Below are 57,671 nucleotides of genomic sequence, written 5' to 3'. Positions count from 1 at the left end.
CGGATGCAGGCGCTGCGCACCTCGCTGCAACCCGTGGTGGTGCTCAATCTGTTGCACGCCCTTGGTATGGCCCCCAATGCGGTGCAACAGCAGGCGGTCGAGCTGCTCACGGCCAAGGCCAGTGCGGTGATCACCAATGTCCCAGGCCCGCAGCAGACCCTCTACATGGCGGGGGCGCGGCTGCGCCAGCCGTTGTTCTGGGTGCCGCAATCGGGGGATATCGGCGTCGGCGTCTCGATCCTCTCTTACGATCACAAGGTGCAGCTTGGCCTTATCACCGACAAGAAGCTGGTGCCGGATCCGGATCGGGTAGTAGCGCGTTTTGCGGTGGAGTTTGAACAGCTGTTGCTGCTAGTGCTGATGGAGCCGGATCTGTTGTTCGATCCCCATGGACTGGATGCCCTGCTCGGTTGATTGGCACTGAATCGACAGGCGACGGGTCGTTCAACCACGCAACAACCATCAGCAAAGAGGCCAACCCGCGGGTTGGCCTCTTGTTTTGTTATCTATGAATGGCGGGGATGGCGGTTAATCTTCCAGCTCCTCGCACGCCGCCTCCACATCGAGGCGCTCCATGGCGTCCACCGGTTCGCACCCGGCTGCTTCGGCATAGAGGGCTTCGGCGGCTTTCAGGCGGCTCTTGCCGTGCAGCATCACCTGGGCGTTGGCGTACTCCATGCGGGCGATAGCCGAGTCGGGGATCAGCGCCAGCGCCTCCTTGAAGTGACGCTCTGACTCCTCTTTCTTGGCGCCATAGGTGAGGCCACCAATCATGGCCCCCAGCTTGTCGACAATCTCTGCGTGCCAGGCACCGAACGCGATATGGGCTTCGGCGTGGTCGGGCTCAAGCTCCAGCGCCTTCTCAAGGCTTGCCTTGATCTTGTCGCCAATCCCCTGCGAGAGCGCCTTGGTGATGGAGATGACCTGACTGTAGCGACCGAGCGCCAGGGCGTGGAAATACCAGGCATTGACGTTATCGGGCTGGCGCTTTTGCAGCTGCTCGGCATGGCTGGCCGCCCGCTCGAAGGCGGCGCGCTTGGCATACTTGTCCTCCAGCAGATAGCTGGCGTGGATCACCAGTGCCTTGTTCGCCACATTGAGTCCCGCTTCTCCAGCCGCTTCGCCAAGGGCGACGGCCTTGGCAAAATCTCCGGCATGATAGGCCCGCCAGGCATCCTGAACCTGCTCGTCATCCGGCCAGGGTTCGGCATCCCCCTGATGGAGGCGATCCCAATTGTCCGCCAGCTTCTGGCCAGCATAGTCATAGGCCGCGTCCACGTAAGGGAAGGGGACAAATTCGAGTTGTGAAGTGGTCATGCATATTTTCCCTGTCGCATGTGAATCAAACCTTGTCGGTGTAGTGGTGGGCGAGGGCGTCCAGATGAGCGCGGGCATCGGCCCGCAAATAGGGAGCGACCAGCTGCATCACCTGAACGACGCCGAGGGCGATATCGGCATCCGCCTTGGGGTGCAGTGCCCGCTGGTAAGAGATCCAGAATGTGCCCACCAGCGCCACATTGGCCGCCAGGGTGCGCATCTGTTGCGCCGTGCCCTCCATCAGCCCGGCCGTTTGCAGGTGATTGCAAATGGCGGCTGCGGTCTGCTCCTTGCGGCGCAGCAGGGCGGAAAAGCGCTGCTCCACCTGATGATAACCGCTCATCAGGGTCGCGATATCGTAGTAGAGGAAACGGTACTGCCAGATGGCCTCAAACATCAGATGGAGGAAAAGCCAGATATCTTCCGCCTCATCGGAGGGGGTCGTGACCGCATCCAGCAGGCGATCCATCTGCTGCTCGAATTCACCGAACAGGGCGTTGACGATCTCCTCCTTGTTGTGGAAGTGGTAGTAGAGGTTGCCCTGGCTTATCTCCATCTCGGCCGCAATGGCCGAGGTGGTGACGCCGGGTTCGCCCTGCCGGTTGAAACAGGCGAGGGCAGTGGTCAGGATCCGCTCCCGGGTACGGCGTTTGGGTTTGCGATCCATGCTACTCCTTCGAGGGTGAACGGCGCACGCCGTGGCGATAGCGTTTGGCAAGCCAGTGCTGCAACTGCTCCAGCGACTTGTCTAGCGCATCGACCGAGCCACTGCCGGGGGCCAGCAGGGTACGATGTTCATCTGCCAGCGCCGCCAGATTGAGCTCCAGGCCATGTTTGGCCAGCACCGGCGCCAACTCGTCACGGCGTTGCCAGAGATCGCGGCGGGTATGCTGATAGGCGTGCTCGCAGAGGCGGCGACGATCCCGATAGCTGAACACATTGGTAAAGAACATCTCGCCATCGGCAGAGGAGGGCTCAAACAGCAGGGCGTCGGCGTCGGGATATTGGTGTTTGTAGCGATCCATCCCCACATGCATGCGGGAGTGGATGATGGCGCGAAAAGTCTGGGCCAGCACCACTGGCAGACCGCTATCTACCAGATTGGTCGGTGCACCGGCGGCCATGTCCGCATCATAGGGCACCAGCGGATTGATGCAGAACACCAGATCCGCCCCCTCTTGCAGCGCCACCGAGGCGTGCAGGGTCTTGATCAGCGCCCCGTCCACATAGTAACGGCCATTGATCAGCGAGGGGGGAAAGAGGCCGGGCAGGGCGGCCGAAGCCTGTACCGCTGCCGAGATGGGCACGTCATCGAGCCCTGGGCTACCGAAGGCGACCGGATGACCGGTGTCGAGTTCGGTGGCCACCACAAACAGCCGGCTGCGCAGCTGACGAAAATCGTTGCTGCGGCCGGGGCGAGAGAAAAACTGGGTCAGGGTGCGATCCACCCCGCGGTTGTCAAACAGTCCGGTCGGAATGGCTTTGGAGAGCCCCTGCAGCGACTCAAACAGGCTGCGCTTCCAGGGAGCCGCCAGATAGTAGGTCAGACTCTGCCACGCCAGCGGCGGGATCGAGGTCAGGCGTTCGGCGTATTCCCGAAAGGCGGGGCGCAGCAATGTAGCGGGGTCAAACATCTCCCCCGCATCATCGCTGAGCAGGATCCGCACCAGCTTCGCCGGCGAGATGCCGTTAGCCAGTGCCGATGCCACCACGGCCCCCGAGCTCACGCCAACATAGATGTCGGCATGGTCGAGACGCAGACCGCTGATGCTGTCGGAGAGCGCGGCGCAGGCACCGATCTCGTAGATGCCACCGAGCGGCCCGCCGCCGGCAAGGGCAATTGCGATGGTACTCATAGCGTCGCCTCCCTATCCATGACTCTCTCCATGACAAAACCGGCCCAGCGAGGGGCATGGGCCGGTATCAACTACCTTATTTCACCGTGAGGGATCAGGGCAGGACGCTTTCCGCTTTGGCCTTCACCTCTTTCACCGCATCTTCGGCGGCGGAGAGCAGATCGGCGGCCTGCTCGACCACCGCCTCTTTAGCCTTGGCTACCGGGGCTTTCTTTACCGGCGGCTTGCGAGCGGCGGGCTTCTTGGCGGCTGCCGGCTTGGCTTCGGCTTCAGGGGCCTCTTCATCCTGGGCATCCAGCAGTTGCTGCACCACATCGGTCAGCTCGGCCATGCGCTTGGAGAGCTTGTCGATATCTTTGCGGGTCGGGATACCCAGACTGGCCACGGCGCGGGCGACGCGATCTTCAAACACCTGCTCCAGACGGCCCCAGGTATTGGCGGTCTTGTCGGTCACAGCGGCAATCTTCTCATCGGCGCTCTGACGGGTTTTGGCCTGCAGCGCTTCCCCTTCCTGCACCAGGGCTTCAAAGATCTTGCCACCCTCTTCCTGTGCTTTGGCATAGGCACCCAGACCCGCCAACCAGATCTGCTGGGTGGACTCCTTGATGGTGGAGGTGAGTTGGTTGTCGGTCACTGACCCTGCCAGTGCTTTCAATTTCTTAGCCATGATCTTCTCCTTGAATAACGACAGTTAAACGTAATGGCGACAACGACAACTGCAATCCGGTTGTGGCATTACTGATTTTTCAACTCCAGTCTAGGGACAAAAAATAGAGGGTTCTACCTAATAACGAAATAGCGAATAGGTGGAAATAAGGGATGGCTCACGAACCGGCAATCGAATTGCAGATTTCCATATGAAGCGTGATATATCTAACGGTAAGTAACAGCCAAATCAGTAGCGGAACAATGACATGAACTATTTCATCACAGGCGGAAGTGGCTTTATCGGGCGCAGGTTGATCAAAAAATTGCTGGAACGTGCGCCCGAGAATCGGGTCTATTTTTTGATGCGCGCTTCTCATCAGGATAAATTGCCGGAGTTGTTTGCATTCTGGAATGTGGATGAGCAAAGAGCCGTTCCGATCATTGGCGACATGACGCTGCCACAGCTGGGGGTCTCAGCCGCCGAGCAGGAACAACTCCGCGGCCAGATCGATCACTTTTTCCATCTCGCGGCGATCTACGATCTCAACGCCAAGGCAGGCATCCAGCAACAGGTGAATACCGAAGGAACCCGCCAGGCGGTGCAACTTGCCGAGCGGTTGGGGGCGGGGCAGTTCCACCACTGCAGCTCCATCGCCGCAGCGGGCCTGTTTGACGGTCTGTTTCGGGAAGACATGTTCGATGAGGCCGAACACCTCGACATGCCCTATTTCCAGACCAAACACGAAGCTGAAGGGATCGTTCGTAACGAATGCACCATTGCGTGGCGCATCTACCGGCCGAGCATCGTCGTCGGTGACGCCAATACTGGCGAGATGGACAAGATCGACGGCCCTTACTACTTCTTCAAGACCATTCAGAAGCTGCGCCGTCTGCTGCCGCCCTGGATGCCCGCCATCGGGGTGGAAGGGGGCCGCATCAATATCGTGCCGGTCAACTTTGTGGTCGATGCCATGGCCCATATCGCCCATCAGGACGGCGAGGAGAACAAGACCTTCCACCTGACCGATCCCAATCCGATGCGGGTTGGCGATATGCTCAGCACCTTCTCCCGTGCCGCCCATGCGCCGGAGCCGGCTATTCGCATCAACGCCTCCCTGTTCAGCTTCATTCCCCGCCACCTGACGGCGATGCTGATGACCATGACGCCAGTGCGCCGCATTCGCGATGCCGCCATCGCCGATCTGGGTCTGCCCAAGGATATCTTCCGCCTCATCAACTACCCGACCCGTTTTGACAGCCGGGAGACCCAGCGACTGCTGAAAGGCACCGGCATCGAAGTGCCGCCGCTGCACAGCTATGCCTGGCGGCTGTGGGATTACTGGGAGCGCCATCTCGACCCCGAGCTCTTTATCGATCGCTCCCTGCGCGGTCGGGTCGAAGGAAAAGTGGTGCTGGTGACCGGTGCCACCTCCGGCATTGGCCGCGCCACCGCACGCAAATTGGCGGGGGCGGGGGCCATCGTGGTGACCATCGCCCGCGATGAGCAGAAAATTGCCGAAACCCAGGCCGAGTTTGCCGAACTGGGGCTCACCATGCAGGTCTATCAGGGCGATCTGGCCGATCTGGCGCAGGGTGAGGCGATCACTCGGCAGATTGTCGAAGAACACGGTGGGGTGGATATTCTGATCAACAACGCTGGCCGCTCCATCCGCCGCTCCATTGAAGACTCCTTCGAGCGCTTCCACGATCTGGAGCGCACCATGCAGCTCAACTACTTCGGGGCGCTCAAGGTGATCATGGGGGTACTGCCCACCATGATTGAGAAGAAAAAAGGGCACATCATCAACATCTCCTCCATCGGGGTATTGACCAATGCGCCGCGCTTCTCCGCCTATGTTGCCTCCAAGTCGGCCCTTGATGCCTGGGTGCGAACTGCGGCCTCCGAGTTTGCCGACAAGGGGGTCAGCTTCTCCATCATCAATATGCCGCTGGTGAAAACGCCGATGGTCGCCCCGACCAAGGTCTATGAGCAGGTGCCGATGATGACACCAGAAGAGGCGGCAGACTTGGTGTGCGATACCATCATCAACAAGCATGTGCGGCTGGCGACCCGCCTCGGGGTGTTCGGTCAGGTGGTTCATGCGCTGGCACCGCGGGTCGCACAGGTGATCATGAACACCAGCTTCCGCACCTTTGCCGATCCCAAGGATGGCGACAAGTCCAAGGCGACCGCCGATCAGGTTGCCGTCTCGACCCTGATCAAGGGGATCCACTTCTAACCGGATGATGCGCTAAAGAGATGAGCAGGGGCCTGAGCAATCAGGCCCCTGTTTTATTTGGTAGCACGATTAAGGAAGGTCAGGCCCGAGCCAGCAGATCAAGCAGCAGATCGGTGGTACGGCGGGAGTAGAGCAGAGAAAGATGGCCGATGGCGGGCAACTCGATATCGTCCATACCTGCCAACCGTTGCCGCTCCTGCGGCATCACCACGTTGTCGTGGCTGGTGCGCACCGAGATGCCGGGCACGCAAAGCGGCACCGAGGCGAAACGCTGCAACCAGCCGGACCCTGGCTCCATCTCGCGGGCATTGGCCCCCAGTCCAAGGGCGGCCAGCTGACTGCCCTGATGGGGGGTGGCCAGGGTGATCAGGCACGCAACCTTGTCACCGCCATGAAGAGCCAGATAGTCGCGGCAGACCAGTCCGCCCATGCTGTGACCGACCAGCACCAGCTTGTCAGCCCCGGTCTGCGCTAGCACATCGTCAATCCGAGTGGCCAGCAGTGGCACCATCTCATCGATATGACCAAACGGCGGCATCAGGGTAATAGTGGTGACCACATGGCCTGCGGCTTCCAGTCGGGCACGCTGGGTACGCCAGATCCCGCGACTACAACCGTAACCATGCACCAGCAATACGGGGCGCGGGCATGGGTGCAGCCGATCGGGTGCCATCAGTAAAGGCTCGAACGGCAGCAACCAGGTAAAGGTGTAGAGGTAGGCCAGCATCTCTTGGGCCATCATCTTCACCCTGCGCCAGGCGCCAATGGCCGGGGAGGGGTAGAAGCGGGTAAACAGCCAGCTGCCGAGCACCACCAGACAGCGCAGACCCAGCAGGGCAAACACCACAAACAGCAGGGTCAGCAACCAGGGGAGCCCCACGACCAGGTGGGCGATGCTCCCGAGGAGCAGCACCTCAACCATCAGCAGGATAAACAGGTGTCGTACGATCGTCATAAGACCATGATCCGACCAGTCAGGCGTGGAAGTCAAATGGCACTTTGAGACAGCTTGATCCAGCGCCGCTTTTGTCGCTAAACCCCGGCGAACTCTTTTCCGGTGAGGTTACTTGCAATACTGTATATCCATACATACACTCTACCCATCATCACCAAGAGGAGGCCATCATGGCTGTCGAGATAAAATATGTGGTTGTTCGTGGGGGAGTGGAAAAAATGACCTTTGCCAGCAAAAAAGAGGCCGATGCCTATGACAAGCTGCTGGATACGGCCGACGAGTTGATGACCCTGTTGGCTGGCGCCCCGATCGAGCTGGCGCCAGAGCAGCAAGAGAGTCTGGCATTCTACCTGGCAGAGCAGCGTGATGTGCTGCAAACCCTGCTGCGTGGCGGCAAGGTTCAGGCTGGCGCGAAAGAGGAGGAGGCTCCAGCTGACAAGCGCAAAGAGAAGCCACTCAAACAGGTGGCCTGATTGCCCAGGCCTGCTATTTCTCGGGGTAGATAGCTAAGTCCATTCACTTAGTTTGCATTTAAAACCATTTTTGCGGCTATTTACCCCGAGAATTTTTTAACAACCGTGCATATCCCATGCATAACTGAATAGCGTGCGGCGATGAGCTACGTCAGCAAAATCAACGAGAAAATAACGAGCAAATAAGCGTGAGGGAGTCGTCCATCTCGCTCCAGACAGCCTCACTCCGCAGCAACAAGTGACAGTACAAACACCAACAGAAGTCGCCTTCATGCATTACGAGCCCTTTTCTATCTTCTATCGTCTCGGCTCACAGACTCATATCGATTCATCTCATCACCAACAAGCAACAAGCAACAAGCAACAAGCAACACCATGACTCAACACCCACTATCTTTGCCGCCCGCCATGCCGCTGTTTGACAGCCTGATCTATCTGGAAGCGGGCAACCCGCAGGTCAATCAGTACCTTGCCAACCTCAGCCTCAACGATGTGCCCGATGCCGGACTGGTTTACGAACTGGCGGTCGACTGGCTGCTGGAGCAGCGCAACAGCGAAAACAACTACAAAACCTATCGCAGCGAACTGACCACCTTTTTGCACTGGTGCTTTCGCGAGGCTGCCATCAGCCCGAAAGATCTCACTCGCCGCATCATGATCCGCTATCTCGACTACTGTCAGTCCCCCCCTGACGAGTTGATCGCCTATCGCAACGTGGCGCAGTTTGTCCTCGACAAGGAGTGGGGAGAGCGGTTGCCAAATCCGCAATGGCGACCGTTTCTCGGCAAGCGGGATCTGGGCCGCACCTTACCCTATCGTCTGAGCGAGCAGGCGATGAAGACCAAGCTGGCCATCTTGTCGGCCTTCTTCCAGTTCCTGATCCAGGAGGAGTACATGGACCGCAATCCCGCCCTGTTGCTGCAACGGGTCAAACGACCGCAGCAGCCGGAGGAGGGCGAGCAGGTGCAATGCTTTAGCGAGTTGCAATGGTCCTACGTGATGCAGGCCTCCGAAACCCTGGCCAGCGACCACCCTGAACAGCACGAACGCAGCCGCTTTCTCATCATTCTGATGTATGCCTGCTATCTGCGGATCTCGGAGGTTGCCGCCAGGCCTGGCTTTACGCCGGTGATGGGGCAGTTTCGCCGGGATCGCAAAACCGGCGTCTGGGGATATTTCATTCCACAGAGCAAGGGGGGAAAACGACGTACCGTGGCGGTCTCCCAGGCACTGCTGGCAGCACTCGAACGCTACCGCCGCTTCCTCGGTCTCTCCCCGTTGCCGACACCGGACGAGCAAACACCGCTATTCGTTCGCCATAAAGCGGCCGCCCACGGCCGCGAGCAGGGCGAACTCAACGCCAACCTCGGCATTCGCCAGTTACGGGATTTGATCATGGTGATCATCGGCAAGGGGGCCGAGCTGGCCGAGCAAGATGGCTTTGCCCAGGATGCGGCCGAAATGCAGCAACTCTCTCCCCACGCCATTCGCCATACCGGGATCACCCATGACATCAACCTGCACGGACGGCCGCTCTCCCACGTACAGGCCGATGCCGGACATGACAGCATCGACACCACCTCGAAATATCTGCACACCAGCAACAGTGAACGGCATGAGAGTGCACAGCAGAAACCGCTGGACCGCTTAAACAGCAAAAGTGAGAGATAACAGCCAAGAAAAACAACGGCCAGTGTGACATTGCCCTGTTCTCTGCAGGTTATTTTTGACACAAAGAGTGGTTCATTAAGGTCTCATACAAGCTGGAGCTGTTACTTTGCACTTCTCCAAAATGGCAATCGGTTCAGGGAACACTTTCGTGGCTCACACGGGGCGGTAAGGAACGAGTGCGTTGCCATCAGCGGGATAAACCGTTATCCCGCAGCAGAGAGAAAACAAACAATTACATAGCTTGCTGAAATACCGAGACACCCTATGCCGCTAGATATCATCAAAAAAACCTACAAGATTGTCGGACAAGGCGATCTGATGGCGCAATTTACCCTGATCCCTTCAGGCACATTAAACATCTGGTTTCCCGACACCGGATTACAACTGGAAGCCCCCTGCAGTCAGCTTCGCTTTGAAAATGACACCCTGCTCTATACCAATGGGATGCACTACAGCCAGGCGAGGGCATTCTGGTCGCTAACGCTTCATGGTATCGATATGAGTGAACTGAAGAGATTGATCATTGAGGTGTGCAATAATTGCCGACCCGCGCACCAACCAACCGTCATGCCAAAACGCAAACGGTGGTTGACCGCCTGAAGGATCAACAGCAAGGCCGGTATCGCAAGATACCGGCCTTTTTCACGTCATGACGCAGCGTCGAAAAGCAAACAGAGTAGCGGGATCTGCAATATCCGGATTGGCCGCCCTGAATGTAACACTTTAATAACATTGATATTTATTACTGACATGGCCCTTGCATATCCAGTCATCATTGGTGATATTGATATCAATATGACCCGATACCAAGGAGCAGGTATGCAAGTGGCAGTGGTGGAAAAGACATTCAGGATCGTCGGAAAAGGTTCGCTAATAGCCCAGTTCACCTTTATCTCATCAGGTACGCTGCATATCTGGTTTCCGGATGTGGGACTGCAGATGGAGGCCCACTGCAAACAGCTGCGTATCGAAGATTGCACCATTATCTATACCAATGGCCTCCATCACGGCCAGCCGCGAGCACTCTGGTCCTTGACCCTCCATCACGACGATATGAACGAGCTCAAGCGTATCTTGCAGCAATTCAATACCAGCCTCTATTTAACCTGCCAGCCTCCCACTATGGCTATCGCCAAGCAGGCCTTGAGCCTGAATTGACTCAGCTCGCCAGGCAGCATTGTTTCAAATAGACCCGTCTTTACACCAAGGTCCAAACCGGGGGAGGGGATATCACCCATCTCCCGATGACTACTGATGCGCCTGAAGGTTTTATACGCAGCCCCATACTGAGCGTCGGGATGATTACTTCAAGCCGGAACAGGCATCACCTGACTTTCTGGTTGAGCGCAAAGCGATTGTGGGCGAGGGGACGTTGCCGGATCAGTTGGCCAGGCCGACCTCTATATTATCAAGCGGCAGGGGAACAGGATGGCTGGGTTGACCGACTTGAGTCGTGACTTGGGCAACATTGCAAAGCAGAATGGCCGTAAAGGTGTTTCATCTTGGATGAGCAGACTTTATAAGGGGTTTGGTACCACAGATAATTACACCACCTCGTTATCTCTCGCAATGATGCCGATAACCCCATTTATCGGCATCTCTTCTCTTATGAGGAATTATTATGAACATTGTTGAACTTAAGAAGCATGCAAGAGACTTTCGTGGGGCTTTGGATCGTTTGAACTGGAGTTCTATGCCAACTAATTTTAGGCAATTCCCGGCCGGTACGTGTGGAGATATCAGTGATATTCTTGCCGAATACCTTTATAAGAAAGGATTTAATGACATCGAATACGTTAGCGGCTCTGCTGATAACCATCAATCCCATGCTTGGTTAGAGGTAGCTGGATACATTGTCGATATCACTGCAGACCAGTTTCCTGACTGCGATGATCCCATCATCGTGACTAATGATTACTCATGGCATCAACGCTTTGAAGAATCTACGAGACAAGCCGCTGGTTTTCTAGATGGGTTTAAGTCAACCAGCACGATGACGTTGAACATTACTCGTGATCTGAACATCGTCTACAAAGCTGCTCTCGCTTGCCTCTAATTTTTGTTCTTCCAATGTCTAGATGGGCGGACGAACTTGAATCGCCGCCAGATGTACTGACCAATCAGGTGAATGATCTTTAACTGTCGGTGGCATTGGGATCACACTGAGCCAACAGTTCTTGCAGTGTGTAGCTCGGTTTGCCACGCAGTTTGGCGCGAGCACGCTCCACATCATCAAACGCCGCAGTCAGCAGTGCCGGATCGCCATCTTCAAGAGCAGCCTGCAGATAGGCAACCATGTCGGCCTCGGTGGCCAAGCCGTCAACCGCATCAAAACGGCTCCATTGCTCAGGTTTCTTCATTCCGTCCTCCTGTCCCGCAACTGCGCATAATGTATATTATGTTAAATTGCATATCTTGTTTCCTGTCACCACTTATTGAACTGTGTATAATGGCAACAATTGATCCTATCTTCGACCGGATGTCTTAAGTGGCTGAATTAACATCAGAACAATTAAAACCCGCTTTTGCGATTGAACAGTTCCCCAAGCTCAGTGAGCTTGAACCCATCCCCTTTGCTGCGCTGCAGCCCAGAGCCATTTCCGGCATCAAGCGTCTCGCCAGTTTTGATGGTGACTGTCCGGTCATGCTGCTCAACGGGTTCCCCGGCGCAGATTATGAAGGCGTTTGCCAGATACTGATTGCCGACTCCAATGGCAAAGATGGTGACCTGTTTGATCTCTGCTATACCGAGAATCTGAACAACCCTTTCAAACCTATCTGGCTGCGACTGCAACCGGGCACCGGCGTTGAATTCTGTGAAATGGTTGGCGAGCTGCTCAAGCTGTTGAGCCACCATCTCGATGCCGAGCGCATCGTGACCCGGATCATGCGCAAGCAGAACAATGATCCGAAGATCGATGATTTTCTCTCCGATCTGGCGGCTCACGTGGCATTGGGGCTGGAGTTCCAGCACCCCGTACTGATCAATCTGCTGATCCATCACGAAGCGCAGGAAGCGCCGGTGATTTATGGCCGCGACCTCAACTGGGATACCCTGTTTGGCTCCATCAACTACCAGACCGAGCAAGGCTCTGTCTATGCCAACCAGCACCTGTTGGAGCCTGGCTTGCTGCGCGAAGCCAACGGCGGCTACCTCATTTTGCAACTGGACGAGCTGCTGGATCAGCCGCACCTCTGGTTCAAGCTGAAAAATGCCATGCAAAAAGGCGAGCTGGACTGGAACGCCTATCAGGAAGGGAAAACTCTGACCCCCTTCTTCGCACCTGAAGCGACCCCCATCAAGCTCAAGCTGATCCTGGTGGGTGACCGACTCGACGTGGCTGAGTTCCAGATGCTGGATCGGGATATGTCCGAGCGTATCTTCCTGCGAGCCGATCTGGTCTCAGAAGTGAATATTGAAGAGGATCTGCAGGAGTTTTTGCAGTATCTGGCCTGGGTTCGCCAGCGCTGGAACCTGCTGGACTTCACGCCTGCCGCCCTCGCCGCCCTTTGTCGTCATGCCAGCCGCCTCTGTGACCATCAGGAGTGGCTGTCGCTCTCCGAAGTGCAGTTGGCCGCCATCATGCGGATGTCTGACAGTCTGGCCCGGGAGCTGGGATCCGAGGTGGTGACCGACGAACATATTCGCGGCGCGCTGGAGGAGCAGGATTACCGCCTCAACTATCTGGTTGAGCAGTCCGATCAGGGCGTCATCGACGGCCAGATCCTGCTGCAAACCGATGGCGAAGAGATCGGCCAGATCAACGGCCTGTCGGTCATTCAGGTCTCCGGTCACCCTTATGACTTCGGTGAACCGGTGCGCCTCACCGCAACCGTCCACCTCGGCGATGGCGATGTGGCAGATATCGAGCGCAAAGCGGAGCTGGCCGGTCATATCCACGCCAAGGCGATGATGATTATCCACGGCTATCTCTCCAACAAATTTGGCGCAGAGAACCCCTCCCCCCTGTCGGCCAATCTGGTGTTCGAGCAGTCTTACCACGAGATTGATGGTGACAGCGCCTCCCTGACCGGCTTGTGTGCCCTGCTCTCTGCCCTCGCCCGCCAGCCCATCTATCAGCACTTTGCGGTGACCGGTGCGGTCGATCAGTTTGGTAATGTGCAGGCGGTGGGTGGCGTCAACGAGAAGATTGAAGGCTTCTTCCGGGTGTGTAAAATCCACGACATCACCGGCAAGCAAGGGATCATTCTGCCGGGGACCAATATCCAGCAACTCAATCTTTCTGACGAAGTGATTGAGGCTGTTGCCGCAGGCCAGTTCCACATCCACCCGGTGGATCATGTGGAAGAGGCCATAGAGTTGCTGACCGGCTGCGTGGCCGGTGAGCCTGATATGCCCGACACCCTATTTGGCCGTATTCAGGATCGGTTGGACGAGTTGAACGGCTCCACTGCCAAAGTCGGACTGCTGCGAGCCCTGCTGGGGCGCCTGTTTGGCCGCTGATGAAGTGATCGGAGTTGTTTAGCGAACAGCTGTAAGCTAAATTGGCCCAGCTTTGACCCATTTGAAGGAAATACCGCGTGACCGTAGACAATACCACCATGGAAGCCCGCCTTTCTCTGTGCGAACAGGGCAAGAACTCTTTTACCCGTGAAGAGCTGCTGGCTTGCAGCCGTGGCGAACTGTTTGGTGAGGGTAACAGTCAGCTGCCTGCCCCCAACATGTTGATGATGGACCGCATCGTCAAGATCAATGACAACGGCGGCGAGCACGGCAAGGGCGAGATCCTGGCTGAGCTCGACATTACTCCGGATCTCTGGTTCTTCGATTGCCACTTCCCGGGTGACCCGGTGATGCCTGGCTGTCTCGGTCTGGACGCCATGTGGCAGCTGGTTGGGTTCTTCCTGGGCTGGAAAGGCGGCCCCGGCAAGGGTCGTGCGCTGGGCGTGGGTGAAGTGAAATTCACCGGTCAGATCCTGCCGACTGCCAAGAAAGTGACCTACAAGATCACCTTCAAGCGCGTCATCAACCGCAAACTGGTGATGGGGATTGCTGATGGCGTGGTCGAAGTCGACGGCCGTCCGATCTACAGCGCCACCGATCTGAAAGTGGGCCTGTTCAAAGATACCACCGCATTCTGATCTCTCTGATGAGTGGTAAAACAGCATTAACGCAAAGGGGCCACAACGGCCCCTTTCCTTTTGTAATGAGTGATGAAGTACCTGCTACTTCATGAAGAGGCCTGAGCCCCGCCCTTCCATGGCGTCACGCCAACCACCAAGCCAATGCCCACGGGCATCCAGGCATTGATACGGACACGCTTCTTTCTGTTTGCCGACCACGCCAGCCTGATAACCACGAGCACGAGCTCTTTCCAGACGGTCCCGCTTCTGTCTCTTCATCATCTACGACCCTCTTCGTGGAACAAAAAAAGCGACCAATTCTGCATCGGTCGCTTTCATCTTTACTCCTGCGAGTGCACCCGGTCAAACAAAAACTTTCACCCTAACCGGGCTATGTGACACAAGGCACTGAACTGGATTAAGTTTTAATTACAGGGAACTTACTCCTGATTTTTGAGTCCTTCCAGCTCTTCCCAGCGAGCAAATGCCTGCTCCAGCGCGGCTTCGGCGGCATTGAGCGCATCCAGTTTCGGCTGGGTTTGCTCGGCTGACAGGGAGAAGAACCCGGGCTGGTTGATCTCGCTTTGCAGCGCATCCAGTTCGGCTTCCAGCTGCTCCAAGCGGGCAGGCAACCCTTCCAGCTCAAGCTGCAGCTTGTAGGAGAGCTTCTTGCTCTTCTTCGGCGTTTCGGGCGCGGCGGCAACGACCGGCTCGGGCGCCTTGACCGCTGCACTCTTGGCCTGTTGCTGAACGCTCTGCTGTTCGCGAGTCGCCATCATATCGGCATAACCGCCCACATAATCGCTGATGCGGCCATCCCCTTCAAACAGCCAGCAACCGGTCACGGTGTTGTCGATAAAGCGACGATCGTGACTGACCAACAGCAGGGTACCGGGGTAGTCGGCGAGCAGCTCTTCCAGCAGCTCCAGGGTTTCCACATCCAGATCGTTGGTCGGTTCATCGAGGATCAGCAAGTTGCTGGGCTTGAGGAACAGCTTGGCCAGCAGCAGACGGTTCTTCTCACCGCCGGAGAGCGCCTTGACCGGCGTACGGGCCCGCTTGGGCTCGAACAGGAAGTCCTGCAGGTAACCGAGGATATGGCGGGAGCGACCACGCACCATCACCTCCTGCTTGCCCTCCCCGACGTTGTCCACCACGGTCTGCTCGGGATCGAGCTGCTCGCGGTACTGGTCGAAGTAGGCCACCTCCAGATTGGTGCCCCCCTTGACGGTGCCACGGGTCGGCTCAAGCTGACCCAGCAACAGCTTGATCAGGGTCGATTTGCCGCAGCCATTGGGGCCGACCAACGCAATCTTGTCGCCGCGCAGCACTTGCAGATCCAGCCCCTTGAACAGGGTGCGATCGCCAAAGTCCAGCCCCAGCCCTTCGGTCTCGAACACCAGCTTGCCGGAGCGATTGACTTCATCCAGTTGCAACTTGGCCTTGCCCTGCAGCTCGCGGCGCTGGGAACGCTCCATCCGCATCGCCTCCAGGGCGCGCACCCGACCTTCGTTACGGGTACGGCGAGCCTTGATGCCCTGACGCACCCACACCTCTTCCTGTGCCAGCTTGCGGTCGAACTCGGCATTTTTCAGCTCTTCGACCCGCAGCCACTCCTCTTTCCCTTGCAGGTATTCGTCATAGTTGCCGGGCCATGAGGTGATGGCGCCGCGATCGAGATCGATGATCCGGGTCGCCAGCTTGTGGATGAACTCCCGATCGTGAGAGATAAAGACGATGGCGCCGCGAAAATCCTTGAGGAAATCTTCCAGCCAGTTGATGGCTTCGATATCCAGGTGGTTGGTCGGCTCATCGAGCAGCAACAAGTCGGGATCGCAGGCCAGTGCCCGGGCCAGCGCCACTTTGCGCAGCCAACCGCCGGAGAGGCTGTCGAGGGTCACGTCAGGATCCAGCCCCAGCAGGGTCAACACCTGACTGATACGGGTTTCGAACTGCCAGCCATTCTGATAATCGAGCTGCTCTTGCAACTCGCTCATCTTGCGAATATTGGCATCTGACGGATCGTGCGCCAGCTCCATGGAGATATGGTGGTACTGCTTGAGCAACTCACCCACGCCTGCCAGCCCTTCGGCAGCATAGTCAAACACCGTCAGCTCGCTGGAGGCCGGTGGATCCTGCTCAAGGCGGGTCACTTTCAAATCTTGTTGCAGCACCAGACGTCCGTCGTCCAGCGGCAGTTCACTGGCGATGACCTTCATCAGGGTAGACTTGCCTGCCCCGTTGCGGCCAACCAGACAGAGACGCTCACCGCGCTCGATGGTCAGTTCGGCATTGTCGAGTAGCGGGAAATCACTGAACGACAGACAGGCGCCGTGCAATGTTAAAAGAGCCATGTTTGTTCCTTATTTCATATGAAAAAAACGGGCAGCAGACTGGGTCTGCCCCCGTTTTATCGTCAAATCACGCTCACCCCTGACGGGCGGCCCAACCCTTGAGCTCGGCCAGCGTGAAGGGCCAGCCGAGCTCGCGGCCCGCCTCGTCACGCAGTACCGGAATACGCACCCGATAGGCGGCCAACCACTGCTCATCATCCATGATGTCGCACTGGCGGGTGGCGGCGGCAAGGCCGGCCTCCTCCACCAGCGCCCAGGCCTGCTCACAGAGGTGGCAACCGTCGGTGTGAAACAGGGTCAGCATCACGCCTCAGCCTGCTCCGGCGCATGGGTGATGATCCAGCAGTTGTGGATGTGCTGGTTGCGCTCGAAATCTTTCGGCCGCGTCTTCTGGGTGATGTTCTGGGCCTTGAGACCGATAGCCTCGAGACCGGCCAGATCCATCTTGAAGTGACGCTTGTTGTTGGAGAAGACCAGGGTGCCGTCCGCCGCCAGCAGACGCTTCAGGTGCTGCATCAGCAGCAGGTGATCGCGCTGTACGTCGAAGCTCTCGTCCATCCGCTTGGAGTTGGAGAAGGTGGGAGGATCGATGAAGATGAGGTCGTACTGCTCATCCGCTTCCGACAACCACTTCAGGCAATCGGCCTGGACAAACTTGTGCTGACGACCCACCAGCGAGTTGAGACGCATGTTGTCCTGCGCCCAGTTCAGGTAGGTGTGGGACATGTCGACCGTGGTGGTCTCGCTGGCACCGCCAAGACCTGCGTGCACGGTGGCACTGCCGGTATAGGCAAACAGGTTCAGGAAGCGCTTGCCCTTGGCCATCTGACCCAGCATGCGGCGAGTCTGACGGTGATCGAGGAACAGGCCGGTATCCAGATAGTCGTAGAGGTTGACCCACAGACGGGCACCGTACTCCTGCACTTCCATCCGGTGCTGCTCTTCGGAGAGCTTCTGATACTGCTGTTTGCCTTCCTGACGCTCACGCACCTTCAGGATCACCTTCTCGCCGTCCATGCCGGTCACCTTGATGGCGGCCTGAACCATGTCGAGCAGACGCTGACGGGTCTTCTGGGCGGGAATGTCCTTGGGCGCGGCATACTCCTGCACCACCAGATAGTCCTGATAGCGATCGATGGCGGCGTTGTATTCCGGCAAGTCGGCATCATAGAGGCGATAGCAGTCAATCCCCTCTTTGCTGGCCCACTTCTCGAGGGTTTTCAGATTTTTGCGCAGACGGTTGGCAAAGTCCTGCGCGACCTCTTTTTGGGAGGCCACGGAGTCCAGTGCGATCTGGTAGTTACGCAGCTGACACTCGAGGGCGCCGTTGAACAGGCGATATTGCTTGTCGGCACGCAGGCGCAGACAGCTAAGCAGTTCGGGGGATGCGGAAAGAATGGAGACTTTCCACCCCTGGAAGCTGCGACGCAGGGCATCGCCGAGAGCCTGATGCACTTCCAGCAGCGCCGGGAACTCGCCGAGACGCTCGCCATAGGGCGGGTTGGAGATCAGCATACCGACCTGACGAGCCCCCCCTTGACCTTCTTCCCCTTCAACAGGGGCAGGCATCGGCAGCGGGTTTTCCAGCTTGGTGACATCGGCTTGCTTGAAGGTGATGAGATGGGCCACACCGGCCGCTTTGGCGTTGTCGCGCGCTTTGAGCAGCACGCGCTGATCGGCATCGCAACCAAACAGCTTCACTTCACAACGCTGCATGCCGCGTTTGGCGCGCACTTGCGCTTCCATCATCAGGCTCTGCCACAACTCGCTATCGTGCTGCAGCCAGCGATCGAAACCGAAGCGCTCGCGGCGCAGCGCCGGCGCCATGTCGGCAGCGATAAAGGCCGCTTCAATCAGCAAGGTACCGGAACCGCACATGGGGTCCATCATGGGCTCACCGGCCCAGCCGCTCCGAGCAATCATGGCGCAGGCCAGGTTCTCTTTAAGCGGTGCTTCACCAGTACCCTGACGATAGAAACGCTGGTGCAGCGCCGGGCCAGACAAGTCCAGCGTGATATTGGCCTTGCCTTTGCCCAGGTGCGCCATGATGCGGATATCCGGCGACTTCTTGTCCACGTCAGGACGCACGTGACCGCGCTTGGTGAAGCGGTCAACGATAGCATCCTTGATCTTCAGCGCGCCATATTGGGTATTGCGAATGGCGGGGTTGGTACCAGTAAAGTCCACCGCGATGGTAGAGGTACCGGAGAAGTGCTCTTCCCAGGGAATGGTGTGGGCGCCCAGATAGAGATCCAGATCGTCGTTCATCTGGAATTCGGACAGCACCAGCACGATACGGGAGGCAAAACGGCTCCACAGGCAGGCCTTGTAGCCAATCGCCAGTTCGCCTTTGAAGTGGACGCCTGCCACGGTCTCACGGACCTGCTCTGCGCCCAGGGTGGTCAGCTCATCGGCCAACAGGTTTTCCAGCCCCTTGGGGCAGGTTGCAAAAAATTCTTTCATCACGCTCACGGGGAACCCATAAAAATAGTGCCGCATTATACCTCATCAGGCGGGCTGGAGCATGCAAAAGTCGGCGCAAACAGCAGGATGGAAACAGATTGATAGGGGGCGATAAAGGTAAAAGACCCCATGATCACCTGATGGCGAGATCATGGGGCCAGACATCATTTAACGAATCACTTCATGCGAGCCTTGAAACGGGGATTGCTTTTGCAAATCACGAACAATTTGCCCCGACGGTGCACCAACTGACAATCGGGATGACGTGCCCGTGCGGATTTGAGTGAACAGAGGACCTGCATTCAGGACTCCTTCTTGCTTGAAAATGCGCCAAAGCGCTTGTTGAAACGGGCCACACTCCCCTCGCTCGATACCTGCTTCTGCTTACCGGTATAGAACGAGTGCGACTGACTGGAAACATCGAGCGACACATAGGGATACTCCTTCCCGTCTTGCCACGTGTAGCGGCGATCGCTCTTGATGGTTGAACCGACCAGGAAAAAGGCATCTGCCGCCGCATCATGGAACAGCACCAAACGATAATCCGGGTGAATATGAGGCTTCATGGCAACTCCATTTTGTTATGTTATAACAAAATGTAAGTGAGAATAGCTCTCGTTTCAAGCATAAAATGCCGTATGTAGAAAATTGTGGCAGTGAGTGAGGTGTTGATACTGAGGTGCAGACACTAAACACGCAGAACTAAACAAGAGTGAGACACCATGCTGGCAGCGCGGGAATGCAAAGACAGGCCAAGATACGGCAGTGGGTCAGAACACAAGATGCAAGTGGATGTAATAAGCCTCAGGAGAGGCTGAATCACAACCATGAACATCAATGAGAATAGGCAAGATGTTCGTGGATCAATGAAGTATCAGAAACGAGGCGCTATTGAGGTGACAACAGTAAAAACAGACAGTGGTGTAATCACAGAGATAAAGCGATTGATGAAATAATATCAACTAACCTGACGATATTGCTCGGTCACGGTAATACGCGGTTTCATCCGGTTATTCATCACCTTGATCACCCCGAAACGCGGCAGGGTTTTGCTGGTGGTCAATACCAGATCGGCAGTGAGATTCAAACAGACGCTGGCCTGCTCCCCTGCCTCAATGACCATAAATTCGCCGTTGCCATGGGGTGTATTCATCCAGACCAGATCACCGTTTTGCGGGATCACCAGCGGATGTTGTTCACCAAAAAACCAGCTTTGCGGCATCAGGGGTTTATAAAAGCGACTGACCGCGATGGCGTTGAGCACCAGTTGTACCTGATGGGGAATACTCCACTCAAGTTCGGCTGCTTTATCCATCAACTGATAATAGAGGGCTGCATCATCGACACAAAAAGGCTGTGTCGCAAACGAGCTGGGCACCAATTGTCGCCCTTTATACTCGGTCGCAAATAACATGTTATCAGACAGGTCCAACATCAGACGGTCACTCTGGGCATCATAGTGCCATTGCCAGCTATCGGTCGGTTGGATAAACATGTTGGAGCCCTTACTTGAATTTCGTCTGTTGACTTTATTCCATGTCGATAAAATCAGCAACGTCAAATAAAGGGCTCCACCCTATTTCTTATATATTGGTCACGATCTCTTTGACCAGACCCGGTCCTTTATAAATAAAACCGCTATAAATTTGTACCAGACTGGCACCAGCGGCCAATTTTTCACGGGCGGCCATGGCACTATCAATACCACCTACACCGATAATTGGCAGGGCACCATTTAGCGCTTTGGCCAGATGACGAATCACCTCGGTGCTCTTGTGTTGCAGCGGACGACCACTCAGCCCCCCCGCCTCACCGGCATGGGGCATGTCGTAGATCATCTCGCGCTCGAGGGTGGTATTGGTGGCGATAACCCCATCAATGCCATTACGCATCAGCGAAGCAGCCACCTGATCTATTTCTTCAAGGCTTAAATCCGGGGCAATTTTAACTGCCAGCGGCACATATTTTTTATATTGGGCGGCCAGCTCCTGCTGACGCACCTTGAGGGCTGCCAGCAACTCATCCAGCGCCTCGCCATATTGCAGCGAACGCAAACCCGGGGTGTTGGGGGAAGAGATATTGACGGCAATATAACCGGCGTGATCATAAACCTTGTCCATGCAGATCAGGTAATCATCCTTGCCCTGCTCTATGGGGGTATCTTTGTTCTTGCCGATATTAATGCCGATGACCCCCTGATATTTGGCCTCTTTCACCTTGGCCACCAGATGATCCACCCCCTTGTTGTTGAATCCCATCCGGTTGATGATCCCCTCTGCCGGAATAACCCGGAACAGACGAGGCTTGTCATTGCCGCTTTGGGGTCTGGGGGTGACGGTACCGACCTCGATAAAGCCAAATCCCATGGCGCCCAGCGCGTCAATGCACTCACCATCTTTATCCAGACCGGCCGCCAATCCCAGCGGATTGGCAAAAGAAAGCCCCATAACAGTGACGGGGCGTTTCGGCAAATTCTGGCGGAAGAAACAATCGAGTGGCGTACCGAGAAGGCGGGGCAAATATTTCATGGAGAGATCGTGCGCCTGTTCCGGGTTGAGCTTGAACAGGAAATGCCTGGCGATGGGGTACAACATCTTTGCTCCTTAAAGAAAGCCCCGGCAACTGGCCGGGGCTTTGGGTGTAATGTCGGTGTCATGCCTTAATCTGGCAATTAAAGTGCCCGACAGTTCAACTGGAGCAGGTTCAACTCTCGCAAGGCCACCGAGAACTTGGCGAACTCGTGAGTGCTGGTGGTCTTGAAGTCGGCCAACATGTGGGTCCAACGGGACAAGAGTTGCTCATGCTCCGAAATCCAGTCGGCCAGTATGGTAGCGCATTCTCCCTCTCCTTTGCACCCTTCCAGTACCACAGAAGTGAGACTGCGTTGCTGCCAGTCCAGATCTTCGCGGAAAGAGGCCCGCGCCATCGCTTGCCAGTGGTTGCCGACCGGCTGATGGTTGATCTGGTCGAGGAACCAGTGCAGATCCAGTTTGGCCCCGAGGCGATAGTAGACATTGGCGGCACGCAGGATGTCGGTCTTGTGCTCCGCGGCGATCTGCGCCAGATCCAGACTGGAGAAGAGGCTGCTCATATGGGCAACCTGACGGGCAATGGCCTCGGGCACCTGTTTCTCCATCCACTTGGCAACAGCCTGACGATGCTCTGCCACCTCACTCTCATCCATTACCTCGTAAAGGTGCGTGCCCAGGGTTTCAAACGCCGGACGGAAGAAGGCGATGTTTTCGCTGATGCTCCAACTGCGATTGCGGGCACGCAGGAACCAGCGGGTGGCACGTCGCACAATGCGGCGGCTGTAGAACATCAGCTCGAGCTGAGTCTGGGCATCCACCAGGTTGTCGCACCCTTCGATATCGCGCCACAGCTGGTTCATGCCAAACACTTCGCGGGCCATGGCAAAGCAGCAGGCCACTTCCGCCACCGAGGCACCGGTCTCGTCCTTCATCCGGCTGGCGAAGTTGAGCCCCATGTCGTTGACCAGCATGTTGGCCACCCGGGTAGCAATGATCTCGGAGCGCAGCGGGTGATCGGCCAGCTGAGCACCAAACTGCTGCTGCACCTTGGCCGGGAAGCTGGTGACCAGCATGTTGGCGAGGAAGGGCTCGTCAGTCACGTCCGGGCCGTTGAGCTGCTCTTTCAGTACCATCTTGCCGTAGGCCACCAGCACCGCCAGCTCGGGTCGGGTCAGCCCCTGCCCTGCTGCCATCCGCTCGGAGAGCTCCTCGTCAGAGGGCAGGAACTCCAGCGCACGGTCCAGCTTGCCTTCCCGCTCCAGCCCCTGAATAAAGCGCTGCTGCTCTTTGAGTTGTTCAGCACCGCGGAAACTGGTGACCGAGATGGACTGGGACTGACGATAGGCGTTGGTGATCACGATCTGCGCCACATCGTCGGTCATCTCGTAGAGCATCTGGTTGCGCTGCTTGAGAGTCAGATCGCCAGCTGCCACCAATTGGTTCAGCAGGATTTTGATGTTCACCTCGTTATCGGAGCAATCTACCCCACCCACGTTGTCGGTAAAATCGGTATTGATGCGACCGCCCTGACTGGCGTACTCCACCCGACCGAGCTGGGTAAAGCCGAGGTTACCCCCCTCGCCCACGATGCGGGCCCGCAGATCGCGACCATTGACCCGCAATGCGTCATTGCTGCGATCGCCCACTTCCCCATCGCTCTCGCGAGCGCTCTTCACGTAGGTGCCGATACCGCCGTTCCACAGCAGATCGACATTGAGGCAGAGCAGCGCCTTGATCAGCTCGTTCGGGGCCATGCTGGCCTTGTCGGTGCCGAGCAGGGTCTGCATCTCGGGGCTCAGCTTGATGGACTTGGCGGAGCGCAGGAAGATGCCGCCCCCTTGTGATATCAGCTCGCGGTTGTAGTCATCCCAGCTGGAGCCCGGCAGATCGAACAGGCGCTGGCGCTCGACAAAGCTCTTGGCCGCATCCGGAGTGGGGTCAACGAAGATGTGCATGTGGTTGAAGGCGCCCACCAGCCGGGTGTGCTCCGAGAGCAGCATACCGTTGCCGAACACGTCCCCCGCCATGTCGCCAATCCCGACACAGGTAAAATCAGTGATCTGGCAGTTGACGCCAATTTCACGGAAGTGACGCTTGACCGACTCCCAGGCCCCACGGGCGGTGATGCCCATCTTCTTGTGGTCATAACCGACCGAGCCGCCGGAGGCGAACGCATCGCCGAGCCAGTGACCATATTCGAGGCTGATCTCGTTGGCAATATCCGAGAAGGTGGCAGTCCCTTTGTCGGCGGCAACCACCAGGTAGTAGTCATCCTCGTCGTGACGCACCACGGATGTCGGCGGGATCACCTCGCCGCCGATGATGTTGTCGGTCACATCGAGCAGGCCGCGAATAAACAGGCGGTAGCAGGCCTTGCCCTCCTCCTGGATGACGGCGCGGGTTGCCCCTGCCGGCATCTGCTTGCAGTAGAAACCGCCCTTGGCCCCCACCGGTACAATGACGGTGTTCTTCACCTGCTGGGCTTTCACCAGACCCAGCACCTCGGTGCGGAAGTCCTCTTTGCGATCGGACCAGCGCAGGCCGCCACGGGCCACCTTGCCCCAGCGCAGATGCACCCCTTCCACCCTCGGCGAGTAGACGAAGATCTCGAACTTGGGCAGTGGCAGCGGCATGTCGGTGATGCTGGAGGGCGCCAGTTTGAAGGATATGTAGGGCTTGATGTTGCCCGCTTTGTCCAGCTGGTAGTAGTTGGTGCGCAGGGTAGCGTCGATCATCTCTACATAGCGGCGAATGATGCGATCGTCATCAAGGTTGGCCACCTGATCCAGCTTGGCGGCAAGCGCCTCGTGCAGCTTGGCTTCTGCCTTGGCGTCCTGTTTGCCAGCCGGATCCAGGCGCTGTTCGAACAGGGTAAACAGCAGCTGGGCAATATCGGGGTAACGGGTGAGGGTCTCTTCGATATAGGACTGACTGAAGGAGACACCGGTCTGGCGCATGTATTTGGCATAGGCGCGCAGCACCGACACCTGACGGCCAGTGAGGCCCGCCCCCAGTACCAGTCGGTTGAAGCCGTCATCTTCCAGCTGCTTGTTCCAGATCGCGGCAAACGCCTGCTGGAAGCGCTGCTGGCTCTGGGCCAGATCAAAGGGCTGCTCGCCGTGCAGCAGCATGGAGAAGTCGAGGATCCAGAACAGATCGCCGCTCGGGGTGCGCACCTGATACGGGGTCTCGCCAATCACCCGCAGTCCCATGTTCTCCAGCATCGGCAGCACGTCTGAGAGGTGAATGGGTTCGGTGCGATGGAACAGCTTGAGGCGGACCCGACGATCGTTTTCCTCCTCCTGTGCGCGGTAGAACAGCATGCCGAGCGGCTCTGCTTCACTCAGGTTATCGAGCGCCATGATGTCGGCCACGGCAGAGCCCGGCAGCACATCTTCCTTGTAAGCGCGCGGGAAGGCAGTGCTGAAACGGCGACGCAGTTCGTTGCCGCGGGCTTCACCGTAGTGAGAGAGCAGCACGGAGTCGAGTCGGTCATCCCAGCTGCGGGCCGCTTCAATCAGGTTGTTCTGTACTTCGTTCACATCCACATCCACGTTGTTGTTGTTGACCCGCACTATGTAGTGGGTCCGCGCCAGCACGCCCTCGGTGAAGTAGACGTTGAACTCCACCTCTTCGTTGCTGCCAAAATAGTTCTGCAAAATTTGCTGGGTCTTGATCCGCAGCGCGGTGTTGTAGCGCTCCTTGGTGACATAGACCATGCAGGAGAAGAAGCGACCGTAGACATCACGGCGCACGAACAGTCGCAGCATGTCCCGCTCCTGCATCTCCAGCACGCCGAGACCGGTGGCCAGCAGCTCCTCTTCGCGGGCCTGGATCAGCTCGTCGCGGGGATAGGTTTCCAATACGTTGAGCAGCGCCTTGTAGGCGTGGGAACCCTTCTCGTGACCGGAGGCGGCCATGATGCGCTCGAGGCGATGACTGATGAGCGGGATCTGGGTCGCGCTGGTGTTGTAGATGGAAGAGGCGTAGAGGCCGATGAAGCGATCTTCCCCCACCACCTTGCCATGCTCGTCAAAGCGCTTGATGCCGATGTAATCCACATAGGCCGGGCGGTGAACCCGGGACTTGCTGTTGGATTTGGTGAGGATCAGCAAGTCGGAGCTCAAGGCGGCGTGACGGGCACTGGCTGGCATGTTGCCAAGGCGCTGACCCACCTCCTTGATGGAGTTCTTCATCAGACCGAGGCTGGAGCTGGCCTGCGGCAGGATCTCGTGATCGCCTTCCACCGCCTTGACGTCGTAACGGCGATAGCCCATCAGGGTGAAGTTGTGGGCAGCCACCCATTTGAGGAAAGCCACACAGGAGGCCACCTCCTCCTTGCTGGCCGGGCTCTTGCGCTTGGGCAGCTCGTCGATGATCTCATTGAGCTTGGTCAGCATCGGCTGCCAGTCGCCGACCGCCAGCGCCACTTCACCGGCCACCGAGTTGAGCTCGGCAGCCAGCGCGGCCATCTGCTCCTCGCTGGTGAGGTGATCGATCTCGATAAGGAATGCCGTTTCAACCGAGGTCTGCCCGTCGGTGTTGTCGAGCGCCAGAATGGCGTCAATCTTGCCATCCGCGCCACGAATGAGATGCAGCGGTTGGTGCAGCATCATGTGGGCGGTGATATTGAGCCGCTTGAGCGCCATCCGGATGGAGTCCACCAGGAAGGGCGAGTCCTGCAGGATCACCTCGACGATGGTATGGGGGGACTGCCAGCCGTGACGGGTCAGCTCGGGATTGTAGACCCGGATGTAGGGGTCGGTGCCGTTGCGCTGATTGAGGGCATTCCACAGGCTCAGGGCCGCGCCGTAGAGATCGCTGTCATTGCGATCGTGCAGATCGGAGCTCGCCATGTTGCCGTAGAACTTGGCAACGAAGCGCTCGACCAGAGAGGCACTGTTTTTGGGCAACTTCTGATGGATCAGGCTGAGAACGTTTTCGAGCAGAACTGAGGTAGGGGCGTCTTTCAATGCCATTTTTATATTCCTTATCGGACGACATTAACCACCGACGCAGAGGCAACCACCCTGGTTACCCGCTGGTGCAGAGTTGTTGCGAAGTGTAATGGCTTGGATAAGGGAAGGCGAGGAAAGGTGCTAACGAGATGTTAAAAACAAGGTGCAGATCACGGCTTAAACTGTGAGAAATTTTGCAAATAACCAAAAATACAGAAATTCCCACTACCTTTGTGCCAGTTTACCGGATAGATAGTGACTCAAAGCAGATAAACAGTCGGTAATCTGTTCACTTTTTGTTAATTTATGCGTTCGAGACTGATAAAGCGGTAATCATCCTGAGTTTTCAGCCGAAAGTAGCCATGCACACCATTGATGGCGACAAAGGGCCGTATTTTTTCTATGCCAAGCTCCAGGGTCAGCCCCTGTTCGCTGCGCACCACCAGCCGTCTGGCATGGCCCTGATACATCAGCATCACCTCATCGCTATTCAATGAGAGCCGAAAAGTAAACTGCTTCACGCTTGCTCCTGATCACACGGCAAATCACATAATCGGGGGCAGGCGCGTTCAACGCCCCTGCCCCGTCGCTACTTACTGCTGCAGCGCCTTGCTTACCTTCTCGAACAGATCCCGTGCCAACCCCTCAAGGTTGGCCAGACGGGTCAGCTCGGCGCGGATCAGGGCCTTGCGCGCGTCATCCAGTCGCTTGAACTGGATAAGCGGGGTGATGAGGCGGGAGGCCACCTGCGGATTGACCTCGTTGAGCTCGATCAGCAGATCGGTCAGGAAGCGGTAACCGCTGCCATCCACCGCATGGAACTGCACCTGATTGCTCATGGCGAAGCTGCCGATCAGCGCCCGCAGCCGGTTCGGGTTGCGAATGCTGAAGGTGGGGTGATTCATCGCCTGCTTCACTTCGCCGAGCACATCGGCAGCCGGTTTGCTGCCAATCAGCCGCAGCCAGTTATCCAGCACCAGTCCATCCTTGGCCCACTTGCCCTCGAAATCGGCCAGCAGCGCTGCGCGACATGGCAGCAGATAGCCGTTGGCCACCTGCAGTGCCGCCAGGGTGTCGGTCATGTTGTCGGCGGTTGCGTACTGCTCGCGCACCAGCGCATCGGCATGCTCCGCATCCAGCGCAGCCAGATAGCCGAGCACCACCCCTTTGAGAGCCCGCTTGGCCATGTCGGCGTGCACCACCTGATAGCCGCTCAGACGCAGGCTCTGATAGGTAGCCGCCAAGCGCGCGCCAAAGGCCTCGGCAAGACGGGTGTGGATCGCGTCGCGCACCTGATGGATGGCATCGATATCGGCCACCTCGAACAGCTCGGCCAGGGTCGCTTCACCGGGCAGCGCCAGGATCTCCGCCTTGAGGGCCAAATCCAGCTCGCTGTCGTCCAAAATGGCGACGAAGGCGGCCAGCAGGGTTTGGGAGAGCTCAACCCCCTGCCCATGTTGCACCCGCGCTACTCCTTCGATGACCGCCTTGTTGATCAGCATCTGGGCGGCATCCCAGCGGGCAAACTCGTTGCGGGCAAAGCGCATCAGGAAGGCGAGCGCTTCATCGCTGTAGTCATAGTGCAGCTTGACCGGCGCGGAGAAGTCCCGCAGCAGGGAGGGAACCGGCTTGACCGGCACCTGATCGAACTCGAAGGTCTGCTCCGCTTCCAGCACGTCGAGCACGTTGCCGATGGCCTTACCCTGATATTGCAGCGCAATGACGGCACCTTGCTCGTCATAGAGCTCGATGTCGAGGGGGATATGCAGCGGCAGCTTCTGCGGCTGATCCTGAGTCGGCGGGGTGTGCTGGCTCACATGGAGGCGATAGATACCGCTGGCGGCATCGTACTCGTCGGTCACAGTCAGCTCGGGGGTACCGGACTGGCTGTACCAGCGGCGGAAACGGCCGAGATCGACACCGGAAGCATCCTCCATCGCCTGCACGAAATCATCGCAGGTGGCGGCCGAGCCGTCGTGGCGCTCGAAGTAGAGACGCATACCGGCCTGGAAGGCAGCTTCACCCAGCAGGGTGTGCATCATGCGGATCACTTCCGACCCCTTCTCGTAGACGGTCAGGGTGTAGAAGTTGTTCATCTCGATCACCACATCCGGGCGGATCGGGTGCGCCATGGGGCCGGCATCTTCGGCAAACTGCGGGCCGCGCACGGTACGCACGTTGTTGATGCGGTTGACGCCGCGGGAGCCCAGATCGGAGGAGAACTCCTGATCCCGGAATACCGTCAGCCCCTCTTTCAGGCTGAGCTGGAACCAGTCACGGCAGGTGACGCGGTTGCCGGTCCAGTTGTGGAAATATTCGTGACCGATCACCCGTTCGATACCGTGGTAATCGCTGTCGGTGGCAGTAGCCGGATTGGCCAGCACGAATTTGGAGTTAAAGATGTTGAGCCCCTTGTTCTCCATGGCGCCCATGTTGAAGAAGTCCACCGCGACGATCATGTAGATGTCGAGGTCATACTCGAGGCCGAAACGCTGTTCGTCCCAACGCATGGAGTTGATGAGGCTCTCCATGGCAAAACCGGCTCTGTCCAGGTTGCCCTTGTCGACGAAGATCTCGAGGGCCACCTTGCGGCCGCTTTTGGTGGTGTAGTGGCTGCGCTCCACATCGAAATCTCCGGCCACCAGCGCAAACAGGTAGCTCGGTTTGGGGAAAGGATCCTGCCACTGTACGAAGTGACGGCCGCCATCGAGATCACCGCTATCGACCTTGTTGCCGTTGGAGAGCAGGAAGGGGAACTGGGCTTTGTCGGCGGTAATGCGGGTGCTGTAACGGGCCAGAATGTCGGGGCGGTCCAGATAATAGGTAATGCGACGGAACCCTTCCGCTTCACACTGGGTGCAGTAGGCATCGCCAGACTTGTAAAGCCCTTCCAGCGCGGTGTTGGCGGCCGGATCCAGCAGGGTGACGATGGTCAGCACACATTCGGCCGGCAGGTTGAACAGGATCAGGCTGCTCTCGCCTTGCTCGTAGTGGTCACAGGGAATGCCATCGATGGCAACGCTCTTGAGGGTCAGCTGCTCGCCATCGAGGATCAGCGGCGCATTGTGCTCACCGTTGCGGCGAATGCGGGTGATGGCGGTGACCTGGGTCAGCGGCTCCTGCAGTTGGAAATCGAGGTCGATGGTGTCGATCCAGTAGAGCGGCGCCTGATAATCCTGGCGATATTTGGCCGTCATGGCCTGGGAGTGATCGGTCATTATTGTCTGCTTCCACGCTTGTTAAAGGCGAGAAAGAGGCTGTCACAACCAACTGACGGGGTCAAACAATTTGCATTACGTCAGATACGCCAGACAAAAAGAAAGGGCGACCGGAGTCGCCCTTGTGCATTATGGGTCGCCTTGTCAGCTGCGTTTGCTGACCTTGGCCAGATCCGCCGTGATATTGGCCGCTTCGATGAGATACTCATCGGGCGCTTCAAAATCAGCGGGCAGTTCATCCAGACTCTTCACCGCCGGCTTGCCAAGACGTGCCAGACGCTCATTGGTACGTTTGAGCGCTTTCTCATCCTGTTTCGCCTGCTCTGCAACACGCTCCGCCTCGTTGAGGGAGACCGACTTCTTGTCTTTCTCCTCCTTGTAGTCGGCGATGTCCTGCATCACATAGGCAAACTCGGGATCCTTGGCGATCCGGGCATCGTGCGCCGACTGCAACTTCGGCAGCAGGCTGGCGAAGTTGCCGAGTTTCTCGTAGTTGGCGGAGGCAATCTTGTCCCACGGCAACGCATTGAACTCACGGCTCTCGCCCGTCTCTTCCGGGGCAACCGGTGTCGGGAAGCTGATATCCGGCGCAACGCCCTTGTTCTGGGTGCTGCCACCGTCGATCCGGTAGAACTTGGCGATGGTGTACTGCACGTGACCCAGCGGCTGCTCGTAGAAGTCATAGACCTTGGCGAGGCTGCGATGCTGCTGCACCGTCCCCTTGCCGAACGAGTTTTCACCCAGGATCAGGGCGCGGCCATAATCCTGCATGGCGGCAGCGAAGATCTCGGAGGCCGAGGCACTGTAGCGGTCGATCATCACCGACATGGGGCCGCCGTAGTAAACGTTGCCATCGTCATCGCCATTGACCGTGATACGGCCCATGTGATCACGAATTTGCACCACGGGACCGCTGGCAAAGAAGAGACCGCTCAGGGCAGACGCTTCGGTCAGGGCACCACCGCCGTTACCGCGCAGATCGATGATCAGACCATCGATCTTCTGCTTGTTGAGGCTGGAGAGCTCCTTGATCACGTCGTCGTGCAAATTGACGTAGAAACTCGGGATCTCGATGACGCCAATCTTCTTGCCTTCGGCGTTAATCACCTTGGACTTGGCCGCCCTGTCTTCAAGGCGCACCTTGTCACGGGTCAGCTCGATCTGCTCGGTCTTGGCGGTTGCGCCCTTGCCGCGCTGGATCTCCAGCTTGACCTTGCTCCCCTTGGGACCCTTGATGAGCTCGACCACGTCATCAAGACGCCAGCCGATCACATCGACAATCTTGCCATCTTCCTGCCCTACCCCGGTGATCTTGTCATCGGGCTTGAGGTGGTTGGATTTGGCCGCCGGGCCACCGGGCACCAGCGAACGGATGACGGTAAAATCATCTTCCGCCTGCAACACGGCACCAATCCCCTCCAGCGAGAGGTTCATCTCGGTGTTGAAGCGATCGGCACTGCGCGGTGAGAGGTAACTGGTGTGCGGTTCGATGGCGCGAGCGAAGGAGTTCATGAAGAGCTGGAAGACATCCTCGCTCTCGGTCTGGGACATCCGCTTGATGGCGTTATTGTAACGCTTGCCAAGCAGCTCCTTGATCTCGGGCCACTCCTTGCCACTGAGCTTGAGGCTCAGGGCATCGAACTTGACCCGCTGACGCCACAGCTCGTTGAGCTCTGCTTCATCTTTGGGCCAAGCCGCCCCTTCCCGATCAAACACATAGTTGTCGGTCTGGGTAAAATCGAAAGGAGTATCAAGCAGTTTGAGGGCGTATTCGAACCGCTCATAACGCCGCTGCTGACTCAGGTTGAACATCTCGTAGGCGGGAGCCAGACGGCCTCTTTCGAGGTCGGTGTCAAAACCGTTACGGTACTTTTCAAAACGGCTGATATCAGAGGCCAAAAACAGGTTGCGGCTGTAGTCCAAATTCTCCAGATATTTATCGAAAATCACGGAGGAAAAGGCATCGTCCAGCTTGAACTGTTTGTAGTGCGAGCGGGTAAACAAATTGGTAATTCGCTTGCTGGCCGTAGCATGTTGGCTCTCTTGAGCCAACACAGGCAAATCACTCTCCTTGAGCACCGGCTCGATGGCCTGTGCAAGCCCGGCAAGCGCCAGGCTACAGGCAACGAGGGAAAAACGAATTACGCCATGCTTCAACATTTGTCTCCTTAGAGAACCAAGTGCTCTGATTTGACCCGCACCATCATGCCGGTCTGCAGTTGGACCTGTACATCGTCCTTGGTTACTTCCTTGATGGTTGCCGGAACCGGGAATTTACCCATAACGACGCGCACATCCTGGCCCACTTTCAGCGTAGCGGCATCCACTTTAACCAGCGGAGCTTCAGCGACCGGTGCCTTGGCGGCAGCTTTCGGCTTGGCAGCTACATCAGCTTTCTCGGTTTTGCGCACAGCAGGACGACGGGGCTTCTTGGCCTTCTCATCCTTCTCTTTGGTATTGGTACGACGGCTGGCGAATACGCGCTCTTTGCTCTCTTTCAGAGCTTGCTTGGCGTGCTCGATGTGCTCTTCGGTCAGCAGTTCGCCCGGGTTGCCGTCCAGATCAACGCGAGCCTGGCCAGCTTTGAGGCCGTGCAGGTAGCGCCAGCTGGAGGTGTATTGACGCAGTGCGGAACGCAGCATGGTCTTGGAGACTCTGGCATCGTCAGCAAGACGCTCGGCCAAATCCTGGAAGATGCCAATCTTGAGCGGCTTGGCCTCTCCTTCAGCAACGAAGCAGGCCGGGAATTTCTCGACCAGGTAGGCAACGATCTCTTTACTGTTCTTCAGCTTCTCAGTGTTTTCCATGTATAACCTTGGCTTTCATATAAACGCACGGGCACGTCCCGAGCACAACAAAGGCCCCATTATAGAGAGCTTGGGGCCTTTTGCGAACCATCTAGCAATGACTTAGAGCATGCTTTCCAAAATTTGCACCGTTTCTTCGAGGCCAATCCGGTCTTCCTGGTCGAAACGGTTAAAAATCGGACTGTCGATATCGAGCACTCCGATGATCTCGTCACCACGGCGCACCGGGATCACGATTTCCGAGTTGCTCGCGCCATCGCAAGCGATGTGACCGTCAAACTGGTGGACATCGTCAATGAGCTGGGTTCTCCCCTCTGCCACTGCCGTACCACACACCCCGCGGCCGACCGGGATCCGCACGCAGGCCGGTTTGCCTTGAAATGGCCCCAATACCAGGGTCTCACCCTGCAACAGATAAAAACCGACCCAGTTGATCTCCGTCAGCTCCTGATTCAGCAGCGCAGACAAGTTGGCCAGATTGGCAATCAGATCGGTTTCCCCCTCCAGCAGCGCCTTGGCTTGCTGGTTGAGGGTGCGATAAAACGGTTGTTTTTCAATCATGATTAAATGAACTTCACTCCCTGATGGTTTGGGGAAGGTAACGCCTGGCCGGGAAATTTCAAATATTTTTTCCACTACCCACCCCTTGCGCCGTTATTCCCGAGCAACGGAAAGCGCCAATTGCTGGCGTTGACCATTACTCCACTCAATATTTAACAGCCAGACCATGACGGGTGACGTACAGCTCCCCACCTGGGTCACCGCCTGCCACTGTCCGTCTATTTGTTCAAAGCTCACCGGAATGGTGCCCATAAACATATCTTTGCCTTCGAGCGTCGCCTTAACCGGCTTGATGGCTGGATCACCACCGGTAATAGCGATGGCAAAGTCATGTTCGGCGCGCAGCGGTAATTCCTTGATGGCTACCGTCAGCGGCTTGTTACCTATCAGCGCGTTGCAAGGGGTGTGGGAAAGATCACAAATCTGATCTTTTGTCTGACCAGCAGGCACGCTGCTATCGGCCGAAAACCAGGTGCGATAGGCAATCAGCGCCAGCAACAACGCCAGCACCAGTGCGAGGTGCAAAACTTTACGTGCGGTAAGTCTCTCTTTCATCAAAAACAGCCCGATTAAGATGCAATTAAAATAGTTTTTTGTGATCTCGAACAAGGTAAAAAGCCGCCATAACGAGACCGGACGGAGCCAAATATATCACTGTTTATACTGTTATTTTACCTGTCAGTTCAGTATCATTCCCATGAAGTTTTCATTTAGCCATCTTTTGCTTTTCCTTTCGTTAACAGATGTTAACAACTGGTCGGCGGTGGCTGATGAAGCCAGTCCGGTTCTCCGGATACAAAACCAAACAACAGCAGCATCGGAAGCGGAATATAACGATGAGCCATACAACTAACCATCCTGAGTACAACTACACCGTTGTTCGCCAGTTTACCGTCATGACGATTGTCTGGGGAATTGTCGGCATGTCGGTTGGCGTACTGATCGCAGCCCAGTTGATCTGGCCTGCTCTCAACTTCGATACTCCGTGGCTGACTTACAGTCGTCTGCGGCCCCTCCATACCAACGCAGTGATCTTCGCCTTCGGCGTCAGTGCACTGATGGCCACCTCGTTCTACGTGGTGCAGCGCACCTGTCAAACCAGACTGTTCGGTGGCCCGCTGGCAACCTTCGTCTTCTGGGGCTGGCAAGCGATCATCCTCTCTGCCGCCATCTCTCTGCCGCTGGGTTACACCTCCGCCAAAGAGTATGCCGAGCTGGAGTGGCCGATTGATATCGCCATCACAGTGGTATGGGTCGCCTATGCCATCGTCTTCTTCGGCACCCTGATGAAGCGCACCACCTCCCACATCTATGTGGCGAACTGGTTCTTCGGCGCCTTCATCATCACCGTCGCGGTGCTGCACATTGTCAATAACATGGAAGTGCCGCTCTCCGGCATGAAGTCCTACTCCATGTACTCCGGCGCCATGGACGCCATGGTGCAGTGGTGGTATGGCCACAACGCGGTAGGCTTCCTGCTGACCGCTGGCTTCCTCGGGATGATGTACTACTTTGTGCCCAAGCAGGCCGGTCGTCCGGTTTACTCCTATCGCCTCTCCATCGTGCACTTCTGGGCGCTGATCTCCCTCTATATCTGGGCCGGTCCGCACCACCTGCACTACACCGCACTGCCTGACTGGGCCCAGTCGCTGGGCATGGTGATGTCCCTGATCCTGTTCGTGCCCTCCTGGGGCGGCATGATCAACGGCATCATGACCCTCTCCGGTGCGTGGCACAAACTGCGTTATGACCCCATCCTGCGCTTCCTGATCGTCTCCCTGTCTTTCTACGGCATGTCGACCTTCGAAGGGCCGATGATGGCGATCAAAACCGTCAACGCCCTCTCCCACTACACCGACTGGACCGTTGGTCACGTTCACTCCGGTGCGCTGGGCTGGGTTGCCATGGTCTCCATCGGTGCTGTCTATCACCTGATCCCGAACCTGTTTGGCCAGGGCCGGATGTACAGCATCAAGCTGATCAACGTTCACTTCTGGCTGGCGACCGTGGGCACCGTGCTCTACATCGTTGCCATGTGGATTTCCGGCGTGATGCAGGGCCTGATGTGGCGTGCAGTCAACGAAGACGGCACCCTGACCTACAGCTTCGTTGAAGCGCTGCAGGCATCCTATCCCTTCTATTTCGTGCGCTTCCTGGGAGGCTGCTTCTTCGTCACCGGCATGTTGCTGCTGGCTTACAACGCCTATCGCACCATCACTGCGCCCAAAGGTTCTCTGGAACCTATCGCCCAGCCAGCATGATTGAAGAGGTCAACCCATGAGCAACAATAACCGTCACGAAATATTTGAAAAAAGCGTTCCCATGCTGGTGGTCGGCATCATCTTCGCCATCAGTCTGGGGGGCCTGGTTGAAATCACCCCGCTGTTCTTCCAAAAGCAAACCACCGAGCCGGTGGAGGGCCTCAAGCCCTACACCGCTCTACAGATGGAAGGACGCGACATCTTCATTCGCGAAGGCTGCACCAACTGCCACAGCCAGATGATCCGTCCGTTCCGTGCCGAAACCGAGCGTTACGGTCACTACTCGGTCGCAGGCGAGAGCGTCTGGGAGCACCCCTTCCTGTGGGGCTCCAAGCGTACTGGTCCGGACTTGGCCCGTGTTGGTGGTCGCTACTCCGACGAGTGGCACAAGGTTCACCTGATCAACCCGCGCGATGTGGTACCGGAATCCAACATGCCCGCCTACCCCTGGCTTGATACCAATGTGCTGACTGGCGAGATGACCGGCAAAAAACTGGCGCTGTTCCGCGATCACTTCGGTGTGCCCTATACCGACGCCGATATTCAGGGTGCGGGCGAAGCCGTGAAGGGCAAAACCGAGCTGGATGCGCTGGTGGCCTATCTGCAATCACTGGGTCATGCCCTGAAATAAGGAGGCGAAAATGGACTACGGCACATTTCGCGGTCTGTATACCTTGCTGTTGATGGCCATCATGATTGGCATCATCGTCTGGGCCTACAGCAAACGCCGCAAGACCTCTTTCGACGAGGCTGCCAATCTGGTTTTTGCCGATGATGAGCAACCCGGTGCTGATAAAAAGAACGCAGGAGCGAAACAATAATGAGCACTCTGTTTAGCATTTTTGTGACTGTCATCAGTCTGGGAACCATCCTCGGCTGCTTCTTGCTGCTGATGTGGTGCCGCAAGGACAAGATGGGTGTTGAAGAAGGCAAATCGATGGGTCACTCCTTCGATGGCATCGAGGAGATCAACAACCCGCTGCCGAAGTGGTGGACTTACATGTTCCTCTTCTTCATCGTCACCGGTCTGGTCTATCTGGTCGCCTTCCCGGGGCTTGGCAACTTCAAAGGCCTGCTGGGCTGGCAAAGTTCCAACCAGGACGTGCGCTCGCTGGCCGAGTCCAAGGCTGCAACCGAATCGGCCAAGGCTGAAGGTCGCGCGGTGGAATATGACCGCGAGGTCGCCAAGGCTGACGAGATCTACGGCGCCAAGTTCCGTGAACTCACCTATGAAGCGGATGGCAAAACCTATCGTGCCATTACCGAGATCGCCAAGGATCCGGAAGCCCTGAAAGTGGGTCAGCGTCTGTTCCTGCAGAACTGCTCCCAGTGTCACGGCTCCGATGCCCGTGGTGGCCGCGGCTTCCCGAACCTGACCGACAGCGAATGGCAATGGGGCGGCCAGCCTGATCAAATCAAGACCACCATCATGGGCGGTCGTCAGGGGATCATGGCGGCCTGGGGTGAAATCCTCGGCAAAGATGGCGTTCAGGAAGTGGCCTCCTATGTGCTGAGCCTCTCCGGTCGCAAGGTCGACCTGGTGGAAGCGAAGAAAGGTGAAGCACGCTTTGCCATCTGCGCAGCCTGCCACGGGGCCGATGCCAAGGGCGGTGTTGCCGTCGGTGCGCCAGATCTGACCAACAACACCTGGCTCTACGGTGGCTCCCGCGAAGTGGTGGTGCAAACCATCACCCACGGTCGTCACGGCGTGATGCCAGCCTGGAAAGATATTCTGGGTGAGGACAAGGTTCACCTGCTGGCCTCCTACGTTTACAGCCTGTCTCATCAACAGTCTGCCAAATAAGGTTCGCCCGTAACGTTGTAACATGTGATAAACACGTGATTACACAGCAAAAAGCCTCGACTCCTCGAGGCTTTTTGTTATCTTGTGTTGCGTAAAAACCATCTTCCACGTTAATCATTCGTTTCATGGCAGTAGCAATCATGACCCAACCTCTATCCAAACCGTGGTATCGCCAATTCTGGCCCTGGTTTATCATCGCCCTCCCCACTGCTGCTGTTGTCGGCAGTATCGCCACCGCCATCATCGCCAGCAAGGATGGGGTCAATCTGGTGGCCGAGGACTATTACAAACAAGGGAAAGAGATCAATCAGGACTTGAGCAAGTTTGACCGCTCCGAAGCCCTCAATATCCGCTTTGGGCTGGAAGTTGACGGCAACGAGCTGACCCTCAAACCCATCAGCGGCGATATTCCTGCCGGGCAAGCTCTCTATCTCTCATTGTTCCATCCGACCTTGGCCGGTCAGGACAGCGAACACATGATCACCGCCGATGCGAGCGGCACCTATCGCCTCCATTTCGACAAGCCGTTGGTCGGCAAGTGGCACATTCGGGTCGATGCCTTTGATCATGAGTGGCGATTGCAAGAGACCGTCCAGCTGCCCACCCTGGCCCCTGTCGAACTCGACCCGAAAGGACGCTAAGCCATGACCGGCTGTTCTCAGTGTGGTGAGCAGGTTCTCGCCAGCGCCCCTGCAGCTCGCATCCTGCATTCAGGGGGCCATAAACCATGACCCCTTGTTTTCACTGTGGCGAGCCGGTGCCCGCCAATAGTGGCTACTCCCTCGAGATAAAGGGGATTGTTCGCCCCATGTGCTGCCCCGGTTGTCAGGCGGTGGCGGAAACCATCATGGAGTGCGGCCTCGCCAGTTACTACGATCACCGCACCGCCCCCGGCACCAAGGGTGATCTGGTGCCCGAGGAGTTGGCCGCCCTCACCCACTACGATCTGGCAGAAGTGCAACAGGATTTTGTCACCGACAGCGGTACCCTTCGTGAAATCCAGCTGACGGTCGAGGGGCTCACCTGCGCTGCCTGTGCCTGGCTTATTGAACGCCACCTGATGACCCTTGGCGGCCTGCGCTACATCAACGTCAACACCACCACCCACCGGGCCCGCATCAAGTGGGATCCGGATCAGCTTTCCCTGAGTGACATCCTCAAGGGGTTCGCCCAGATCGGCTATCGCGCCTACCCGTTCCAGACCCATCAACAGGAGGCGCTCTACGCCAAAGAGGTGCGCAGCTATATGTTCCGGCTGGCACTGGCAGGCCTGGGCTCGATGCAGGTGATGATGTGCGCCGTGGCCCTCTACATGGACCTCTTCATCAGCGTTGAAGATGAGTTCATGGTCTACTTCAAGTGGATAAGCCTGTTGCTCTCCACCCCCATCATGATCTACTCAGCCCAGCCCTTTTATGTGGGTGCCTGGCGCAGTCTGAAGCAGGGTCACCTGTCGATGGATGTGTCGGTGTCGCTGGCGCTGATCGGGGCTTTTATCGCCTCCATGTGGGCCACTGTGTTCAATACCGGTGAGGTCTATTACGACTCCATCACCATGTTCGTCTTCTTCCTGCTGCTGGGGCGCTTTCTCGAGTTGCGGGCCCGGCGCAAGGCGTCGGAATCGAGCTCCAACCTGGCGCGACTTGTGCCCATCATGGCGACCCGCATCGATGATGAAGGGGAACATGAGGTAGCGGCCAAAACCTTGCAGGTCGGCGATCGGGTACGGGTGCTGGCCGGTGCCACTTTGCCGGCAGACGGCATCATTGTCGAAGGGCAAGCCAGCCTCAACGAATCCATGCTGACCGGTGAACAGCTGCCCCTGCTCAAACAGCCCGGTGATCAGGTCTATGCCGGCACCATCAACACGGATGCACCGCTGCAGATCCGGGTCAGCCACCGTATCGAAGAGTCGCGGATCGCCCAGATCATGCGGCTGCAGGATCATGCCCTCGATGACAAACCGGCCATCGCCCAGATGGCGGATCAGCTGTCACGCCACTTTATTCTGGTGCTGCTGATCATTGCCGCCGCGGTCTGGACCTTCTGGCACTTCCATCAACCGGATCAGGCGTTCTGGGTCACCCTCGCCGTGCTGGTTGCCACCTGCCCTTGCGCCCTGTCGCTGGCGACCCCGACGGCGCTGACCTCGGCCACCGCCAATCTGACCCGCAACGGCATTCTGCTGCGCCGCGGTCATGTGCTGGACGTGCTGACCAAGGCCAACCGCATCGTGATGGACAAGACCGGCACCCTGACCACAGGCAACGTCAGCCTGACGCAGACTCAGGCGTTGGCCGACCTTGACGAGGCGCACTGCCTCGCCATCGCCCGGGCCATGGAGGCGCAATCCGAACACCCCATTGCCCGCGCCTTCCGGTTGCCCGCCGACAACATCACCGTGCTGCCATCCGCCCGCGAGATCACCCCGGTCATCGGTCATGGCATCACGGCGCTGGTGGATGGCGTACGCTACCGCCTCGGCAGTGCTCGCTGGCTTGGGCTGGATCCGGCGCAAGAAAACGGCCGCGGTCTGGCTATCTATCTGGCCGACGAGCAGAAGGTATTGGCCCGTTTCAATCTGGAAGATACCCTGCGCCCCGATGCCAAGTCGCTGATCGCGGCATTCAAGGCAGCCGGTCTGCAAACCACTGTGCTGACTGGCGACAGCTCCCTGCAGGCCGACGAGATTGCCCGCGAGCTGGGAGTAGATGAACTGGTAAAGGGGGTCTCACCCGATGGCAAGCTGGCCTACCTCAAGACCCGTGAAGCCGAGGGGGATATCAGCATCATGGTGGGCGATGGCATCAACGACGCCCCGGTACTGGCCGGAGCGCACGCCTCGTTCGCCATGGCGGGTGGCACCGATCTGGCGAAAAACAGCGCCGATGCCATCCTGCTGGCCGATGACTTGAGCCGACTGCTCGAGGCCAGAGTGCTGGCAATGCGTACCCGCAAGATCATCATCGAGAACTTCGCCTGGTCCATCGGTTACAACCTGCTGGTGTTACCGCTGGCGGCCTGCGGCTGGCTCCCCCCTTATCTGGCGGCGGCGGGTATGTCGCTCAGCTCGCTCATCGTGGTGACCAACTCCATGCGCCTCAATCGATGAAGCTGCTGACGGGAAATAGCTGAAAATGTGGCCTGCCTCCGATGCAGGCCACATTTCTAACTGATAGCGGCTGGCCCCCTGCCCGAACAGGGTTACCATAGGGGACGCTTGCCAAGGATGAACGCCAAGGTACCTCTCATGAATATAATTTTTGTCCTGATCCCCATCGCCATCCTGTTTGTGATCATCGCCGGGGTCGTCTTCTTCTGGGCCATTCGCTCCGAGCAGTTTGAAGATCTCGACCGGCAGGGTTCCAACATCCTGTTTGACGAAGAGCAACCCGCCCGCAAACCCGTAAAGCCTGCTGACAATGATCCACAACCTTGATCTGGCCGGGGCCCTGCTGGTCGGACTGGCAGGCTCTGCCCACTGTATCGGCATGTGCGGTGGTGTCTCTGCCGCGCTATCCATGGCGATCCCCGCCAACAAGCAGCACTTCTGGGGGCGACTCGGCTATCTGTTCAACTACAACCTCGGCCGGATCCTGAGCTATGTGATTGCAGGTGCACTGGTGGGTGGCCTGCTCGCCACCACCAGCGAGCTGGGTGCAGGCAAACACGCTATCGCCGGCTTGCGTCTCGTGGCGGCGCTGCTGATGATTGCACTTGGCCTTTATCTGGCAGGATGGTGGCAAGGGGTCTTGCTGCTGGAGCGGCTCGGCGCCAGACTTTGGCCCCATATCAAACCGCTGGCGGGCAAATTTCTCCCCTTCACCTCACCTGTGCAGGCACTGCCCTTTGGCATGGTGTGGGGTTGGCTGCCTTGCGGGCTGGTCTACTCCATGCTGACCTGGAGCGCGGCGGCGGGTTCGGCCAGTGGCGGAGCGCTGATCATGCTCTTTTTTGGCCTCGGCACCCTGCCCACCTTGTTCGCGCTGGGAGGGCTCGCGGATCGCCTGAGATACTGGCTCACCCTGCGCAGTTTGCGCCTTGGCGGTGCCCTTCTGCTCATTTTGTTCGGGGTACATACCTTCTGGATTGGCATTGCTTCCTTTTGAAACCCTATCCAAAACGGATGAGTTGATGGTAAACTTGTTTGATATAAATCAATTATTCGTATGAGCCTATGATCCCGGAAAAGAAACCTGGCAGACGTATCCAGAGCGGTGGCTGTGCAATTCATTGCCAGGATTGCAGTATCAGTCAGCTCTGTATTCCCTTCACTCTGAACGACAACGAGCTTGATCAGCTGGACAGCATCATCGAGCGCAAAAAACCGATCCAGAAGGGTGAAGAGCTGTTCAAGGCTGGCGACGAGTTCAAATCGCTCTATGCCATCCGTTCCGGGACCATCAAGTCTTACACCATCACCGAGCAAGGGGACGAGCAGATCACCGCGTTCCACCTCGCTGGCGATCTGGTTGGTTTCGATGCCATCCACAAGCAGGCCCACCCCTCCTTCGCCCAGGCGCTGGAAACCGCCATGGTGTGCGAGATCCCTTTTGAAGTGCTCGACGATCTCTCCGGCAAGATGCCCAAGTTGCGTCAGCAGATCATGCGTCTGATGAGCAATGAAATCATGGGCGATCAGGAGATGATCCTGCTGCTCTCCAAGAAAAATGCCGAAGAGCGCCTCGCCGCCTTCCTGCACAATCTGTCGGTACGCTTCTCCGAGCGCGGCTTCTCCGCCAAGGAGTTCCGTCTCTCCATGACCCGTGGCGATATCGGCAACTATCTGGGGCTGACCGTCGAGACCATCAGTCGTCTGCTCGGCCGCTTCCAGAAGTCCGGTCTTATCAGCGTCAAAGGCAAATACATTACCGTGCTGGATCAGGTCGCCCTTGGCATGATGGCCGGTGCAACCCGACCAGCCTGTGGCTAAGCACACGTCTTAAATCCCGCTTTCTCTGCCGGATCCTTTCCTCTGGAATGTGATCCGGTACGTTCCCGTTACCCTCCTCCTGCGCTAAGCTGTAATAGCTAACATTCTGCTGTCATTGGACTTTTCCAAGGAGGAGAAGATGGTCAAATATCAGAATATTCTGGTGGTTATCAATCCAGAAGAGGAGCGTCAAATCGCCCTCGAACGGGCAGTCAAAATCGCCGAGCTGGACGAAAACGCCCATCTGACCCTGCTGCTCACCATCTATGACTTCTCGTATGAAATGACCGCCATGCTCTCGGTGGATGAGCGGCAAGAGATGCGCGACGGCGTCATTTCACAGCGACGTGAGTGGCTGGACGAGATCCTGACCCCCTATCGGGCACAGGGGATAACCTGCGAGGTGAAGGTGGTCTGGCACAATCGCCCCTTCGAGTGCGTCATTCAGGAGGTACTGGAGCAGCACCACGATCTGGTGGTCAAGGCCACCCACCATCACAGCTTCCTGCAAACCTTCATCTTTACCCCCACCGACTGGCATCTGCTGCGCAAATGCCCCTGCCCGGTGCTGCTGGTCAAGGAGGGGCACTGGCAACGGGGTGGCAACATCATCGCCGCCATCAACTGCTCAAGCGACGATCCGGATCAGAAACTGCTCAACGAACGGATCACCCAGGAGGGGAGCGATATCGCCGAACTGCTGGGCTCCAACCTCTATCTGGTCAACACCTACCCGGGCACCCCGGTCAACGTGGCCATCGAGCTGCCGGAGTTTGACCCCAACGCCTATAACGAGGCGATCCGCAAACACCACGAGTCCCTGCTGCTCAGCCATGCCGACAAGTTCGGAATTGGTCATCTCTGGACCCGGGTGGCAGAAGGGCTACCGGAAGAGGTGCTGCCGGATATGGCCGAAGAGCTCAAGGCGACCCTGATGATCATGGGCTGCGTCGGTCGCACCGGACTTTCTGCTGCCTTGCTCGGCAATACCGCCGAACATGTGATTGACCGCCTCTCCTGCGACATCCTGATCCTCAAACCGGCGGACTACAGCTGCCCGGTCGACAGTCGTCGCAAACAATCATAAGGTGCCTGGCACCTTGCCCTCCCCCGGGACATGGCTATAATAACGCGCTTATTTGTGTCCCGGGTTTTACGAGCATGCTAGAAGAGCTGAACGCCAAAGATAAATACAGTTTTAACAAACTGCAGAAGCGCCTGCGGCGCAACGTGGGTCAGGCCATTGCCGACTTCAACATGATTGAAGAGGGCGACAAGGTCATGGTCTGCCTCTCCGGCGGCAAGGACAGCTTCGGTATGCTCGACATACTGATGAGCCTCAAAGCCAGCGCCCCCATCCATTTCGATCTGGTTGCCGTCAACCTGGATCAGAAGCAGCCCGGTTTCCCCGAGCATGTGCTGCCTGAATACCTCGCCTCACTCGGTATCGAGTACAAGATCGTCGAGGAAGATACCTACTCCATCGTCAAGGAGAAGGTACCGGAAGGCAAAACTACCTGCTCCCTCTGCTCACGACTGCGCCGCGGTATTCTCTATCGCACCGCCCAGGAGCTGGGTTGCACCAAGATTGCCCTTGGTCATCACCGCGACGACATCCTCGAGACCCTGTTCCTCAACATGTTCTACGGTGGCAAGCTCAAGTCCATGCCGCCCAAGCTGGTGAGCGATGATGGCAAGAACGTGGTGATCCGCCCGCTGGCCTACTGCAAAGAGAAAGATCTGGTGCGCTACGCCGAGGTGAAAGCCTTCCCCATCATCCCGTGCAACCTGTGCGGTTCGCAGGAGAACCTGCAGCGTCAGGCCATCAAGCAGATGATGCAGGATTGGGATCGCCGCTTCCCCGGTCGTATCGAAACCATGTTCACCGCCATTCAGGACGTGATCCCGAGCCACCTGCTCGATCACAAGCTGTTTGACTTCAAGAGCATCAACCGCGACTCCGGCATTATCGATGGCGGCGACAAGGCGTTTGATCCGCCCGAGATGCCAAAGGCTCCGCTGCTGGACATCGACGAGATGGACATGCTGGATGTGATTGAAGTGCGCTAAGCCGCCGTCACAGGGCAAACGCCACGCAATAAAAAAGGAGCGATTATCGCTCCTTTTTTGCTTTCTGGATCGGCCTGTCATTGAGGTGACAGCACCACCAGCATCAGCCCTTGTGCAGCCAGGGGGTCAACCGCAGCACCTCACCCTGCAGGCGCAGTTGCCCCGCAGCGAACGCGGCCAGTTGCTCATTGCTCAGCAGCAGGTGGCCCTCCTGCCAGGGCAGCGCCTCCTGACGGGCGCCATCAATCAGATAAGCGGTGCCGCTCTGCTGCACCAGGGTAATGCGCACCCCTTCCATCTTCGGCAGGAAGTGCTTGCCGACCATGCCCGCCATCTTGTCGAGCAACGACTGCATCTGCTGCTGACGCGCCGCCAGCTCGGCCAGCGGCAGTTCGGACCCGTTCGGCGCATCGGCCATCACCTGTACCGCCATATCGCAGCTGGCGTGGGGCTCTTTGAGCGTGACCTGCACCATCCCTTTGTCGAGGTTGAGATCATCATCGAACGGCAGGCGCAGTTCGCTATCGATCGTCACCTCGCCCGCGACCTCCTTGTCCTGCGTCGATACCCGCGCAGCGACCAGGCCGCAACGTTGACCATTTTGCGGATCGGTCAGATAAAACCCCAGTCTGGCGTGACCAAACTCCCCTTTGGCAAAGGTCTTCATCTGGCTGTAGAAGGTGCTGTATTGCAGATCCAGCACCGGCTCAGCCAGCGCCAGCCCTGGCAGCAAGAGACTGGCCAGCAGGCTATGGCGCAAGGCCTTGGTCACTCCATATCGACGAGTCATTCAACATCCTTTTGCATCATGCATTGAAATGGTTGGGGCCTTCAGTCACCTCGTTAACCTCTACTGCCACGCCGCAGAGATCCCGATAGAGGATCCCCTTGCAGTTGAAATAGAGCGGTGCCACCCAGATAAGCCCCAACCCCATGGGGATCAGAGCCAGGAAGAAGAGCGCGGTCATCACGCCGTGGAACAGCACAATGCTGGGCCAGCCGCGCGCAAAGAGCTTGAGGGAGACCAGAATGGCCTGGGGCGGCGTCAGGCCGCGCTCCAGCACCAGCGGTACGGTAAAGAGCAGCCCCATGCCGATCAGGGCCGAAGGAATGAAAGAGAGCACGGCGGGCAATCCCACCAGATCGAACAGCGGGCCAAACAGGCTGGTGAGCAGACTGCCAAGCAGGCTCAGCATGCCGAGACGCACAAAATGGCGGAAGAAGTCGAACACCTGGTTGGCCCGGGCGCGCACCCCGACCGACTGCTGCAACCCCAGCATATCGAGGGAGCTGGTCATGGGGGCCATCACCACCGTCATCAGCAGGCTTAGCACCATGGCCACATTCATCTGGTTGTCGTCCCCCAGATAGGGCAACAACAGCACATTGCTGAGCAGGATCCAGATCGCCGTCACTCCGACAATCGCCAGCAGCAGGCCAAATCCGGTACGGCGGGTCTGTTGCCATCCCTCCTGGATGACCCCTTTCAGATCAAGGCGGTAGCCCTGGTTCAGAGACTGCTCAAGGGAGCCGCCAATACGCATTTTATTACTCAATTGACTATCCAATATCGAAAACGACCAAATCAGGTGGCACATTATAGCGATTTGGTCTGCTATTCGTAGCCGTTTTTCCTGTCCACTCCCGGCTAATTCGGGCCAAAAAGCCTTTGATTTCATGGATTGGCTGCATAGAATGCGGCCCTCTTTCAACACGATGGCCACTGGCTGGGGTGAGACTGGCGGATGATGAACAATCCACAGGTAATTGTCGCGCTGAACAAGATCAGCAAAAAATACGATGGCAAGGTGATCCTGAGTGACCTTGACCTGGAAATCTATGATGGTGAATTTCTTACCCTGCTGGGCCCCTCCGGCTGCGGCAAGACGACCCTGCTGCGCCTGCTGGCCGGGCTCGAATCGGTCGATGGTGGCACCATCCATCTGGCCGGTGACGAGATCACCCATATCCCCGCCGAACACAGGCACATCAACACCGTGTTCCAGAGCTATGCGCTCTTCCCCCATATGACGGTGTTTGAAAACGTCGCCTTTGGCCTTCAGATGCAAAAGGTGCCTGCCAGCGAGATCCGCCAGCGGGTCGAGGAGACCCTCGCCATGGTGCAGCTCACCGAGCTGGCCAACCGCCGCCCGGATCAACTCTCCGGCGGCCAGCAGCAACGGGTCGCCATTGCCCGCGCCGTGGTCAACAAGCCGCGCCTGCTGCTGCTCGACGAATCCCTCTCGGCGCTCGACTACAAGCTGCGCAAACAGATGCAGAGCGAGCTCAAGGCCCTGCAGCGTCGCCTTGGCATCACCTTTGTCTTTGTCACCCATGATCAGGAAGAGGCGCTCACCATGTCTGATCGCATCCTGGTGATGGAAGGCGGCAAGATCATCCAGCGCGGCACTCCGCGCGATATCTACGAATCGCCAGCAAACCTGTTCGTGGCCCGCTTTATCGGTGAGATCAACGTGATGGATGGCAAGCTGATCAGCCAGAGCGAGCCCGGTATCTGGCAGGCGGAGGTGGAGGGGCGCGAATGCCTGCTCCATACCACCTTGCCATTCCAGCCAGATGACAAGGTACTGGTGCTGCTGCGCCCGGAAGATCTGCGCATTCTCGATCAGGATGACGATCAGAGCGGCGCACTGCGGGGCAACATCCGCGAGCGCAACTACAAGGGGGCGACGCTCGATTCGGTGATCGAACTCGACAGTGGCAAACAGCTGCTTATCTCCGAGTTCTTCGACGAGGATGACCCCGACTTTGACTACCGTCTCGGTCAGGAGGTGGCGATCCACTGGGTCGACAGCTGGGAGGTGGTGCTGCCCTATGAGCCTCACTAATCTGCGGGTAGCGCACAGCTTTGCCCACAACGGCTTTCGCAACACGGCCATCGCGCTGATCCTCGGCTGGCTGACGCTGTTTGTCTTCCTGCCCAACCTGATGATCATCGGCGTCAGCTTCCTGACCCGCGATGAATCCGAGCTTATCACGCCGCTCTTTACCCTGAGCAACTATGGCCGCCTGCTGGACCCCCTCTATTTCGAGGTGCTGCTCCACTCCCTCTGGCTGGCACTGCTCGCCACAAGCATCTGCTTGCTGGTGGGTTACCCCTTTGCCTGGCTGCTGGCCCATCTGCCAACACGTATTCGCCCGCTGCTGCTGTTTCTGGTGGTGGTACCGTTCTGGACCAACTCCCTGATCCGTACCTATGCCCTGAAAGTGCTGCTCGGCACCCGGGGGCTGATCAATGGCTGGCTGATGGATCTGGGGCTCATCGAGCGGCCGCTGCAGATGATGTATACCGAGGTGGCCGTCATCATCGGGCTGGTCTATGTGCTGCTCCCCTTTATGGTGCTGCCACTCTACTCCAGCATCGAGAAACTGGATGGCCGTTTGCTGGAGGCGGCGCGGGATCTCGGTGCCAACGGCTGGCAGCGGCTGGTACGGATCATTCTGCCCCTCACCCTGCCCGGCATCATCGCCGGTTGTCTGCTGGTGTTCCTGCCCGCTATGGGAATGTTCTATGTCTCCGACTTGCTGGGGGGCGCCAAGCACCTGCTGATCGGCAACCTGATCAAGACCCAGTTCCTCAACAGCCGTGACTGGCCCTTTGGCGCGGCCATCAGCGTGATGCTGACGGTGCTGATGGCACTGTTGGTCTACTGCTACTGGCGGGCGGGCAAGCTGCTCAGCAAGAAGGGGGAGCTGGCATGATGCGCGCACTGAAGGCTCTGTTCCTGCTGCTGGTGTTTGGCTATCTCTATGTGCCCATCGGGGTACTGATCGCCAACTCCTTCAACCTGTCGAAATATGGCATCGACTGGCGCGGCTTTACCCTGGGCTGGTATGAGAAGCTGTTTGCCAGCGCCAGCCTGATGCAGGCGGCCCAACACTCCCTGACTATCGCCGCCCTCACCGCCACCGCAGCCACCCTGATCGGCACCCTCACCGCCGTGGCGCTGTTTCGCTACCGCTTTCGCGGCAAACAGTACGTGAGCGGCATGCTGTTCGTGGTGATGATGTCCCCCGATATCGTGATGGCTATTTCGCTCCTGACCCTGTTTGTGGTGACCGGCATTGCGCTGGGCTTCTGGTCGCTGCTGATCGCCCACATCACCTTCTGCCTGCCGTTCGTGGTGATCACCGTCTACTCGCGGCTGTGCGGTTTTGATGTGCGGATGCTGGAGGCAGCGCGGGATCTGGGGGCTGGCGAGTGGATCATCCTGCGCCGCATCATACTGCCGCTGGCGCTGCCGGCGGTGATGGCGGGCTGGCTGCTCTCCTTTACCCTGTCGCTGGACGACGTGGTGGTGAGCTCCTTTGTGACCGGTCCGGCCTACGAGATCCTTCCGCTCAAGATCTACTCCATGGTCAAGGTGGGCGTCTCCCCCGAGGTCAACGCCCTGGCCACCCTGATGCTGGTCGCCTCCCTCGGGATGGTGCTGCTGGCGCAACTGTTACTGCGCAAACGGCAGGGTTAACCCTGCCCGTTTCGTCCCCGCCACCTTTGGCGAACTCTGTCACGGTGGGCCGCAAGGCCCCATAACCCCAAGGAGTTGTTGATGACAATCCAACACAAGGCCGGCGCCCTGCTGGCAGCCGCCCTCACCCTCACCACCCCGCTGCTGAGACAGAGCGCTCACGCGGCCGACGACAAGGTGGTCTACTTCTACAACTGGTCGGAATATGTGCCGGACGGTCTGCTGGAGCAGTTCCAGCAAGAGACCGGCATCAAGGTGATCTACTCCACCTACGAATCCAACGAGACCCTCTACGCCAAGCTGAAAACCCATGGCGACGGCTATGACGTGGTGGTGCCCAGCACCTACTTCATCTCAAAAATGGCCAAGGAGGGAATGTTGCAGCCGCTGGATCGCGCCCAGCTGCCCAACTTCAAGCACCTCGACCCCACATTGCTCAACCACGAGTACGACCCGGACAACCGCTACTCCATCCCCTATATCTGGGGCGCAACCGGGATCGGCACCAACACCGACATCATCGAGCAGCCGGTTACCAGCTGGAAGCAGCTCTGGGCACCGGAGTGGAAAGAGAGCCTGCTGCTGATGGACGATGCCCGCGAGGTATTCCATATCGCGCTGGTGCAGCTGGGCTACAGCCCCAACACCCGGGACAAGGCGCAAATTACCGAAGCGTTCGAATACCTGAAAAAGTTGATGCCCAACGTCAAGGCGTTCAACTCCGACAACCCGGCCGACCCCTTTATCGCCGGAGAGGTCAATATCGGCATGCTGTGGAACGGCTCGGCCTATGGCGCCCAGCGCGAATACCCCTCCATCCAGATGACCTACCCCGAAGAAGGCGCCGTGCTCTGGATGGACAACCTAGCCATCCCGGCCAAGGCCAAGCATGTGAAGGAGGCGCACGCCCTGATCAACTTCCTGATGCGCCCCGATGTGGCCGCCAAGGTGGCCGAGGCGATTGGCTACCCCACTCCGGTCAAGGATGCCATTCCCCTGCTCACCCCGGCGTTTCGCAACAACCCCATGGTCTTCCCGAGCGACGAGATCAAGCGCAAGGGCGAATTCCAGTCCGATGTGGGGGATGCCTCCCGCCTCTACGAGCAATACTTCCTGCAGCTGAAAGCCATGGTGGCCAAGGCGGGTTAAGTCGGCGGTTAATTGACCCTGATGGGTTCAATAAATTAAGGGGGCAATATTTGCCCCCTTCTCTTTTCATAATCGCCAACATATTCAGAGTTGCCCCTTTGTGTAGATATGGGCAAAATATGTACGTTTATGGAAAATGACTGTACAGTATTATCGAAACCGCGAATGTCCGCTTACACGATTGCGAATCGACCTACGACCCTCAACACATCCTTTCTCAGAGGCACAAAACTATAAGGTGTGGGATTATAAAGCAATCCCACACCAATGTTTTATATCACCATGACTATTTAGCCAAACTGGAATTTTTCAAATGGCAGTTGGCGAGGCCTTTATAAGCAAACTGTACTTAGTAGCCTTTACTATTTTTTATATTCAACAAGTAGTCTATCCTTTGTAATATACTTTCCAATTTCATAGTCAGGATTCCATGTTGCTACATTATGCGCGCCGATTGCAATTGAGCTTGCAACCCCGGCTAAAAAAGTGACAGGATTAGGTGTAACCGCCGCAGCCATTATAGCTTTTCTTCCGATGGTATACACACGACATTTCATATCCATACTTTCAATTAATTTCTCAAGAGTCGCAACCGTATTACTAACGTTACCTGAACCAATCTTTTCAATTTCAAACGACTTTTTTTCTCTTAATAAGTTTTCAACTTGACTATCCGATAAATCTTTAAGTGAATAAACGCCAATATCCATATATATTACCTCTAGGTTTGTGTTAAGATGCCCTGATTATTTTGGTAGCTAACATTTTGTTAAGAGAAAACAAATTGCTGACTACAATTCGAATTCGTGACAAAGTCATAAAAGCAAACTGCTTTATCATTTTGTGCTACTTGTTATTTCGACTTATCTTTAAGTAAAGAAATAACTTTATCATAAATATCAACATAATCTTTTTTTTGTTTCATGATCTCTCGTTGTTTTAATGTTTAATACAATGTAATACCCCAAATTAACGACAATAAAGCAATTGCAGAGTATGGATATTATTTTTTCCAAGGGAAGAATGCCCATAAAATCACAAAAACTATTCTGTATATATTCAAAAATTTGACGCATTGAAAAATTTTTAACATCCTACTCTAACCACCTGGGTCCATGCCATAGATATGCGGAATCTTTCCTCATTCTCCGATAATCGAGTTCACTAAATAACTGCTCTAAATAGTGCTACATCTTGCCGAAAGCCTTGCGGTGTAAAACATCGCTACCATCAGGTGACAAAGCAGGCTCAAACACCCCTCTTCTAGAGGTTGTACGAGTGCAGTTATCTACTATTCTGAACAACTATGTAGTATCCAGCATCCCGTATCCTAGTAAACAAGATGGCTACCGCAAGGAGGTTCAGATCCCATCACGCTGCTTTATAACTGGATGTAATATGAAGCAACCACCAGGCATCTCGGCTGCCATTATCACTCTATAGAGCCTGATGAGTAAGGTATCAAACGCAGACCATTACAGTCAGCAAAAAGTTCTCTATCGGACTGATTTCTTTCTCATTTTTTGATGAAGGTCAGCCTTGTTGTGTGAACGAAGATAGGATACGCAGAGGGTATTCCAGTAGACGACCACATCGTGCAAGAGCGGTAAAACAACTGGGGAGGTTATTGCGCCCACAGTCCTTTCAATACCAACAGCCCTATCTCTGTCGTCAGAGCTCCCACCAAACTCAGCACTAGTTGACTCGTACTCTTAGCCAAGGGGTTTAAGACAAGATGGCCAAAGCCTATTAATTCTGCACTTTTTCATCACCCCTCAGGGGGTGTAGATTGGTTGAGGGGGCAAGCGTTGCCCCCTCTCTTTTTTCATGACCCCTCGAGGTATCACGGAAAACACGTTTTTCGCCGATATCGCGGGAGGCCTGAGACAATCAGGAGTATTCATGTCCGATCTGACCCTCTATTTCGCTCCCGGCACCTGTGCCATGGCTGTGCAGATTGCCCTGCTGGAAACCGGCGCCCCGTTTACTGCCCGCCAGCTCAATCTGGCTGCCGGTGAGCAGCGTTCGCCCGAATACCTCGCCATCAACCCCAAAGGACGGGTGCCTGCCCTTATTACCGAGCAAGGCACCCTGACCGAGACCCCGGCCCTGCTGCTCTATGTGGCGCAGCGCTTCCACGCAGCCAAGCTGGCGCCGCTGGACAATCCGTTCCTGCTGGCCCGCATGCAGGAGGTCAACAGCTTCCTCGCCTCCACCGTGCATGTCTCCCACGCCCACGGTCGTCGTGGCAGTCGCTGGGCCGATGACCAGCAGGCCATTGCCGCCATGCAGCAGAAAGTCGCCAGCAATATGCGCGATGGCTTTGCCCAGATTGAGCAGCACTATCTGGCAGGCCCCTGGGTACTCGGCGAGCAGTTCAGCGTGGCGGATATCTATCTGTTCGTGGTCGCGGGCTGGCTGAAAAGCGATGGGGTCGAGATCAGTGAATTCCCCAAGGTTGCCGAGCATTATCAGCGCATGCTGAGCCGTCCGGCAGTCGCCAAGGCGCTGGCCAACTAACCATAAAATCAATAAAGCCGGGTGTCAGGCTCTGCTGACACCCTTCCTGCCTCCTCCCCTGCATTTCTTCTCCCGCCTTTGAGATCGTTTTCACAATTTTGCTGTTTTGCCATGGCTGTTTTCCGGTAGATGGCCTACCTTTAATCCATCACGCAACCGGTTGCGTAACCGGTTGCCTAGCGGTTCACAGATTGACGGGCCAAGGCCTGATGAGGTGCTGTATGAAACGAGGCGTACTGCTCAATGCTCCCCTGAGTGCTCTGGTGGCACAAATGGGCCACACCGACGAGATCACCGTCTGCGATGCAGGCTTGCCCATTCCGACCGGTCCGGAGCGGATCGATCTGGCGCTGATGGCGGGGACGCCCAGCCTTGAAACCGTACTGACCGCCCTGTTCACCGATCTGGTGGTGGAGAAGGTGATCATGGCGAGCGAGATCAAGCAGATCAGCCCCGCCGCCCATCAGGCGTTGGTCGATCAGCTTGAGGCGCATGCAGCCGCCCAGGGCAAACCCATCGCCATCGAATACTGCCTGCACGAGGAGTTCAAAACCCGCTCCCGCCAGAGCAAGGCCATCGTGCGCAGCGGCGAGGTCACCCCCTACGCTAATATTATTCTCTGCGCCGGTGTGGCGTTTTAAGCCTCTTCAAGGACGCTGCAAATGAGCACAACCTCTCCCCTCTCACCCATTCTGGAGCTGACCGGGATCGTCAAGACCTTCCCCGGTGTGCGCGCCCTCGATGAAGCGGGTCTGCGGGTCTATCCGGGCCAGGTGATGGCCCTGCTCGGTGAAAATGGCGCCGGCAAATCCACCCTGATGAAGGTGCTGACCGGTATCTATCAGGCCGATGCGGGCAGCGTCAGCTACCGCGGTCAGCCAGTCCACTTCAAGGGCCCCCGCGACTCCCAGGATCAGGGGATCAGCATCATCCACCAGGAGCTGAACCTGCTGCCGGAGTTGTCGATTGCCGCCAATATCTTCCTCGGTCGCGAACCTCGTACCCGTTTTGGCCGCATCGATCACCAACAGTTGCGTGAGCGTGCCAGCGGTCTGCTGGCACGACTTGGCGTCAAGCACGGCCCGGATACCCGGCTCGGGGATCTCTCCATCGGCGAACAGCAGATGGTGGAGATCGCCAAGGCACTGTCGTTCGATGCCAGCGTCATCATCATGGATGAACCCACCGATGCGCTGACCGACACCGAGACCGAGCAGCTGTTTGTGGTGATCCGCGAACTGCGCCAGCAGGGTTGCGGCATCGTCTATATCTCTCACCGCCTCAAGGAGATCTTCCAGATCTGCGATCGGGTCACCGTGCTGCGCGATGGCAAGTGGATCGGCGAGAAGGCGGTAAGCGATCTGGACGAGGACAAGATCATCGAGATGATGGTGGGTCGGCGGCTGGAAGAGCAGTACCCGCGCCTTGAGCGCGAGCTCGGCCCCGTCAGCCTGCAAGTGAAGGAGCTGGCCGGTCCCGGCGTGCGCGGGGTGAGCTTCTCCCTGCGTCAGGGTGAAATTCTGGGCTTTAGCGGCCTGATGGGCTCCGGCCGTACCGAGCTGATGAAGCTTATCTATGGCGCCAGCCCCATCAGCGCCGGCGAAGTGGAAGTGGACGGTCATGCTCTGGTGCCCAAAAGCCCGGCCGACGGGTTGGCCGCTGGCATCGCCTACATCTCCGAAGATCGCAAGGGAGATGGGCTGGTGCTGGAGCTGTCGGTGCGCGAAAACATGAGTCTGTGCGCCCTCGACGAGTTCATCTGCAACGGCAAGATTGACGGCAAGGCCGAACGGCAGGCGGTGAGCGACTATGTGCGCCTGTTCAACATCAAGACCCCGAGTCAGGATCAGCTGATCAAGCTGCTCTCCGGCGGCAACCAGCAGAAGGTAGCCATCGCCAAGGGGCTGCTGACAAGGCCCAAGGTGCTGATCCTCGACGAGCCGACCCGCGGCGTCGACGTGGGGGCGAAAAAGGAAATTTATCAGCTGATCAACCAGTTCAAGAAGGAGGGGATGAGCATCATTCTGGTCTCCTCCGAGATGCCGGAAGTGCTCGGCATGAGTGATCGCATCATGGTGATGCACGAAGGGCGCATCAGCGCAGAGTTCAACACCCGCGATGCCAATCAGGAGAAGCTGATGGCGGCGGCAGTCGGTAAACAGTGGCAAGCAGAGCAAGAGGCATCCCAATGACAACCCAAACCCTTTCCCGCCGTGGCGTCATGAGCAAGGCGTGGTGGATCGAGAACAAATCCCTGGTCGCGCTGCTGGTCCTGATTGGTGTGGTCTCTTTCCTGAGCCCCAACTTCTTCACCGCCGACAACCTGCTCAACATCCTGCGCCAGACCTCGGTCAACGCCATCATGGCGGTCGGCATGACGCTGGTTATCCTCACCGCCGGTATCGATCTGTCGGTCGGCTCTGTGCTGGCCCTGTGCGGCGCACTGGCGGCCACCATGGTCGCCATGGAGCTGCCGATCTGGCTGGTGGTCCCCCTCACCCTGGGGGCCGGTGCCCTGCTGGGCGGCGTCAGCGGCCTGATCATTGCCAAAGGCAAGGTGCAAGCGTTCATCGCCACCCTGGTCACCATGACCGCCCTGCGCGGCATCACCATGGTCTATACCGAGGGTCGCCCCATCTCCACCGGTTTCAGTGACGGCGCCGATCACTTCGCCTGGCTCGGTACCGGTTACCTGTTCGGTCTGCCGGTGCCCATCTGGCTGATGGCCATCGTCTTCCTGCTGGCCTGGTTCATGCTCAACCACACCCGTCTCGGTCGCTACATCTACGCGCTGGGCGGTAACGAGTCTGCCACCCGCCTCTCCGGTATCAATGTGGATCGGGTGAAGCTGGCGGTGTATGGTCTGTGCGGCGCGCTCTCGGCGCTGGCAGGGCTTATCGTTACCTCTCGCCTCTCCTCTGCCCAGCCGACGGCGGGCATGGGTTACGAGCTGGATGCCATCGCCGCCGTGGTGCTGGGTGGTACCAGCCTGATGGGCGGCAAGGGCCGCATCATGGGTACCCTGATCGGTGCCTTGATCATCGGTTTTCTCAACAACGCCCTCAACCTGCTCGACGTATCGTCCTATTACCAGATGATCGCCAAGGCCAGCGTGATCTTGCTTGCCGTGATGATCGATAACAAAAGCAACCGTTAATAAGACAAGCCACACACAAGGAATGAAATGATGAAAAAGCTCAATACCCTGCTCGCTGCCGCCATCATGTCCGTGCTGGGCACTGCTCAGGCCGCCGATCAAACCCTGGCGATGGTGGTCTCCACCCTCAACAACCCCTTCTTCGTCACCATGAAAGAGGGTGCCGAAGCCAAAGCCAAGGAGCTTGGTTACGAGCTGGTGGTACTGGATTCCCAGAATGACCCGGCCAAAGAGCTCTCCAACATGGAAGATCTCACCGTGCGCAAGGTCGGCGCCATCCTGATCAACCCGACCGACTCCGAAGCAGTCGGCAACGCCATCCGTCTGGCCAACCGCGCCAACATTCCGGTGCTAACCCTGGACCGCGGCGCCGCGCAAGGCGAGGTGAAAGCCCACATCGCCTCCGATAACGTGGCAGGCGGCAAACTGGCCGGTGACTTCATCACCGAAAAACTGGGTACCGGTGCCAAGGTGATCCAGCTGGAAGGGATTGCCGGTACCTCCGCCGCCCGCGACCGTGGTGAAGGTTTTGCCCTGGCCGTGGCAGCCAACAAGCTGCAGGTACTGGCTTCCCAGCCTGCCGACTTTGACCGCACCAAGGGTCTGAACGTCATGGAAAACCTGCTGGCAGCCCACCCGACCGTACAGGCCGTGTTCGCCCAGAACGACGAGATGGCGCTGGGTGCCATCCGCGCGGTACAGGCTGCCGGTAAAGAGGTGATGATCGTCGGCTTCGACGGCACTGACGATGGCAAAGCCGCCGTTGCCAAGGGTAAACTGGCCGCCACCGTGGCCCAGCAACCTGCCCTGATCGGTGCCATTGGCGTCGAGACTGCCGACAAGGTGCTCAAGGGTCAGCCGGTCGAGAAATCCATTCCGGTACCGCTGCAAGTGGTCAGCAAATAAGTCTCAAGGGGGGAGGCTCGCCTCCCCTTTTTCCCCTCAGTCGCGGTGCCTCCCGGCTTGAGCTCACTCAGTCATTGTGTTCAAGCCAAGATGCATCAGGAGTAGTCAACATGAAACGTCTCGTCGTTCTGGGCAGTGTCAATGCAGACCATGTGCTGCGCGTTCCCCACTTTCCTCGCCCGGGTGAAACCCTGACAGGTCACAGCTATCAGGTGGTCCCGGGTGGCAAGGGGGCCAATCAGGCGGTTGCTGCCGCCCGCCTCGGCGCCCCGGTCTCCTTTATCGCCCGTATCGGTGATGACGCCATCGGCCACCAGATGAAAACCGGCTTTGCCAAAGATGGCATCGATGTCAGTGCCGTCGAGCGCGATGACACCCTGCCCACCGGCATCGCCATCATCTATGTCAGCGATGAGGGGGAGAACAGCATCGGCATCTCCGCCGAAGCCAACGGGGCCCTATCCCCTGCGGTGGTTAAAAGCCACGAAGCGATGATCGCCGACGCCCACACCCTGTTGTTGCAGCTGGAAGTGCCGCTGGAGAGCGTGTTCGAGGCTGCCAGACTGGCCCGTGCCCACGGCACCCGGGTGGTGCTCAACCCCGCCCCCGCCCGTCCGCTCTCCGCCGAGCTGTTGGCGCTGGTGGATCTCATCACCCCCAACCAGACCGAAGCGGAGCTGCTGACCGGTGTCAAAGTCACCGACGAAGCCAGCGCCCGCGAGGCAGCCGCCCGCTTCCATCAGATGGGCATTGCGGATGTGATGATCACCCTGGGCTCCCAGGGGGTCTATTGCAGCAACGCAAAGCAGCAACAGCTGATCCCGGGTTTTCGGGTGAAAGCGGTCGACACCACGGCTGCTGGCGATACCTTCAACGGCGCCCTGCTGGCCGCCGAGCTGGCCGGGGCCGACTTCAACGGCGCAGTGCGCTTTGCCCACGGCGCAGCGGCGCTCTCCGTCACCCGGTTTGGCGCCCAGAGCTCCATCCCGAGCAAGGAGGAGGTTGACGCCTTCCTGCTTGAGCAGAGTGCGCAGGGGCACTGATGGCCAATATCAAGGAGGTGGCGGCGCTGGCGGGGGTTTCCACCACCACCGTCTCCCATGTCATCAACGAGACCCGCTTCGTGGCCGAGGAGACCCGTGAGCGGGTCTTCGCCGCCATGCGCGATCTGAACTACGCCCCGAGCCTGGTGGCCCGCAGCCTCAAGGTGAAGGAGACCAACAGTATCGGCATGCTGGTCACCA

The 57,671-nt window shown here is 57.6% G+C and carries 55 protein-coding genes (2 of these 55 cut by a window edge); 31 read left to right on the top strand and 24 right to left on the bottom strand.

The features are described 5' to 3' along the window. A protein-coding gene (locus BSP75_RS14155; RefSeq protein ID WP_075113623.1) for a wax ester/triacylglycerol synthase family O-acyltransferase crosses the window boundary here: on the top strand, positions 1–414 show its final stretch. 1,017 nt of this gene lie to the left of the window's left edge; 414 of the gene's 1,431 nt are visible here — the last part of the coding sequence; its start codon lies beyond the left edge, outside the window; its stop codon occupies positions 412–414. 114 nt (positions 415–528) lie between these two features. Here the strand turns inward: BSP75_RS14155 and BSP75_RS14150 are convergent, their stop codons facing one another. From BSP75_RS14150 to BSP75_RS14135, 4 genes are all read right to left on the bottom strand, one after another. Continuing rightward, positions 529–1,317 (bottom strand): hypothetical protein, encoded by a 789-nt coding sequence (locus tag BSP75_RS14150; protein ID WP_075113622.1) that lies wholly within the window; start codon positions 1,315–1,317, stop codon positions 529–531. Between the two features lie 25 nt (positions 1,318–1,342). Continuing rightward, the gene (locus BSP75_RS14145) at positions 1,343–1,984 is read right to left on the bottom strand and encodes a TetR/AcrR family transcriptional regulator (protein WP_075113621.1); all 642 of its coding nucleotides are present in this window, start codon (positions 1,982–1,984) and stop codon (positions 1,343–1,345) included. A 1-nt stretch (position 1,985) separates the two neighbouring features. Next, on the bottom strand, positions 1,986–3,173 hold the full coding sequence (locus BSP75_RS14140; protein WP_075113620.1) for a patatin-like phospholipase family protein: 1,188 nt from the start codon (positions 3,171–3,173) through the stop codon (positions 1,986–1,988). 94 nt (positions 3,174–3,267) lie between these two features. Next, positions 3,268–3,840, bottom strand: coding sequence for a phasin family protein (locus BSP75_RS14135; protein ID WP_042655803.1), 573 nt, complete (start codon positions 3,838–3,840; stop codon positions 3,268–3,270). Between the two features lie 247 nt (positions 3,841–4,087). Here BSP75_RS14135 and BSP75_RS14130 point away from each other — a divergent pair, with 247 nt between their 5' ends. Next, entirely contained in the window at positions 4,088–6,061 is a 1,974-nt protein-coding gene (locus BSP75_RS14130) for an SDR family oxidoreductase (RefSeq protein WP_075113619.1), read from the top strand. 79 nt (positions 6,062–6,140) lie between these two features. On the opposite strand, the gene BSP75_RS14125 is transcribed toward BSP75_RS14130, so the two are convergent. Next, positions 6,141–7,016: an alpha/beta fold hydrolase gene (locus BSP75_RS14125; protein WP_075113618.1), complete on the bottom strand. Its 876-nt coding sequence runs from the start codon at positions 7,014–7,016 to the stop codon at positions 6,141–6,143. Positions 7,017–7,186: 170 nt separating this feature from the next. On the opposite strand from BSP75_RS14125, the gene BSP75_RS14120 reads away from it, so the two are divergent. The 5 genes from BSP75_RS14120 to BSP75_RS14100 all read left to right on the top strand — a co-directional run bounded on the left by BSP75_RS14120 (position 7,187) and on the right by BSP75_RS14100 (position 11,216). Then, positions 7,187–7,489, top strand: coding sequence for a YebG family protein (locus tag BSP75_RS14120; protein ID WP_075113617.1), 303 nt, complete (start codon positions 7,187–7,189; stop codon positions 7,487–7,489). A gap of 408 nt (positions 7,490–7,897) precedes the next feature. After that, positions 7,898–9,160, top strand: coding sequence for a site-specific integrase (locus BSP75_RS14115; RefSeq protein ID WP_171971598.1), 1,263 nt, complete (start codon positions 7,898–7,900; stop codon positions 9,158–9,160). Positions 9,161–9,424: 264 nt separating this feature from the next. Beyond that, complete coding sequence (locus tag BSP75_RS14110) at positions 9,425–9,760, top strand: hypothetical protein (protein WP_075113615.1); 336 nt, start codon at positions 9,425–9,427, stop codon at positions 9,758–9,760. Positions 9,761–9,979: 219 nt separating this feature from the next. Further along, entirely contained in the window at positions 9,980–10,318 is a 339-nt protein-coding gene (locus BSP75_RS14105) for a hypothetical protein (protein ID WP_075113614.1), read from the top strand. A gap of 463 nt (positions 10,319–10,781) precedes the next feature. Further along, positions 10,782–11,216, top strand: coding sequence for a hypothetical protein (locus tag BSP75_RS14100; protein WP_075113613.1), 435 nt, complete (start codon positions 10,782–10,784; stop codon positions 11,214–11,216). Between the two features lie 79 nt (positions 11,217–11,295). Here the strand turns inward: BSP75_RS14100 and BSP75_RS14095 are convergent, their stop codons facing one another. Then, positions 11,296–11,520, bottom strand: coding sequence for a hypothetical protein (locus BSP75_RS14095; protein ID WP_075113612.1), 225 nt, complete (start codon positions 11,518–11,520; stop codon positions 11,296–11,298). A 128-nt stretch (positions 11,521–11,648) separates the two neighbouring features. Between BSP75_RS14095 and BSP75_RS14090 the strand changes: the two genes are divergently transcribed. Both BSP75_RS14090 and fabA read left to right on the top strand, forming a co-directional pair. Further along, entirely contained in the window at positions 11,649–13,625 is a 1,977-nt protein-coding gene (locus tag BSP75_RS14090) for a Lon protease family protein (RefSeq protein ID WP_075113611.1), read from the top strand. A 98-nt stretch (positions 13,626–13,723) separates the two neighbouring features. After that, positions 13,724–14,263: a 3-hydroxyacyl-[acyl-carrier-protein] dehydratase FabA gene (gene fabA / locus BSP75_RS14085; RefSeq protein ID WP_196783564.1), complete on the top strand. Its 540-nt coding sequence runs from the start codon at positions 13,724–13,726 to the stop codon at positions 14,261–14,263. 84 nt (positions 14,264–14,347) lie between these two features. Here the strand turns inward: fabA and rmf are convergent, their stop codons facing one another. From rmf to BSP75_RS14005, 15 genes are all read right to left on the bottom strand, one after another. Continuing rightward, entirely contained in the window at positions 14,348–14,524 is a 177-nt protein-coding gene (gene rmf / locus BSP75_RS14080; RefSeq protein ID WP_010674759.1) for a ribosome modulation factor, read from the bottom strand. Positions 14,525–14,685: 161 nt separating this feature from the next. Further along, positions 14,686–16,599, bottom strand: coding sequence for an ABC transporter ATP-binding protein (locus BSP75_RS14075; RefSeq protein WP_075113610.1), 1,914 nt, complete (start codon positions 16,597–16,599; stop codon positions 14,686–14,688). Positions 16,600–16,672: 73 nt separating this feature from the next. Continuing rightward, positions 16,673–16,903: a glutaredoxin family protein gene (locus tag BSP75_RS14070; protein ID WP_075113609.1), complete on the bottom strand. Its 231-nt coding sequence runs from the start codon at positions 16,901–16,903 to the stop codon at positions 16,673–16,675. Then, positions 16,903–19,098 (bottom strand): bifunctional 23S rRNA (guanine(2069)-N(7))-methyltransferase RlmK/23S rRNA (guanine(2445)-N(2))-methyltransferase RlmL, encoded by a 2,196-nt coding sequence (gene rlmKL, locus BSP75_RS14065; RefSeq protein ID WP_075113608.1) that lies wholly within the window; start codon positions 19,096–19,098, stop codon positions 16,903–16,905. Before rlmKL ends, BSP75_RS14070 begins: the two co-directional genes overlap by 1 nt. A 140-nt stretch (positions 19,099–19,238) precedes the next feature. Continuing rightward, positions 19,239–19,364, bottom strand: coding sequence for a type B 50S ribosomal protein L36 (gene ykgO, locus BSP75_RS14060; RefSeq protein WP_075113607.1), 126 nt, complete (start codon positions 19,362–19,364; stop codon positions 19,239–19,241). Then, on the bottom strand, positions 19,365–19,628 hold the full coding sequence (locus BSP75_RS14055; protein ID WP_075113606.1) for a type B 50S ribosomal protein L31: 264 nt from the start codon (positions 19,626–19,628) through the stop codon (positions 19,365–19,367). It abuts the gene before it with no gap. A 392-nt stretch (positions 19,629–20,020) separates the two neighbouring features. Next, complete coding sequence (locus tag BSP75_RS14045) at positions 20,021–20,557, bottom strand: cell division protein ZapC (RefSeq protein ID WP_075113605.1); 537 nt, start codon at positions 20,555–20,557, stop codon at positions 20,021–20,023. Positions 20,558–20,645: 88 nt separating this feature from the next. Beyond that, positions 20,646–21,656 carry a quinone-dependent dihydroorotate dehydrogenase gene (gene pyrD / locus BSP75_RS14040; protein ID WP_075113604.1) on the bottom strand — a complete coding sequence of 337 codons (1,011 nt, stop codon included), beginning with the start codon at positions 21,654–21,656 and terminating at the stop codon, positions 20,646–20,648. A gap of 77 nt (positions 21,657–21,733) precedes the next feature. Beyond that, the gene (locus BSP75_RS14035) at positions 21,734–26,572 is read right to left on the bottom strand and encodes an NAD-glutamate dehydrogenase (protein ID WP_075113603.1); all 4,839 of its coding nucleotides are present in this window, start codon (positions 26,570–26,572) and stop codon (positions 21,734–21,736) included. Between the two features lie 278 nt (positions 26,573–26,850). Then, a complete protein-coding gene (locus tag BSP75_RS14030; RefSeq protein ID WP_005351919.1) occupies positions 26,851–27,072 on the bottom strand; it encodes a DUF2835 family protein in 222 nt (73 codons plus the stop codon). Between the two features lie 72 nt (positions 27,073–27,144). Beyond that, positions 27,145–29,769, bottom strand: coding sequence for an aminopeptidase N (gene pepN, locus BSP75_RS14025; RefSeq protein ID WP_075113602.1), 2,625 nt, complete (start codon positions 29,767–29,769; stop codon positions 27,145–27,147). A gap of 144 nt (positions 29,770–29,913) precedes the next feature. Beyond that, entirely contained in the window at positions 29,914–31,929 is a 2,016-nt protein-coding gene (prc, locus tag BSP75_RS14020) for a carboxy terminal-processing peptidase (RefSeq protein ID WP_042062350.1), read from the bottom strand. An 8-nt stretch (positions 31,930–31,937) separates the two neighbouring features. Further along, complete coding sequence (gene proQ, locus BSP75_RS14015) at positions 31,938–32,576, bottom strand: RNA chaperone ProQ (RefSeq protein WP_042062349.1); 639 nt, start codon at positions 32,574–32,576, stop codon at positions 31,938–31,940. Between the two features lie 102 nt (positions 32,577–32,678). Continuing rightward, the gene (locus BSP75_RS14010; protein ID WP_075113601.1) at positions 32,679–33,137 is read right to left on the bottom strand and encodes a GAF domain-containing protein; all 459 of its coding nucleotides are present in this window, start codon (positions 33,135–33,137) and stop codon (positions 32,679–32,681) included. A 93-nt stretch (positions 33,138–33,230) separates the two neighbouring features. Further along, complete coding sequence (locus BSP75_RS14005) at positions 33,231–33,692, bottom strand: hypothetical protein (RefSeq protein ID WP_075113647.1); 462 nt, start codon at positions 33,690–33,692, stop codon at positions 33,231–33,233. A 281-nt stretch (positions 33,693–33,973) separates the two neighbouring features. Here BSP75_RS14005 and ccoN point away from each other — a divergent pair, with 281 nt between their 5' ends. The 11 genes from ccoN (at position 33,974) to ttcA (ending at position 44,205) form a co-directional block, all read left to right on the top strand. Then, entirely contained in the window at positions 33,974–35,398 is a 1,425-nt protein-coding gene (ccoN, locus tag BSP75_RS14000) for a cytochrome-c oxidase, cbb3-type subunit I (protein ID WP_075113600.1), read from the top strand. A gap of 16 nt (positions 35,399–35,414) precedes the next feature. After that, positions 35,415–36,029, top strand: a complete 615-nt coding sequence (ccoO, locus tag BSP75_RS13995) for a cytochrome-c oxidase, cbb3-type subunit II (RefSeq protein WP_021230095.1) — start codon at positions 35,415–35,417, stop codon at positions 36,027–36,029. 10 nt (positions 36,030–36,039) lie between these two features. Beyond that, a complete protein-coding gene (locus BSP75_RS13990; protein ID WP_005336620.1) occupies positions 36,040–36,219 on the top strand; it encodes a CcoQ/FixQ family Cbb3-type cytochrome c oxidase assembly chaperone in 180 nt (59 codons plus the stop codon). Continuing rightward, positions 36,219–37,202: a cytochrome-c oxidase, cbb3-type subunit III gene (gene ccoP / locus BSP75_RS13985; protein ID WP_021230094.1), complete on the top strand. Its 984-nt coding sequence runs from the start codon at positions 36,219–36,221 to the stop codon at positions 37,200–37,202. The genes BSP75_RS13990 and ccoP overlap by 1 nt, the downstream gene beginning before the upstream one ends. A gap of 140 nt (positions 37,203–37,342) precedes the next feature. Then, positions 37,343–37,843, top strand: a complete 501-nt coding sequence (locus BSP75_RS13980) for a FixH family protein (protein WP_043820362.1) — start codon at positions 37,343–37,345, stop codon at positions 37,841–37,843. A gap of 86 nt (positions 37,844–37,929) precedes the next feature. Then, complete coding sequence (locus BSP75_RS13975; protein WP_075113599.1) at positions 37,930–40,314, top strand: heavy metal translocating P-type ATPase; 2,385 nt, start codon at positions 37,930–37,932, stop codon at positions 40,312–40,314. Positions 40,315–40,452: 138 nt separating this feature from the next. Beyond that, on the top strand, positions 40,453–40,641 hold the full coding sequence (gene ccoS / locus BSP75_RS13970) for a cbb3-type cytochrome oxidase assembly protein CcoS (RefSeq protein ID WP_075113598.1): 189 nt from the start codon (positions 40,453–40,455) through the stop codon (positions 40,639–40,641). Then, positions 40,625–41,311 carry a sulfite exporter TauE/SafE family protein gene (locus tag BSP75_RS13965; protein ID WP_075113597.1) on the top strand — a complete coding sequence of 229 codons (687 nt, stop codon included), beginning with the start codon at positions 40,625–40,627 and terminating at the stop codon, positions 41,309–41,311. The genes ccoS and BSP75_RS13965 overlap by 17 nt, the downstream gene beginning before the upstream one ends. A 68-nt stretch (positions 41,312–41,379) precedes the next feature. Next, the gene (locus tag BSP75_RS13960) at positions 41,380–42,135 is read left to right on the top strand and encodes an FNR family transcription factor (RefSeq protein ID WP_042062338.1); all 756 of its coding nucleotides are present in this window, start codon (positions 41,380–41,382) and stop codon (positions 42,133–42,135) included. A gap of 139 nt (positions 42,136–42,274) precedes the next feature. After that, on the top strand, positions 42,275–43,222 hold the full coding sequence (gene uspE, locus BSP75_RS13955; protein WP_075113596.1) for a universal stress protein UspE: 948 nt from the start codon (positions 42,275–42,277) through the stop codon (positions 43,220–43,222). A gap of 74 nt (positions 43,223–43,296) precedes the next feature. After that, positions 43,297–44,205: a tRNA 2-thiocytidine(32) synthetase TtcA gene (ttcA, locus tag BSP75_RS13950; protein ID WP_033137043.1), complete on the top strand. Its 909-nt coding sequence runs from the start codon at positions 43,297–43,299 to the stop codon at positions 44,203–44,205. Between the two features lie 103 nt (positions 44,206–44,308). On the opposite strand, the gene BSP75_RS13945 is transcribed toward ttcA, so the two are convergent. Next, positions 44,309–44,995 (bottom strand): DUF2987 domain-containing protein, encoded by a 687-nt coding sequence (locus BSP75_RS13945; protein WP_075113595.1) that lies wholly within the window; start codon positions 44,993–44,995, stop codon positions 44,309–44,311. A gap of 16 nt (positions 44,996–45,011) precedes the next feature. Further along, positions 45,012–45,749, bottom strand: a complete 738-nt coding sequence (locus tag BSP75_RS13940) for a hypothetical protein (RefSeq protein ID WP_075113594.1) — start codon at positions 45,747–45,749, stop codon at positions 45,012–45,014. Positions 45,750–45,950: 201 nt separating this feature from the next. On the opposite strand from BSP75_RS13940, the gene potA reads away from it, so the two are divergent. The 4 genes from potA to BSP75_RS13920 all read left to right on the top strand — a co-directional run bounded on the left by potA (position 45,951) and on the right by BSP75_RS13920 (position 49,844). Beyond that, entirely contained in the window at positions 45,951–47,054 is a 1,104-nt protein-coding gene (gene potA / locus BSP75_RS13935; protein ID WP_075113593.1) for a spermidine/putrescine ABC transporter ATP-binding protein PotA, read from the top strand. Then, on the top strand, positions 47,041–47,928 hold the full coding sequence (gene potB, locus BSP75_RS13930) for a spermidine/putrescine ABC transporter permease PotB (RefSeq protein WP_075113592.1): 888 nt from the start codon (positions 47,041–47,043) through the stop codon (positions 47,926–47,928). Before potA ends, potB begins: the two co-directional genes overlap by 14 nt. Then, a complete protein-coding gene (potC, locus tag BSP75_RS13925; RefSeq protein WP_005336644.1) occupies positions 47,925–48,695 on the top strand; it encodes a spermidine/putrescine ABC transporter permease PotC in 771 nt (256 codons plus the stop codon). The genes potB and potC overlap by 4 nt, the downstream gene beginning before the upstream one ends. 81 nt (positions 48,696–48,776) lie before the next feature. Next, positions 48,777–49,844, top strand: coding sequence for an extracellular solute-binding protein (locus tag BSP75_RS13920; protein WP_083617182.1), 1,068 nt, complete (start codon positions 48,777–48,779; stop codon positions 49,842–49,844). Positions 49,845–50,206: 362 nt separating this feature from the next. On the opposite strand, the gene BSP75_RS13915 is transcribed toward BSP75_RS13920, so the two are convergent. Beyond that, entirely contained in the window at positions 50,207–50,554 is a 348-nt protein-coding gene (locus BSP75_RS13915; RefSeq protein WP_075113591.1) for a hypothetical protein, read from the bottom strand. 1,192 nt (positions 50,555–51,746) lie between these two features. Between BSP75_RS13915 and BSP75_RS13910 the strand changes: the two genes are divergently transcribed. The 7 genes from BSP75_RS13910 to BSP75_RS13880 all read left to right on the top strand — a co-directional run. Beyond that, positions 51,747–52,364, top strand: a complete 618-nt coding sequence (locus BSP75_RS13910; protein WP_075113590.1) for a glutathione S-transferase family protein — start codon at positions 51,747–51,749, stop codon at positions 52,362–52,364. A 221-nt stretch (positions 52,365–52,585) separates the two neighbouring features. Beyond that, positions 52,586–53,005: a D-ribose pyranase gene (gene rbsD / locus BSP75_RS13905; RefSeq protein WP_075113589.1), complete on the top strand. Its 420-nt coding sequence runs from the start codon at positions 52,586–52,588 to the stop codon at positions 53,003–53,005. Positions 53,006–53,026: 21 nt separating this feature from the next. Beyond that, positions 53,027–54,556, top strand: a complete 1,530-nt coding sequence (gene rbsA / locus BSP75_RS13900) for a ribose ABC transporter ATP-binding protein RbsA (protein ID WP_075113588.1) — start codon at positions 53,027–53,029, stop codon at positions 54,554–54,556. Continuing rightward, a complete protein-coding gene (gene rbsC / locus BSP75_RS13895) occupies positions 54,553–55,521 on the top strand; it encodes a ribose ABC transporter permease (protein ID WP_005336670.1) in 969 nt (322 codons plus the stop codon). Before rbsA ends, rbsC begins: the two co-directional genes overlap by 4 nt. Before the next feature lie 30 nt (positions 55,522–55,551). Continuing rightward, positions 55,552–56,427 (top strand): ribose ABC transporter substrate-binding protein RbsB, encoded by an 876-nt coding sequence (gene rbsB, locus BSP75_RS13890; protein ID WP_042061682.1) that lies wholly within the window; start codon positions 55,552–55,554, stop codon positions 56,425–56,427. Positions 56,428–56,537: 110 nt separating this feature from the next. After that, positions 56,538–57,470 carry a ribokinase gene (gene rbsK, locus BSP75_RS13885; RefSeq protein ID WP_075113587.1) on the top strand — a complete coding sequence of 311 codons (933 nt, stop codon included), beginning with the start codon at positions 56,538–56,540 and terminating at the stop codon, positions 57,468–57,470. Continuing rightward, a protein-coding gene (locus BSP75_RS13880) for a substrate-binding domain-containing protein (protein ID WP_075113586.1) crosses the window boundary here: on the top strand, positions 57,470–57,671 show its beginning. Its footprint extends 812 nt past the window's final position; only the first 202 of its 1,014 coding nucleotides appear in the window; its start codon is at positions 57,470–57,472; its stop codon lies beyond the right edge, outside the window. The genes rbsK and BSP75_RS13880 overlap by 1 nt, the downstream gene beginning before the upstream one ends.

The sequence above is a fragment of the Aeromonas sp. YN13HZO-058 genome, from assembly GCF_001921245.1.
Lineage (GTDB): Bacteria > Pseudomonadota > Gammaproteobacteria > Enterobacterales > Aeromonadaceae > Aeromonas > Aeromonas allosaccharophila.
Note: the sequence above shows the minus strand (reverse complement) of the source record. Positions and strands in the feature narration are given on the sequence as shown.

Bases quoted from the DNA above. Each gene is read 5' to 3' on its own strand.
- rbsB (WP_042061682.1), top strand. From the start codon at position 55,552: ATGAAAAAGCTCAATACCCTGCTCGCTGCCGCCATCATGTCCGTGCTG.
- pepN (WP_075113602.1), bottom strand. From the start codon at position 29,769: ATGACCGATCACTCCCAGGCCATGACGGCCAAATATCGCCAGGATTAT.
- BSP75_RS13915 (WP_075113591.1), bottom strand. From the start codon at position 50,554: ATGGATATTGGCGTTTATTCACTTAAAGATTTATCGGATAGTCAAGTT.
- BSP75_RS13945 (WP_075113595.1), bottom strand. From the start codon at position 44,995: ATGACTCGTCGATATGGAGTGACCAAGGCCTTGCGCCATAGCCTGCTG.
- BSP75_RS14095 (WP_075113612.1), bottom strand. From the start codon at position 11,520: ATGAAGAAACCTGAGCAATGGAGCCGTTTTGATGCGGTTGACGGCTTG.
- ccoS (WP_075113598.1), top strand. From the start codon at position 40,453: ATGAATATAATTTTTGTCCTGATCCCCATCGCCATCCTGTTTGTGATC.
- BSP75_RS14005 (WP_075113647.1), bottom strand. From the start codon at position 33,692: ATGAAAGAGAGACTTACCGCACGTAAAGTTTTGCACCTCGCACTGGTG.
- BSP75_RS14115 (WP_171971598.1), top strand. From the start codon at position 7,898: ATGCCGCTGTTTGACAGCCTGATCTATCTGGAAGCGGGCAACCCGCAG.
- BSP75_RS14120 (WP_075113617.1), top strand. From the start codon at position 7,187: ATGGCTGTCGAGATAAAATATGTGGTTGTTCGTGGGGGAGTGGAAAAA.
- potA (WP_075113593.1), top strand. From the start codon at position 45,951: ATGATGAACAATCCACAGGTAATTGTCGCGCTGAACAAGATCAGCAAA.
- BSP75_RS13940 (WP_075113594.1), bottom strand. From the start codon at position 45,749: ATGCGTATTGGCGGCTCCCTTGAGCAGTCTCTGAACCAGGGCTACCGC.
- BSP75_RS13910 (WP_075113590.1), top strand. From the start codon at position 51,747: ATGTCCGATCTGACCCTCTATTTCGCTCCCGGCACCTGTGCCATGGCT.
- rlmKL (WP_075113608.1), bottom strand. From the start codon at position 19,098: ATGCGGCACTATTTTTATGGGTTCCCCGTGAGCGTGATGAAAGAATTT.
- rbsC (WP_005336670.1), top strand. From the start codon at position 54,553: ATGACAACCCAAACCCTTTCCCGCCGTGGCGTCATGAGCAAGGCGTGG.
- rbsA (WP_075113588.1), top strand. From the start codon at position 53,027: ATGAGCACAACCTCTCCCCTCTCACCCATTCTGGAGCTGACCGGGATC.
- BSP75_RS14125 (WP_075113618.1), bottom strand. From the start codon at position 7,016: ATGACGATCGTACGACACCTGTTTATCCTGCTGATGGTTGAGGTGCTG.
- prc (WP_042062350.1), bottom strand. From the start codon at position 31,929: ATGTTGAAGCATGGCGTAATTCGTTTTTCCCTCGTTGCCTGTAGCCTG.
- BSP75_RS14145 (WP_075113621.1), bottom strand. From the start codon at position 1,984: ATGGATCGCAAACCCAAACGCCGTACCCGGGAGCGGATCCTGACCACT.
- BSP75_RS14130 (WP_075113619.1), top strand. From the start codon at position 4,088: ATGAACTATTTCATCACAGGCGGAAGTGGCTTTATCGGGCGCAGGTTG.
- BSP75_RS13965 (WP_075113597.1), top strand. From the start codon at position 40,625: ATGATCCACAACCTTGATCTGGCCGGGGCCCTGCTGGTCGGACTGGCA.
- BSP75_RS14140 (WP_075113620.1), bottom strand. From the start codon at position 3,173: ATGAGTACCATCGCAATTGCCCTTGCCGGCGGCGGGCCGCTCGGTGGC.
- BSP75_RS14110 (WP_075113615.1), top strand. From the start codon at position 9,425: ATGCCGCTAGATATCATCAAAAAAACCTACAAGATTGTCGGACAAGGC.
- pyrD (WP_075113604.1), bottom strand. From the start codon at position 21,656: ATGTTGTACCCCATCGCCAGGCATTTCCTGTTCAAGCTCAACCCGGAA.
- ccoO (WP_021230095.1), top strand. From the start codon at position 35,415: ATGAGCAACAATAACCGTCACGAAATATTTGAAAAAAGCGTTCCCATG.
- potC (WP_005336644.1), top strand. From the start codon at position 47,925: ATGATGCGCGCACTGAAGGCTCTGTTCCTGCTGCTGGTGTTTGGCTAT.
- BSP75_RS14150 (WP_075113622.1), bottom strand. From the start codon at position 1,317: ATGACCACTTCACAACTCGAATTTGTCCCCTTCCCTTACGTGGACGCG.
- fabA (WP_196783564.1), top strand. From the start codon at position 13,724: ATGGAAGCCCGCCTTTCTCTGTGCGAACAGGGCAAGAACTCTTTTACC.
- BSP75_RS14055 (WP_075113606.1), bottom strand. From the start codon at position 19,628: ATGAAGCCTCATATTCACCCGGATTATCGTTTGGTGCTGTTCCATGAT.
- rbsD (WP_075113589.1), top strand. From the start codon at position 52,586: ATGAAACGAGGCGTACTGCTCAATGCTCCCCTGAGTGCTCTGGTGGCA.
- BSP75_RS13920 (WP_083617182.1), top strand. From the start codon at position 48,777: ATGACAATCCAACACAAGGCCGGCGCCCTGCTGGCAGCCGCCCTCACC.
- BSP75_RS14105 (WP_075113614.1), top strand. From the start codon at position 9,980: ATGCAAGTGGCAGTGGTGGAAAAGACATTCAGGATCGTCGGAAAAGGT.
- BSP75_RS13990 (WP_005336620.1), top strand. From the start codon at position 36,040: ATGGACTACGGCACATTTCGCGGTCTGTATACCTTGCTGTTGATGGCC.
- ttcA (WP_033137043.1), top strand. From the start codon at position 43,297: ATGCTAGAAGAGCTGAACGCCAAAGATAAATACAGTTTTAACAAACTG.
- proQ (WP_042062349.1), bottom strand. From the start codon at position 32,576: ATGGAAAACACTGAGAAGCTGAAGAACAGTAAAGAGATCGTTGCCTAC.
- rmf (WP_010674759.1), bottom strand. From the start codon at position 14,524: ATGAAGAGACAGAAGCGGGACCGTCTGGAAAGAGCTCGTGCTCGTGGT.
- BSP75_RS14070 (WP_075113609.1), bottom strand. From the start codon at position 16,903: ATGCTGACCCTGTTTCACACCGACGGTTGCCACCTCTGTGAGCAGGCC.
- ccoN (WP_075113600.1), top strand. From the start codon at position 33,974: ATGAGCCATACAACTAACCATCCTGAGTACAACTACACCGTTGTTCGC.
- ccoP (WP_021230094.1), top strand. From the start codon at position 36,219: ATGAGCACTCTGTTTAGCATTTTTGTGACTGTCATCAGTCTGGGAACC.
- BSP75_RS13980 (WP_043820362.1), top strand. From the start codon at position 37,343: ATGACCCAACCTCTATCCAAACCGTGGTATCGCCAATTCTGGCCCTGG.
- uspE (WP_075113596.1), top strand. From the start codon at position 42,275: ATGGTCAAATATCAGAATATTCTGGTGGTTATCAATCCAGAAGAGGAG.
- BSP75_RS13975 (WP_075113599.1), top strand. From the start codon at position 37,930: ATGACCCCTTGTTTTCACTGTGGCGAGCCGGTGCCCGCCAATAGTGGC.
- BSP75_RS14135 (WP_042655803.1), bottom strand. From the start codon at position 3,840: ATGGCTAAGAAATTGAAAGCACTGGCAGGGTCAGTGACCGACAACCAA.
- BSP75_RS14075 (WP_075113610.1), bottom strand. From the start codon at position 16,599: ATGGCTCTTTTAACATTGCACGGCGCCTGTCTGTCGTTCAGTGATTTC.
- BSP75_RS14100 (WP_075113613.1), top strand. From the start codon at position 10,782: ATGAACATTGTTGAACTTAAGAAGCATGCAAGAGACTTTCGTGGGGCT.
- BSP75_RS14035 (WP_075113603.1), bottom strand. From the start codon at position 26,572: ATGGCATTGAAAGACGCCCCTACCTCAGTTCTGCTCGAAAACGTTCTC.
- BSP75_RS14010 (WP_075113601.1), bottom strand. From the start codon at position 33,137: ATGATTGAAAAACAACCGTTTTATCGCACCCTCAACCAGCAAGCCAAG.
- rbsK (WP_075113587.1), top strand. From the start codon at position 56,538: ATGAAACGTCTCGTCGTTCTGGGCAGTGTCAATGCAGACCATGTGCTG.
- BSP75_RS14045 (WP_075113605.1), bottom strand. From the start codon at position 20,557: ATGTTTATCCAACCGACCGATAGCTGGCAATGGCACTATGATGCCCAG.
- ykgO (WP_075113607.1), bottom strand. From the start codon at position 19,364: ATGCAGGTCCTCTGTTCACTCAAATCCGCACGGGCACGTCATCCCGAT.
- potB (WP_075113592.1), top strand. From the start codon at position 47,041: ATGAGCCTCACTAATCTGCGGGTAGCGCACAGCTTTGCCCACAACGGC.
- BSP75_RS13960 (WP_042062338.1), top strand. From the start codon at position 41,380: ATGATCCCGGAAAAGAAACCTGGCAGACGTATCCAGAGCGGTGGCTGT.